This window comes from Aminobacter sp. Piv2-1, from assembly GCF_037625995.1.
Taxonomy (GTDB): Bacteria; Pseudomonadota; Alphaproteobacteria; order Rhizobiales; family Rhizobiaceae; genus Aminobacter.
Map to the genome: position 1 here is coordinate 110046 of NZ_JARKMU010000014.1, position 55932 is coordinate 165977.

The 55932-nt window shown below is 66.7% G+C and carries 53 protein-coding genes (2 of these 53 running past the window's edge); 35 read left to right on the forward strand and 18 right to left on the reverse strand.

Annotated elements, in window-relative coordinates; all coding sequences use genetic code 11:
- Positions 1 to 749: the 5' portion of a ubiquinone biosynthesis hydroxylase gene (locus AmiPiv_RS22310; protein ID WP_340040987.1), read on the reverse strand. Its footprint begins 514 nt before the window's first position; only the first 749 of its 1263 coding nucleotides appear in the window; the start codon lies at positions 747 to 749; the stop codon falls past the left edge of the window.
- A gap of 92 nt (positions 750 to 841) precedes the next feature.
- Here AmiPiv_RS22310 and AmiPiv_RS22315 point away from each other — a divergent pair, with 92 nt between their 5' ends.
- The 7 genes from AmiPiv_RS22315 to xth all read left to right on the forward strand — a co-directional run bounded on the left by AmiPiv_RS22315 (position 842) and on the right by xth (position 9376).
- The gene (locus tag AmiPiv_RS22315) at positions 842 to 1714 is read left to right on the forward strand and encodes an acyl-CoA thioesterase (protein WP_340040989.1); all 873 of its coding nucleotides are present in this window, start codon (positions 842 to 844) and stop codon (positions 1712 to 1714) included.
- Between the two features lie 222 nt (positions 1715 to 1936).
- Positions 1937 to 2275 carry a P-II family nitrogen regulator gene (locus tag AmiPiv_RS22320; protein ID WP_340040991.1) on the forward strand — a complete coding sequence of 113 codons (339 nt, stop codon included), beginning with the start codon at positions 1937 to 1939 and terminating at the stop codon, positions 2273 to 2275.
- 27 nt (positions 2276 to 2302) lie between these two features.
- Entirely contained in the window at positions 2303 to 3730 is a 1428-nt protein-coding gene (locus AmiPiv_RS22325; RefSeq protein WP_340040993.1) for an ammonium transporter, read from the forward strand.
- Between the two features lie 222 nt (positions 3731 to 3952).
- Positions 3953 to 4870 (forward strand): hypothetical protein, encoded by a 918-nt coding sequence (locus tag AmiPiv_RS22330; protein WP_340040995.1) that lies wholly within the window; start codon positions 3953 to 3955, stop codon positions 4868 to 4870.
- A 152-nt stretch (positions 4871 to 5022) separates the two neighbouring features.
- Positions 5023 to 7671, forward strand: a complete 2649-nt coding sequence (locus AmiPiv_RS22335) for an FtsK/SpoIIIE family DNA translocase (protein ID WP_340040997.1) — start codon at positions 5023 to 5025, stop codon at positions 7669 to 7671.
- A gap of 118 nt (positions 7672 to 7789) precedes the next feature.
- Complete coding sequence (locus tag AmiPiv_RS22340) at positions 7790 to 8446, forward strand: outer membrane lipoprotein carrier protein LolA (protein WP_445206991.1); 657 nt, start codon at positions 7790 to 7792, stop codon at positions 8444 to 8446.
- Positions 8447 to 8569: 123 nt separating this feature from the next.
- Positions 8570 to 9376, forward strand: coding sequence for an exodeoxyribonuclease III (gene xth / locus AmiPiv_RS22345; protein WP_340040999.1), 807 nt, complete (start codon positions 8570 to 8572; stop codon positions 9374 to 9376).
- Positions 9377 to 9515: 139 nt separating this feature from the next.
- Here the strand turns inward: xth and AmiPiv_RS22350 are convergent, their stop codons facing one another.
- Both AmiPiv_RS22350 and AmiPiv_RS22355 read right to left on the reverse strand, forming a co-directional pair.
- On the reverse strand, positions 9516 to 9971 hold the full coding sequence (locus AmiPiv_RS22350) for a Crp/Fnr family transcriptional regulator (RefSeq protein WP_340041001.1): 456 nt from the start codon (positions 9969 to 9971) through the stop codon (positions 9516 to 9518).
- A 74-nt stretch (positions 9972 to 10045) separates the two neighbouring features.
- Positions 10046 to 10729, reverse strand: coding sequence for a response regulator transcription factor (locus AmiPiv_RS22355; protein ID WP_340041003.1), 684 nt, complete (start codon positions 10727 to 10729; stop codon positions 10046 to 10048).
- Between the two features lie 147 nt (positions 10730 to 10876).
- On the opposite strand from AmiPiv_RS22355, the gene AmiPiv_RS22360 reads away from it, so the two are divergent.
- Positions 10877 to 11407 (forward strand): L,D-transpeptidase family protein, encoded by a 531-nt coding sequence (locus tag AmiPiv_RS22360; protein WP_340041005.1) that lies wholly within the window; start codon positions 10877 to 10879, stop codon positions 11405 to 11407.
- A gap of 190 nt (positions 11408 to 11597) precedes the next feature.
- Here the strand turns inward: AmiPiv_RS22360 and AmiPiv_RS22365 are convergent, their stop codons facing one another.
- Positions 11598 to 11846: a hypothetical protein gene (locus tag AmiPiv_RS22365; protein ID WP_340041007.1), complete on the reverse strand. Its 249-nt coding sequence runs from the start codon at positions 11844 to 11846 to the stop codon at positions 11598 to 11600.
- 135 nt (positions 11847 to 11981) lie between these two features.
- On the opposite strand from AmiPiv_RS22365, the gene gcvA reads away from it, so the two are divergent.
- Positions 11982 to 12899, forward strand: a complete 918-nt coding sequence (gene gcvA, locus AmiPiv_RS22370; RefSeq protein ID WP_340041009.1) for a transcriptional regulator GcvA — start codon at positions 11982 to 11984, stop codon at positions 12897 to 12899.
- A gap of 176 nt (positions 12900 to 13075) precedes the next feature.
- Here gcvA and AmiPiv_RS22375 read toward each other — a convergent pair whose 3' ends face one another.
- From AmiPiv_RS22375 to tsaD, 5 genes are all read right to left on the reverse strand, one after another.
- On the reverse strand, positions 13076 to 13675 hold the full coding sequence (locus AmiPiv_RS22375) for a class I SAM-dependent methyltransferase (RefSeq protein ID WP_340041105.1): 600 nt from the start codon (positions 13673 to 13675) through the stop codon (positions 13076 to 13078).
- 68 nt (positions 13676 to 13743) lie between these two features.
- Positions 13744 to 14178: an EVE domain-containing protein gene (locus AmiPiv_RS22380; RefSeq protein ID WP_340041011.1), complete on the reverse strand. Its 435-nt coding sequence runs from the start codon at positions 14176 to 14178 to the stop codon at positions 13744 to 13746.
- A 22-nt stretch (positions 14179 to 14200) separates the two neighbouring features.
- On the reverse strand, positions 14201 to 14497 hold the full coding sequence (locus AmiPiv_RS22385) for a YciI-like protein (protein ID WP_340041013.1): 297 nt from the start codon (positions 14495 to 14497) through the stop codon (positions 14201 to 14203).
- A gap of 40 nt (positions 14498 to 14537) precedes the next feature.
- Positions 14538 to 15521, reverse strand: a complete 984-nt coding sequence (locus AmiPiv_RS22390; RefSeq protein WP_340041015.1) for an NAD(P)H-dependent glycerol-3-phosphate dehydrogenase — start codon at positions 15519 to 15521, stop codon at positions 14538 to 14540.
- Positions 15518 to 16603: a tRNA (adenosine(37)-N6)-threonylcarbamoyltransferase complex transferase subunit TsaD gene (tsaD, locus tag AmiPiv_RS22395; protein WP_340041107.1), complete on the reverse strand. Its 1086-nt coding sequence runs from the start codon at positions 16601 to 16603 to the stop codon at positions 15518 to 15520. Before tsaD ends, AmiPiv_RS22390 begins: the two co-directional genes overlap by 4 nt.
- A gap of 98 nt (positions 16604 to 16701) precedes the next feature.
- Between tsaD and hemC the strand changes: the two genes are divergently transcribed.
- From hemC to AmiPiv_RS22425, 6 genes are all read left to right on the forward strand, one after another.
- Entirely contained in the window at positions 16702 to 17631 is a 930-nt protein-coding gene (gene hemC, locus AmiPiv_RS22400) for a hydroxymethylbilane synthase (protein WP_340041017.1), read from the forward strand.
- A complete protein-coding gene (locus tag AmiPiv_RS22405) occupies positions 17632 to 18348 on the forward strand; it encodes a uroporphyrinogen-III synthase (RefSeq protein ID WP_340041019.1) in 717 nt (238 codons plus the stop codon).
- A gap of 113 nt (positions 18349 to 18461) precedes the next feature.
- Entirely contained in the window at positions 18462 to 19838 is a 1377-nt protein-coding gene (locus AmiPiv_RS22410; protein WP_340041021.1) for a COG4223 family protein, read from the forward strand.
- Positions 19839 to 19854: 16 nt separating this feature from the next.
- Positions 19855 to 21444, forward strand: coding sequence for a heme biosynthesis protein HemY (locus AmiPiv_RS22415; RefSeq protein WP_340041023.1), 1590 nt, complete (start codon positions 19855 to 19857; stop codon positions 21442 to 21444).
- 47 nt (positions 21445 to 21491) lie between these two features.
- Positions 21492 to 21971, forward strand: coding sequence for a tellurite resistance TerB family protein (locus AmiPiv_RS22420; RefSeq protein ID WP_340041025.1), 480 nt, complete (start codon positions 21492 to 21494; stop codon positions 21969 to 21971).
- A gap of 7 nt (positions 21972 to 21978) precedes the next feature.
- A complete protein-coding gene (locus tag AmiPiv_RS22425) occupies positions 21979 to 22689 on the forward strand; it encodes a glutamine amidotransferase (RefSeq protein ID WP_340041027.1) in 711 nt (236 codons plus the stop codon).
- Positions 22690 to 22818: 129 nt separating this feature from the next.
- Here AmiPiv_RS22425 and AmiPiv_RS22430 read toward each other — a convergent pair whose 3' ends face one another.
- Positions 22819 to 23256, reverse strand: a complete 438-nt coding sequence (locus AmiPiv_RS22430; protein WP_340041029.1) for a hypothetical protein — start codon at positions 23254 to 23256, stop codon at positions 22819 to 22821.
- 255 nt (positions 23257 to 23511) lie between these two features.
- Between AmiPiv_RS22430 and AmiPiv_RS22435 the strand changes: the two genes are divergently transcribed.
- Positions 23512 to 25497 carry an acyltransferase family protein gene (locus AmiPiv_RS22435; RefSeq protein WP_340041031.1) on the forward strand — a complete coding sequence of 662 codons (1986 nt, stop codon included), beginning with the start codon at positions 23512 to 23514 and terminating at the stop codon, positions 25495 to 25497.
- Between the two features lie 98 nt (positions 25498 to 25595).
- Here the strand turns inward: AmiPiv_RS22435 and AmiPiv_RS22440 are convergent, their stop codons facing one another.
- Entirely contained in the window at positions 25596 to 26861 is a 1266-nt protein-coding gene (locus AmiPiv_RS22440; protein ID WP_340041033.1) for an AGE family epimerase/isomerase, read from the reverse strand.
- A 251-nt stretch (positions 26862 to 27112) separates the two neighbouring features.
- On the opposite strand from AmiPiv_RS22440, the gene AmiPiv_RS22445 reads away from it, so the two are divergent.
- Together AmiPiv_RS22445 and AmiPiv_RS22450 are read left to right on the forward strand one after the other, a co-directional pair.
- A complete protein-coding gene (locus AmiPiv_RS22445) occupies positions 27113 to 28282 on the forward strand; it encodes a pyridoxal phosphate-dependent aminotransferase (RefSeq protein ID WP_340041035.1) in 1170 nt (389 codons plus the stop codon).
- Between the two features lie 100 nt (positions 28283 to 28382).
- Complete coding sequence (locus AmiPiv_RS22450; protein ID WP_340041037.1) at positions 28383 to 29084, forward strand: GntR family transcriptional regulator; 702 nt, start codon at positions 28383 to 28385, stop codon at positions 29082 to 29084.
- A gap of 15 nt (positions 29085 to 29099) precedes the next feature.
- Here AmiPiv_RS22450 and AmiPiv_RS22455 read toward each other — a convergent pair whose 3' ends face one another.
- From AmiPiv_RS22455 to AmiPiv_RS22465, 3 genes are all read right to left on the reverse strand, one after another.
- Positions 29100 to 30245: an aminotransferase class V-fold PLP-dependent enzyme gene (locus AmiPiv_RS22455; protein WP_340041039.1), complete on the reverse strand. Its 1146-nt coding sequence runs from the start codon at positions 30243 to 30245 to the stop codon at positions 29100 to 29102.
- 28 nt (positions 30246 to 30273) lie between these two features.
- A complete protein-coding gene (locus tag AmiPiv_RS22460) occupies positions 30274 to 30951 on the reverse strand; it encodes an amino acid ABC transporter permease (protein WP_340041041.1) in 678 nt (225 codons plus the stop codon).
- 72 nt (positions 30952 to 31023) lie between these two features.
- Positions 31024 to 31818, reverse strand: a complete 795-nt coding sequence (locus AmiPiv_RS22465; RefSeq protein WP_445206992.1) for an ABC transporter substrate-binding protein — start codon at positions 31816 to 31818, stop codon at positions 31024 to 31026.
- Between the two features lie 445 nt (positions 31819 to 32263).
- On the opposite strand from AmiPiv_RS22465, the gene AmiPiv_RS22470 reads away from it, so the two are divergent.
- The 4 genes from AmiPiv_RS22470 to AmiPiv_RS22485 all read left to right on the forward strand — a co-directional run bounded on the left by AmiPiv_RS22470 (position 32264) and on the right by AmiPiv_RS22485 (position 37437).
- Positions 32264 to 33058: a cyclase family protein gene (locus AmiPiv_RS22470; protein ID WP_340041043.1), complete on the forward strand. Its 795-nt coding sequence runs from the start codon at positions 32264 to 32266 to the stop codon at positions 33056 to 33058.
- A gap of 166 nt (positions 33059 to 33224) precedes the next feature.
- Positions 33225 to 33710: a MarR family winged helix-turn-helix transcriptional regulator gene (locus AmiPiv_RS22475; RefSeq protein ID WP_340041045.1), complete on the forward strand. Its 486-nt coding sequence runs from the start codon at positions 33225 to 33227 to the stop codon at positions 33708 to 33710.
- An 11-nt stretch (positions 33711 to 33721) separates the two neighbouring features.
- Entirely contained in the window at positions 33722 to 35875 is a 2154-nt protein-coding gene (locus AmiPiv_RS22480) for an indolepyruvate ferredoxin oxidoreductase subunit alpha (protein WP_340041047.1), read from the forward strand.
- Positions 35872 to 37437, forward strand: a complete 1566-nt coding sequence (locus tag AmiPiv_RS22485) for an indolepyruvate oxidoreductase subunit beta family protein (protein WP_340041049.1) — start codon at positions 35872 to 35874, stop codon at positions 37435 to 37437. Before AmiPiv_RS22480 ends, AmiPiv_RS22485 begins: the two co-directional genes overlap by 4 nt.
- A gap of 84 nt (positions 37438 to 37521) precedes the next feature.
- Here AmiPiv_RS22485 and AmiPiv_RS22490 read toward each other — a convergent pair whose 3' ends face one another.
- Positions 37522 to 38178, reverse strand: a complete 657-nt coding sequence (locus AmiPiv_RS22490; protein ID WP_340041051.1) for a TerC family protein — start codon at positions 38176 to 38178, stop codon at positions 37522 to 37524.
- Between the two features lie 349 nt (positions 38179 to 38527).
- On the opposite strand from AmiPiv_RS22490, the gene AmiPiv_RS22495 reads away from it, so the two are divergent.
- The 13 genes from AmiPiv_RS22495 to AmiPiv_RS22555 all read left to right on the forward strand — a co-directional run bounded on the left by AmiPiv_RS22495 (position 38528) and on the right by AmiPiv_RS22555 (position 52477).
- Entirely contained in the window at positions 38528 to 39745 is a 1218-nt protein-coding gene (locus tag AmiPiv_RS22495) for a LysR family transcriptional regulator (RefSeq protein ID WP_340041053.1), read from the forward strand.
- Between the two features lie 138 nt (positions 39746 to 39883).
- Positions 39884 to 40912, forward strand: coding sequence for a YeiH family protein (locus tag AmiPiv_RS22500; protein ID WP_340041055.1), 1029 nt, complete (start codon positions 39884 to 39886; stop codon positions 40910 to 40912).
- A 65-nt stretch (positions 40913 to 40977) separates the two neighbouring features.
- A complete protein-coding gene (locus AmiPiv_RS22505; RefSeq protein WP_340041057.1) occupies positions 40978 to 41904 on the forward strand; it encodes a LysR substrate-binding domain-containing protein in 927 nt (308 codons plus the stop codon).
- 388 nt (positions 41905 to 42292) lie between these two features.
- Complete coding sequence (locus AmiPiv_RS22510) at positions 42293 to 43843, forward strand: acyl CoA:acetate/3-ketoacid CoA transferase (RefSeq protein WP_340041059.1); 1551 nt, start codon at positions 42293 to 42295, stop codon at positions 43841 to 43843.
- A complete protein-coding gene (locus AmiPiv_RS22515; protein ID WP_340041061.1) occupies positions 43840 to 44646 on the forward strand; it encodes an SDR family NAD(P)-dependent oxidoreductase in 807 nt (268 codons plus the stop codon). The genes AmiPiv_RS22510 and AmiPiv_RS22515 overlap by 4 nt, the downstream gene beginning before the upstream one ends.
- Entirely contained in the window at positions 44643 to 45494 is an 852-nt protein-coding gene (locus AmiPiv_RS22520) for a MaoC/PaaZ C-terminal domain-containing protein (protein WP_340041063.1), read from the forward strand. The genes AmiPiv_RS22515 and AmiPiv_RS22520 overlap by 4 nt, the downstream gene beginning before the upstream one ends.
- A gap of 95 nt (positions 45495 to 45589) precedes the next feature.
- Entirely contained in the window at positions 45590 to 47104 is a 1515-nt protein-coding gene (locus AmiPiv_RS22525; protein ID WP_340041111.1) for an HAL/PAL/TAL family ammonia-lyase, read from the forward strand.
- Positions 47105 to 47213: 109 nt separating this feature from the next.
- A complete protein-coding gene (locus tag AmiPiv_RS22530; protein WP_340041065.1) occupies positions 47214 to 48101 on the forward strand; it encodes a glycine betaine ABC transporter substrate-binding protein in 888 nt (295 codons plus the stop codon).
- Between the two features lie 229 nt (positions 48102 to 48330).
- Entirely contained in the window at positions 48331 to 49335 is a 1005-nt protein-coding gene (locus AmiPiv_RS22535; protein WP_340041067.1) for an ornithine cyclodeaminase family protein, read from the forward strand.
- 7 nt (positions 49336 to 49342) lie between these two features.
- On the forward strand, positions 49343 to 50158 hold the full coding sequence (locus AmiPiv_RS22540; RefSeq protein ID WP_340041069.1) for a phosphate/phosphite/phosphonate ABC transporter substrate-binding protein: 816 nt from the start codon (positions 49343 to 49345) through the stop codon (positions 50156 to 50158).
- A 90-nt stretch (positions 50159 to 50248) separates the two neighbouring features.
- The gene (locus tag AmiPiv_RS22545; protein WP_340041071.1) at positions 50249 to 50878 is read left to right on the forward strand and encodes an ABC transporter permease; all 630 of its coding nucleotides are present in this window, start codon (positions 50249 to 50251) and stop codon (positions 50876 to 50878) included.
- Positions 50878 to 51513, forward strand: a complete 636-nt coding sequence (locus AmiPiv_RS22550) for an ABC transporter permease (protein ID WP_340041073.1) — start codon at positions 50878 to 50880, stop codon at positions 51511 to 51513. The genes AmiPiv_RS22545 and AmiPiv_RS22550 overlap by 1 nt, the downstream gene beginning before the upstream one ends.
- 22 nt (positions 51514 to 51535) lie before the next feature.
- The gene (locus AmiPiv_RS22555; RefSeq protein WP_340041075.1) at positions 51536 to 52477 is read left to right on the forward strand and encodes an ABC transporter ATP-binding protein; all 942 of its coding nucleotides are present in this window, start codon (positions 51536 to 51538) and stop codon (positions 52475 to 52477) included.
- Positions 52478 to 52556: 79 nt separating this feature from the next.
- Here the strand turns inward: AmiPiv_RS22555 and AmiPiv_RS22560 are convergent, their stop codons facing one another.
- The 3 genes in view from AmiPiv_RS22560 to AmiPiv_RS22570 are tightly spaced (each overlapping or abutting the next) and all read right to left on the reverse strand, a layout consistent with a single transcriptional unit that may run on beyond the window.
- On the reverse strand, positions 52557 to 53477 hold the full coding sequence (locus tag AmiPiv_RS22560; RefSeq protein ID WP_340041077.1) for an ABC transporter permease: 921 nt from the start codon (positions 53475 to 53477) through the stop codon (positions 52557 to 52559).
- On the reverse strand, positions 53477 to 54544 hold the full coding sequence (locus AmiPiv_RS22565) for an ABC transporter permease (RefSeq protein ID WP_340041079.1): 1068 nt from the start codon (positions 54542 to 54544) through the stop codon (positions 53477 to 53479). Before AmiPiv_RS22565 ends, AmiPiv_RS22560 begins: the two co-directional genes overlap by 1 nt.
- Positions 54528 to 55932 carry the 3' portion of an ABC transporter ATP-binding protein gene (locus AmiPiv_RS22570; protein ID WP_340041081.1) on the reverse strand. Its footprint extends 140 nt past the window's final position, so 1405 of the gene's 1545 nt are visible here — the last part of the coding sequence; its start codon lies off the right edge, out of view; the stop codon is at positions 54528 to 54530. The genes AmiPiv_RS22565 and AmiPiv_RS22570 overlap by 17 nt, the downstream gene beginning before the upstream one ends.

The following is a 55932-nucleotide window of genomic DNA, read 5'->3' on the forward strand; positions in this document are numbered from 1 at the left end:
TCGGCATCCTCGGTGCGCTCGTTCCAGACGATGGAGGAGCGGTTGACGCCTTCCTTGGTGGGCTTGAGCGGCAGCGTGGCGAAGGGGCCGGCGGGCAGGAAATGCTCCTCGGCGCGGCCGTTGTGGGGCCGTTCGTGGGCAACCGTGCAGACGATGCCGGACTGGCCGTACTCCCAGCGCACGGTCTTGATGCCGGCCATGTCGCGCAGCCTGGAGTTGACGCCGTCGGCGGCGACCAGCAGGCGCGTGTCCATGCTGATGCCGTCGGCGAGGTGCACCCTGGCGGCGGCGGTGCCGGTCTCGAAGGCCTGGACGGCGACGCCCTCGATGATGTCGATGCCCAACTCGCCGGCACGGCGGCGCAGCGCGCCGTTGAGCACCCTGTTCTCGACCATGTGGGCGAAGGGTTCGCCCGGGGCGATCTCGCCGTCGAAGGTGAGGAAGACGGGGCGCACCGGATCGGCTGTCTTGGAATCGGTGATGACCATGTCGGTGATGGCCTGCGCCTCGGGCGCGATCTCCTCCCAGCAGCCGAGATGGTCGAGCATGCGGCAGGCGGCGGCGGCGATCGCCGAGGCGCGGCCGTCCTTGCGCCAGACCTCCGGCGGTGCGGCATCGACGATGGCGATGTGGAGGCTCGGACGCGCCTGCTTCATCGACACGGCGGTGGCGAGGCCGACATAGCCGGCACCCGCGACGAGCACGTCGAGCTGCGTCGATTTGTTGTCGTCACCGTCGCGCGTGGCCATGGCGGATCCTTCCTGCGTCAGGCTTCCCGCCTTGACTCGGCGGGGGCTTCCTGCTGGAAACCGGGTGTATTTCGTCCCGAGAAGGGGAACGCATGCCGGCCGCCATACAAGAGCTTCTCAGCATTCTCAATCTCGAGGAGCTGGAACACAACCTGTATCGTGGTCGCAGCCCGCAGGTGAAGTGGCAGCGCGTCTTCGGCGGCCAGACGATCGCCCAGGCGCTGGTGGCCGCGCAGCGCACCGTCGAGCCCGACCGGCACGTGCATTCGCTGCACGGCTACTTCATGCGCCCCGGCGACATCACCGTACCGATCGTCTACGAGGTCGACCGCATCCGCGACGGCTCGAGCTTCACCACGCGCCGCGTGGTGGCGATCCAGCACGGGCACGCGATCTTCTCGCTCGAAGCCTCGTTCCAGCTCGACGAGCCGGGCCTCGAATACCAGATGCCGATGCCGCTCGACGTGCCGGCGCCGGAGACGCTGAAGTCGCAGCGCGAGCTGTTGCAGGAGGCGAGCCACGTGCCCGACATGATCCGCATGTTCTGGGCCAAGGAGCGGCCGCTGGAGCTGAGGCCCGTCTATGCCGAGCACTATTCGAGCCGGGACAAGCTGCCGCCGCTGCAGAAGGTGTGGATCAGGCTGACCGGGCCGGTGCCGAACGACCGGGCAGTGCGCACGGCGGTGCTTGCCTATCTCTCCGACATGACGCTGCTTGATACGGCAACGTTTGCCCACGGGCGCGGCATTTTCGATCCCGACATCCAGGCGGCCAGCCTCGACCACGCCATGTGGTTCCATCGCGAGCATTCGCTGGACGGCTGGCTGCTCTACACCCAGGACAGCCCGTCGACCAGCGGGGCGCGCGGCTTCACGCGCGGGGCGATCTACGCCCAGGACGGCACGCTGATCGCTTCGGTGGCACAGGAAGGGCTGATCCGCCTGCGAACGAAGCCTACAACCTAGGCATTTTAGGAATTTTGCACATTATGTGAGCAGGTGCATTGCCGCCCGTGCGAACGCGTGCCTACGTCCGTGCTCTGTTTTCCTTCAATTTCAGTGATTTAGCCCATGCCAATGCAAACTGGCACGGAGCTTGAATCCCGTTTGTCACTCACCGGTGGCTTTCGGGTCCGCTGGGGATGACTGAAATCGCGGGGGACCCGCATCAGCAAGGGGTGAAACCTGATGAAAATCGTGATGGCTATCATCAAGCCGTTCAAGCTCGACGAGGTGCGCGAAGCGCTGACCAGCGTCGGAATCCAGGGCCTGACGGTCACCGAGGTCAAGGGCTACGGGCGCCAGAAGGGCCACACCGAAATCTATCGCGGCGCCGAATATGCCGTGAGCTTCCTTCCCAAGATCAAGATCGAGGTCGCCGTCTCGACCGACCTCGTCGACAAGGCGGTCGAAGCGATCACCGGTGCCGCCAAGACCGGGCAGATCGGCGACGGCAAGATCTTCGTCTTCGGCATCGACCAGGCCGTGCGCATCCGCACCGGCGAAACCGACACCGACGCGCTCTGAGCGGCCAGCAATCTCATGGAGACCTCGATGACAATTCCTTCCTCACTGAAGTCGGCGGCGCGCTCGGCGCTGCTCGGCACGCTCGCGCTTGGCGTCCTCGGCACGGTCGCCGCATTCGCCCAGGAGGCCGCCCCCGCCGCCGCTGCGGCCCCGGCGGCGCCTGCCTTCACCGTCGACAAGGGCGACACCACCTGGATGATGGTTTCGACCGTGCTCGTGCTGCTGATGACCGTGCCCGGCCTGGCGCTGTTCTACGGCGGCCTGGTGCGCGCCAAGAACATGCTGTCGGTGCTGATGCAGGTGTTCACCATCACCGCGGTGGTGATGATCATCTGGGTCACCTACGGCTACAGCCTCGCCTTCACGCCCGGCAATGCCTTCATCGGCGGCTTCTCGAAGGCCTTCCTGGCCGGGGTGGACGTGACCACCGTGTCCGAGACCTTCACCAAGGGCGTCGCCATTCCGGAGCTGGTCTTCGTCGTCTTCCAGATGACGTTCGCGGCCATCACGCCGGCGCTGATCGTCGGCGCCTTCGCCGAGCGCATCAAGTTCTCGGCGGTCATCCTGTTCACCATCCTGTGGGTAACGTTCGTCTACTTCCCGATCGCGCACATGGTGTGGTTCTGGGGCGGCCCGAGCGCCTATTCCGATCCGTCCGGCCTTATCTTCGGCTTCGGCGCCATCGACTTCGCCGGCGGCACCGTCGTGCACATCAATGCCGGCATGGCGGGCCTGGTCGGCGCGATCATGATCGGCAAGCGGGTCGGCTACATGCGGGACCTGATGGCACCGCATTCGATGACCTTGACGATGGTCGGCGCGTCGCTGCTGTGGGTCGGCTGGTTCGGCTTCAATGCCGGCTCCAACCTCGAGGCCAATGCCTACGCTGCGCTCGCCATGATCAACACCTTCGTGGCGACCGCCGCGGCGGCGGTGACCTGGATCGTGCTGGAGACGCTGCTGCGCGGCAAGGCCTCGATGCTGGGTGCGGTGTCGGGCGCCGTCGCCGGCCTCGTCGCCGTCACCCCGGCCGCCGGTTTCGCCGGCCCGATGGGCGCCATCGTGCTCGGCATCGTCGTCACCGCGATCTGCTACTTCTTCGTCTCGGTGGTGAAGAACAAGGTCGGCTACGACGACAGCCTCGACGTCTTCGGCATCCACTGCGTCGGCGGCATCTTCGGTGCGCTCGCCACCGGCATCCTGGTCAACCCGGCGCTCGGTGGCGCGGGCATCGTCGACTACTCGACCGCCGACTTCGCCGCGGGCTACGCCGGCGTGACCACGCAGCTCCTGGCCCAGGCCAAGGGCGTGCTGGTGACCCTGGCGTGGTCGGGCATCGGCAGCGCCATCCTCTACAAGGTCGTCGACATGGTGGTCGGCCTGCGCATCACCCCGGACGCAGAGCGCGAGGGCCTGGACCTCACCTCGCACGGCGAGGCGGCCTACCACGCCTAAGCACAGGTGGCGGCCGGAACAGGCCGCCGCATCCTCCCCATCCCGTCGTGCCCTCCGAATGGTGGTCACGCCTTGAGGCCCGGAGCGATCCGGGCCTCTTTTTTGCGGCAATGTCAGGTTCCGCACCGGCGGCCGAGAATTCCGCGAAGTTTCCGAGGTCCCTTGCTTTCGAAGAAGAACAATAAAATATGCATGCGGGCTAATTCGGGGGTGCGTGTGGGGATGAATATCGACCGCAAGCTGCGGCTGACCGCGGCTTTTGTTGGCGCGGGGACGCGGAAAGACCTTGCCGCGGCGTTCCGGCGAATCAATCCCGCGACCGCCTTCGACGTCGACCGGGCCGACAAATGGCTGCAGGGGCGCTCGACGCCGCGACAGTTCAGCGTCTACGACGACTGGATCAGGCTGCTCGACCTGCCGAAGACGGCGGACTGGATCGCCGACAGCGAACTGGAGACGTTCATCGCCGAAATCTGCCGGCATCACGGCCGCGACCGCCATCAGCTCGAGCGTCGGGCGCAGGCCTTCGGCAAGGCGCAGGCCAACGGACATGACGACAGGGGCGCCTCGCTTGCAGGCGCCTATGTCTGCTACTCGCATAGCTGGTCGCCTTATTTCCGCGGTCAATTGATCCGCGGCTCGATGCTGATCGAGCCGGAGCAGGGCCAACGGCTGGCGGCGACCTATACGGAAAACCTGCCGACGATGCGCCTGCAGATAAAGGGGCAGGTCACCATGACCAGGCGCAGCCTCTACATCCATATCGGCGGACCGGCCGACGACACGCATTTCTTCTGCGCGCTGTTTCCGTTTTCGCCGCCCGGCAGCGTGCTCGGCGGCTACCTGACGGGCACGACCGTGCTGGGGCCGGATTCTCAGCCTTCGGTGACGCGCATGGTGCTGGTGCGGCTCAAGGAGCCGGCCACACTCGACAATGCCGGCCTGGGCTATCTCGAGCCGGGAACGAGTATTCCGCAGGATCTCGAACGCTTCGACGTCAGGCTGGAGCAGCCCGACCTTGCCGAGGAGCACCTGCGGCAGTTCCTCACCCGCGACGGCAAGGGCGGGACCGACCAGATCGCCAAGGAGGACTTCCAGAAACTGGTCGACGTCTTCGATCGCGCCTGGCTGGGGCGATGAATTGGGCGCCGTGCCCGGCCGTCGAGGCCGCACGGCGTGAACGATGACTTAACCTTAATGCGGCCTTAACCTTCGCCCCGATAGTCTGGTTGCCGAATCTGCCCGCGACGCGTCCGCGCGTGGGCCAAAGGCATCTTTGGACGGGGACAAGCATGCGTTCTGGGGTTTCCTCACCGTTCGCGCTGACCGAGACGGGGCACGGCATCCAGGCATTCGCGCGACGGCAGGCAGGCCGCGCGGCCGGGCTGGGCCTTTTCGCCTTCGTCGCCTTCGGTCTTGCCGCGCTCGGCACCTGGAACGTCGCCGACCCCAGCTTCAGCCATGCCACGGACAATCCGGTTACCAACGCGATGGGCTATGCCGGCGCCGTCTTCGCCGACATCGCCATGCAGTTCTTCGGCCTCGCCGCGGTGGCAGCACTGGTGCCCGCGGTGATCTGGGGCGTGCTTTTCGCGACCGCGCGCGGCGTCGACCACATGCCCAGGCGCGGGCTTGCCTGGTTCGGCTCCGCGGTGCTTGCCGCCGCGATCTCGGGATGCGTCGGGGCGCCGCCCACCTGGCCGCTGCCGACCGGCCTCGGCGGCGTGTTCGGCGACATGGTGCTGAAAGTGCCCGGCCTCTTCCTCGGCGGCTATCCGACCGGACTGGTCGCAACGGTGATCGGCGTGCTGCTGCTGGCCCCGACGCTGTGGCTGTTTGCCTATGGCGCGGGCCTGCTCAAGCGCGAGAACGGATTTGCCGCGGTCCACGCCAAGCCCAAGCCGGACATGCGCGAACAGGATTTCGCCAGTTTCGACGAGGAGGACGAGGACGACAGCGAAGGTGTGCTGGCGCTCGGCGCCATCACCCATTGGTGGCTGTCGGCCAAGGCGTGGATGCGCCGCCGCGCCGCCAAGCGCCGCGAGGAAGAGGGCCTCGACCAGCCCGTCAGGCGCGAGAGCGCCTGGCGCCAGGCCGCCCAGCGCGTCGAGAAGGCGGAGCGGGCCGAAGCACGCGTCACCAGCGCCGGCCGCGCCCGGGTCGAGCCGGAGTTCTTCGCCCAGATGGTTTCGCATGACCGGTCGGTGTCGATCGATCCCGACGACCAGGACGTTTTCGGCGACGAGGACGATTTCGATCCGGTGACCGGAGAGATCCGTAGCGGCGGCGCGCAGGTGCAGAACTTCCGTTCGCCTCCCGGACAGGCATCCGCGCGTGTGGCGGGACCGGCGCCGCGGCCGGTTCCAGGCGCCCGGGTGCAGCGCGAGGCGCAGACCTCGCTGATCGGCTCCGACAAGTTCGAGATGCCGTCGCTGCACTTCCTTTCCGAGCCCAAGAACGTGGCGCGGGATGCGACCCTTTCCAAGGACGCGCTGGAACAGAACGCGCGGCTGCTCGAGGGCGTGCTCGAGGATTTCGGCGTCAAGGGCGAGATCATCCATGTCCGTCCGGGCCCGGTGGTGACGCTCTACGAGCTCGAGCCCGCGCCCGGCATCAAGTCGAGCCGCGTCATCGGCCTTGCCGACGACATCGCCCGCTCGATGAGCGCGATCGCCGCGCGCGTGGCCGTGGTTCCCGGGCGCAACGCCATCGGCATCGAGCTGCCCAACACCAAGCGCGAGACGGTCTACCTGCGCGAGATCATGGCCAGCCGCGACTTCGAGACGACCAAGGCCAAGCTGGCGCTGGCGCTCGGCAAGTCGATCAACGGCGAGGCGGTCATCGTCGACATCGCCAAGATGCCGCACGTGCTCGTCGCCGGCACCACCGGCTCGGGCAAGTCGGTGGCGATCAACACGATGATCCTGTCCTTGCTCTATCGCATGACGCCGCAGGAATGCCGGCTGATCATGATCGATCCGAAGATGCTGGAGCTTTCCGTCTATGACGGCATTCCGCACCTGCTCACCCCTGTCGTCACCGACCCGAAGAAGGCGGTGGTGGCGCTGAAGTGGACAGTGCGGGAGATGGAGGACCGCTATCGCAAGATGTCGAAGGTCGGCGTCCGCAACATCGACGGCTTCAATGCCCGGGTGGCTGCGGCCGACAAGAAGGGCGAGAGGATCTCGCGCACCGTGCAGACCGGCTTCGACCGCCAGACCGGCGAGGCGATCTACGAGACCGAGGATCTCGATCTCGAGCCGATGCCCTATATCGTCGTCATCATCGACGAGATGGCCGACCTGATGATGGTCGCCGGCAAGGACATCGAGGGTGCGGTGCAGCGCCTCGCGCAGATGGCGCGCGCCGCCGGCATCCACGTCATCATGGCGACGCAGCGTCCCTCGGTCGACGTCATCACCGGCACGATCAAGGCCAACTTCCCGACCCGCATCTCCTTCCAGGTGACGTCGAAGATCGACAGCCGCACCATCCTCGGCGAGCAGGGCGCCGAACAGCTGCTCGGCATGGGCGACATGCTCTACATGGCCGGCGGCGGCCGCATCCAGCGCGTGCACGGGCCCTTCGTCTCGGATGACGAGGTCGAGAAGGTGGTTGCCCATCTCAAGCTGCAGGGCGTGCCGGAATATCTCGACGCCATCACCGAGGACGACGGCGAGGACGAGGACGACCAGTCCTCGGGCCGCGGCGGCGGGGGCGGCGGCAATTTCGAGGATTCGGACGATCCCTACGACCAGGCGGTCGCCGTGGTGCTGCGCGACGGCAAGGCCTCGACCAGCTACATCCAGCGCCGTCTCGGCATCGGCTACAACCGCGCCGCCTCGATCATCGAGCGCATGGAGAAGGAAGGCATCGTGGGCGCGGCGAACCACGCCGGCAAGCGCGAGATCCTGGTGCCGACCGAAGACGACAAAATGTGAAGCCGGCGGAACCGGCGATCACGTTTTCGCGTTCGGAGGGCATGGCGTGAACCATGTCAAACTTCAGCCCTACTAAGTGCCGATAGAACCGTCGAACTGAAGTGAGAGAGTAACCGGCATGAACGACGACATTGGCACCATGACCCGCCGCCGCCTGCTTGGCTTCGCCGCCGCGATGGCCCTGACGGCCGCGCCGCTGATGGCGTTGCAGAGCCCGGCGCAGGCGGCGTCCGACGCCGCGCAGCGTATCGCCGACCACTTCTCCAGCGTGAAATCGATGTCGGGAGAGTTCGTCCAGTTCGGTCCGCGCGGCGAGCAGACCGGTGGCAAGTTCTTCCTCGAGCGCCCCGGCAAGATCCGCTTCAACTATGAGGCGCCGTCCAATTTCAAGGTGATCTCCGACGGCGAGTCGGTGGTGATCCTGAATTCGAAGATGCGGACCTCCGACCTCTATCCGCTGTCGAAGACGCCGCTGAAGCTGCTGCTCGACGACCGCATCGATCTCAGCGGCAACAAGGTCCAGAGCGTCGCCGAAGAGGACGACCTGACCACCATCAAGCTGTCCGACAAGCAGGTGTTCGGCAACTCGACCATCACCATGATGTTCGATCCCAAGACCTACGAGCTGCGCCAGTGGACGATCACCGATGCGCAGGGCAAGGACACCACCGTGATGGTGTTCAACGTCCAGCAGGGCGGCTCCTTCCCGGCCGACACCTTCAAGATCGACTACAAGCTCAACCGCGAACTCAACACCCGCAAGAAGAACGACTGACGCCGGAGCTGCGGCTTAGCTGTGGAAAGCGGCACGTCCTGCGCCGCGTGAGCCGCCGCGCCTTGTCTTTGCCGCGCCCTGCTGGCAGGTTCCGGCGCGAATTCCCGCCGGACGAAGCCAGCCATGCCCTTCTCGATAGCCACCTGGAACATCAACTCCGTGCGCCTGCGCATGCCTCTGGTCGAGCGCCTGCTGCTCGAAAAGGCGCCCGATGTCTTGTGCCTGCAGGAGACGAAATGCCCCGACGACCAGTTCCCCTCGGCGGCGTTCCGCAAGCTCGGCTACGAGCATATCGCCTTCCACGGCCAGAAGGGCTACCACGGCGTGGCGACGGTGGCGCGGCGGCCAATCGAGATCGTCGAGAAGCGGCGCTTCTGCGAGATCGACGACAGCCGCCACCTGTCGGTGCGCTTCGACGCCGGCGGCAAGAAGGTGACGCTGCACAATTTCTACGTGCCTGCTGGCGGCGACGAGCCCGATCCCGAGATCAACCCGAAGTTCCGCCACAAGCTCGACTTCGTCGCCGAGATGAACTCCATCCGCGCCGCTCACAATGACAGCTCGGCTTCGGTGCTGGTCGGCGATCTCAACATCGCTCCGCTCGAGCACGACGTGTGGTCGCACAAGCAGTTGCTCAACGTCGTCAGCCACACGCCGGTGGAGACCGAGAATTTCGAGGCGATGCGGAAGGCCGGCGACTGGGTCGACCTTATGCGCCTCAAAGTGCCGGACGACCAGAAGATCTACACCTGGTGGAGCTACCGGGCGAAGGACTGGGAACTGTCCGACCGCGGCCGCCGCCTCGACCATGTCTGGGCGTCGGCCAATCTCGCGCCGCGCCTTGCCGGCATCGACATCCTGCGCGAGGCACGCGGCTGGGAGCGGCCGTCGGATCATGTGCCGGTGATTGCGCGCTTCGATCTGGACTGACGCGGCAGGGGGCGTTGCCGCTATCCCGTATTGAGCGCGAAGTCGTCGCCGTAGCCCTCGTGGTTCGACAGGCTCACCATGAGAGCTACCGAGAGGCCTTCGCCAATCGCCAACCTTCAACGGGGCTAGGGCCAGAGCCCTATTTCCCGAACCTGGGCGCCATGCTCTCGATCCGCGCGATCATGTCCTGGAGGTCCTCGAGGATATGCTGGTGCAGGCGGGCCGCGACCTCGGGATACTCCTCGAGGATGCGGTGGAACATCTTGCGGTTGAGGCGGATGATTTCCGAATCGACCTCGGCGGCGGCGCTGGTCAGGCGCCTGGTGTCGGCGATGAGCGCCAGTTCGCCGAGCATGGCGCCAGGACCGGCGGAGCCGACTTCGGCGCGCGTTCCATCGATGTCGCGATACAGGCTGATTCGGCCGCTGACGACGACATAGGCGGAATCGGCCTCGTCTTCCTCGCGATAGAGCTTGCGGTCGGCGGGCAGATGGATGTTCTCCGCGCCGAAGGCGAGCAAGCGCAACTGCTCCTGGGTGAAGCCCTCGAACAGCCTCACGCCGGACAGGATGCGGATGTCGTCATCCAGCGCCATTACGTCCCCGACTTTTCAGACCGGTTTTCCCTCCCTGTCGTTTGCCGGCGGCCCCACCTGCCGCCAAGAACCGGTCAGGGGACCAGCTTGTATCCGCCGCTTTCTGTCACAAGTATTTCCGCATTGGAAGGATCGCGCTCGATCTTCTGCCGCAGCCGGTAGACATGGGTTTCCAGCGTGTGGGTCGTGACCCCGGAATTATATCCCCACACTTCTTCGAGAAGTACGTCGCGGGTCACCACTTTCTGGTCGGCCCGATACAGATATTTGATGATCGAGGCCTCCTTTTCGGTGAGCCTGACCTTGCCGCCGCGCGCGTCGATGAGCAGCTTCTGGCTCGGCTTGAAGGTGTAGGGCCCGACGGAGAAGGTGGCATCCTCGCTCTGTTCGTGCTGGCGCAGCTGGGCGCGGATGCGGGCGAGCAGGACCGCGAAGCGGAACGGCTTGGTGACGTAGTCGTTGGCGCCGGCCTCTAGGCCGAGGATCGTGTCCGAATCGGTGTCGTGGCCGGTGAGCATGATGATGGGCGCCTTGTAGCCGCCCTTGCGCAGGATCTTCACCGCCTCGCGGCCGTCCATGTCGGGCAGGCCGACGTCCATGATCAACAGGTCGATGATGCCGCCGCGCGCGACGTTGATGCCCTTTGCCGCGCTCGCTTCCTCAAGGACTTCGAACTCCTCGTAGAGCGCCAGCTGCTCGACGAGCGTGCCGCGCAGATCGTCGTCGTCGTCGACGATGAGGATGGTGCGTGAGGTCATGGATCAATCCGTTATTGAAGATCAGAATTCTGTTGACCGTAGACTATGGATGCGGAAGCTAGTCGCCACAACCGCCCGACGGGTGATTTGCTTCGGTTGGCGATCATACAAGAAAAATCAACGGCGTAATTGGGGCGGACGATCTTTTTGCGGCAAGGCATTTCCACGATCGTCGTCCGGGCCAGGCCCGGCGACCGGACCAAGGGGCTGCTGCAGGCGGGCGGCTCGGTGTTTCCCTGCGCACTGGGACGCGGAGGGATCACGGCCAACAAGCGCGAAGGCGACGGCGGCACGCCGCTCGGCGCGATGCGGCTCCTGTCGGGCTACTTCCGCCGCGACCATTTCCGCGGCGGCGGCACGCGTCTTGCGATGAGCCCGATCGGCGACGACCTCGGCTGGTGCGAGGTGCCCGACGACCGCAACTACAACAGGCCGGTGAAGATACCTTACGGCGCCAGCCATGAACGCATGAAGCGCGACGACCGGCTCTACGACGCCTGCATCGTGCTCGACTGGAACATCAGGCCGCGCCGGCGCGGACGCGGCAGCGCGATCTTCTTCCACCTCGCCCGGCCTGGCTTCACGCCCACCCAGGGCTGCGTGGCGGTGACGGCAAAGGTCATGGCGCGGCTCCTGCCGCATTTTTCCAGCCGTACGGTCATGAAGGTGGTGCGCTGAAGCGGCGAGCATTCCGATGAATGCAGTTCCGCCCCTCCAGCTATTTTTCTTGGCCGCATCTGTGCGACGCCAGACGACTCCGTCTGGCTGCAACATGCTCAAAAAAAGCGGCCCGAAAATCCCATGGGATCGTCGGGCCGGAGGTACTGCCTTCCAACAGCAGTGGGAGATGCGGAAACTGCAGGTAAGGTCAGCGGCGGTTCGGACGGCGCGGCTGCTGCCAGCCGATATCGAGCAGCCCGAGGCGGCCAAGCTCGGCGTCGACGGCGTGGCCGACGTCACGGCAGGGGATGCCGGTGTCGCGGCGGTAATGTTCGGTCAGGCAGCCGAAGCTCTGGGCCGGCAGGCGCAGGGCAGCGCGCATCTGGCGGAGCCAGTCGAAAAGCGGCTTCAGCGGGTTTGGCTGCGCATAGGGTGCCTTGAAGACATCGGTGGACATGGTCGGCTTCCATTTCGCCCGGACATCAAATCCGGTTTGACATTGTTTCAACTGACCCCATGATGGGGCTTGGAAAGACAAAAGAGAAACGAGTAGTTCTTTCTCGATCATCAAATTTGGCTTGAAGATCACGCGATGCGGTCGATGCCTGGGACACGTGCGCTGAGGACATTGGTGGCTGCCGGCCGGCACCTCAACTTCACGCGCGCCGCCGACGAGCTGGGGCTGACGCCGGCTGCGGTGAGCCACCAGATCAAGGAAATCGAGGACCAGCTGGGTGTGGTGCTGTTTACGCGCACCAGCCGCAGCATCAGGCTGACGGAGGCGGGGGCGGCGCTGTGTGACGCCTCGGCGGACGCCATCGAAGCGCTCAACCGTGCCGTCTCCAAGGCGCGCAAGCTGACGCGCGGCACCACGCAGCTCAAGGTGACGCTCGACGCGCAATTCGCCTCGAAATGGCTGATGCGGCGCGTCGACGGTTTCCGCAAGCTGCACCCGGACATCGAGCTCAGGTTCGACATCAGCTACGAGGTGCGCGACTTCGACCTCGACGATGTCGATGTCGCCATCCGCTTCGGCATGGGAAAGTATCCGGGCCTGCGCGCCGACAGGCTGTTCGACAACATGATCATTCCGGTGTGCAGCCCCAGACTACTGGCGTCGGGGCCGCCCTTGCGGGTGCCGCGCGACCTGTTCAACCACACGCTGGTGCATATCGAGTGGTCGCAGCAGGGCGTGACCTGGCCGAACTGGCGCATGTGGATGGCGGCCGCCGGCGTCGACGACTTCGACGACAGCCGGGCCATCGTCTTCACCGCCTCCTCAGACGCGGTGCAGGCGGCGATCGACGGGAGTGCGGTGGCGCTGGCCGATTTCGCGATGGTCGCAAACGACCTCTCCGAGGGGCGGCTGGTGCGCCCCTTCGATCTGGGCATCCGCGTGTCGCGCGAATATGCCTATTTCCTGGTCTATCCGAAAAGCACCGAGGACGATCCGCGCATCGCGGCCTTCAGGGAGTGGATGCTGGAGGAGGCGGCGAAGACGGAGGTGTGAGGGGCTAGGCCGCGATCCTTCCCACCCCCCCCCTCTGCCCTGCCGGGCATCTCCCCCATAAGGGGGGAGATTAGCAGCGTCGCCCTTACTGCTCATCCTGTGAAGTAAGCATCAGTCGATGACTGTGGTGACGGCCGATCTTCGCCTTGAGGGTCGGATTAAGTAGCCTTCAGTGCTCAGACGAAGCGCCAGACGGTGGTGCGCTTGACCTCGGCATCCTCCAGCGCGCGGGTGACAGGCACCTCGTAGGTGGCGAGCTTTTCAAGTCGCTGCCTGGGCAGGTAGGAGCGGCCGGGATCGCCGACCAGCACCTCGGCGCCGCGGGCGCGCAGCGCCTCGAACCACGGCACAACGCGGTCGGCGAAGGGCTTTTCGTAGAAGACGTCGCCGGCGAGAACGACGTCCCAGCCACTGTCGCGTCCGACGAGATCGGAGCCCTCGAAGCCGATGGCGACGTCGTTGGCCCGAGCGTTGAGGCGGATGGCCGCCTCGCAGAACGGGTCGATGTCGGCGCCGGTGACCGAGGCGGCTCCCGCCTTCATGGCGGCGATGGCGACGAGGCCGGAACCCGAGGCGAAGTCGAGCACGCGCATGCCGGACACGGTCTCGGGATGGTCGAGCACGTAGCGGGCGAGACCCTGACCGCCGGCCCAGGCGAAGGCCCAGAAGGGCGGCGGCAGGCCGATCTCGGACAGTTCTTCCTCGGTGCGATGCCAGAGATCATGCGCCTCGTCGGCGAGGCGCAGGCAAATCTCCGGTACATGCGGCGGCAACATCAGCGCCGTGTTGGCGAGGATGAAGTTTTCCGCGCTCTCGGGCGTAAGACGAGTGACCGACGCTGTGGTCACGGCGCCTTGTCGAGCCCGGCCATACGGCAGACTTCCCGCCACTCGTCCGGCGTCACCGGCTGGACCGAAAGCCGCATCGAGGTGACCAGCGACATCTTTTCGAGTTTGGGGTTGGACTTGACGTCGACCAGGGTGACGGGCTTGGGGATCTCGCTGTGGTAGCGGATGTCGACGCATTCCCAGCGCGGGTCTTCCGTCGTGGTGTCGTGGTGGGCGAGCGCGCAGACCTCGGCGATGCCGACGACCTCGAGCCCCTCGTTGGAGTGGTAGAAGAAACCGAGATCGCCGATCTGCATGGCGCGCATGTTGTTGCGGGCGAGGTAGTTGCGCACGCCGTCCCACTGGGTGCCCTGCTTGCCCTTGGCCTTCAGCATCTCGAAGGAGAATTTGAACGGCTCGGACTTGAACAGCCAGTATTTCTTCTCGCTCATGTCGTCCCCCTCAAGGCGCAGGTCAGGCGCTGGCCGGATTGTTGAAGACCCAGTTCCACGGGCGGATGTCGACGCTGTCGAACAGGCCGGCTTTGGCGTAGGGGTCGGCATCGGCAATCGCCTTGGCTGCTGCTGCATCGGCCGCCTCGATGACGACAAGGCTGCCGTTCGGCTTGCCGTCGTCATCGAGGAACGGCCCGGCGAATTTAAGCGTGCCCTTGGCGTTGAGTTCGTTGAGGAACGCGACATGCTCGGGGCGCGTGTCGAGGCGGACCTGGAGGTGGCCCGGCTTGTCATTGCAGATCAGTGCGAAAAGCATGTTGTCCCTCTCTGTACTGAAATCAGTCCTGTGCGGAAATTCAATCGGCCTCGGCGCGCAGCGGCCGCGACATCAGCCCGGCGACAGCCTCGTTGATGGTGATGGCCTTGTCGAGCAGCGCGGCGACCGCCTGGACGATGGGCGCGTCGATGCCGCGCTCGCGGGTGAGACGGGCGGCGATGTAGGCGGTGGCGACGCCCTCGGCGAGCGGGCGGCCGGACAGCTCCTCGCCCTTGCCGAGCGCCACGCCATAGGCGAAGTTGCGCGACTGGGCCGAGGAGCAGGTGAGCATCAGGTCGCCGAGGCCGGACAGGCCCATCAGCGTTTCCGGACGGGCGCCGAAGGCGGCACCGATGCGCCGCAGCTCGACGAAGCCGCGGGTGACGAGCGCTGCCTGCGCCGAGGCGCCGAGACCGGCGCCGGTGACGGCACCGGCGGCGATGGCGAAAACGTTCTTCAGCGACCCGCCGATCTCGACGCCGATCAGGTCGTCGCTCGAATAGCAGCGCAGGTTGGCGGCGGAAAAGCGTGTCGCCAGCGCCGAGGCGCGGGCCTCGTCCTCGGCGGCGACGACGACGGCGGTGGGCAGGCCGCGCGAGACGTCTGTGGCGAAGCTCGGGCCGGAAAGGGCTGCGACCGGGTTCTCCGACAGGATTTCCCTGGCGATGGCCGACAGCAAAGTGCCGGTGTCGCGCTCGATGCCCTTGGCGCAGAGCACCAGCGGCACATTTGCGGCGACATGCGGTTTCACCTCGTTGAGCACGCTGCGCAGCGCCTGCGCCGGGGTGACGACCAGCACGCAGTCGGCGCCCTTGAGGGCCTTGGCGAGGTCGGTGGTGGCGGCGATGCCGGTCTCGAAGCTGATGCCGGGCAGATAGCGCGGATTCTGGCCCTTGCCGATCGCCGCGACGCTTTCGGCATCGCGGGCCCAGAGCGACACGGCATGGCCTGCGCGCAGCATGGCGAGCGCAAGTGCGGTGCCCCAGGCGCCGCCGCCGAGAACCGCGACCCTGTATGCGCTCATGCCTTGGCTCCCCGCCTGCCGGAACCGACGACCGGCGCGGACACGCTGTCCAGCGGCCAGCGCGAGCGCGGCACGAAATCGAATGCGCCGGGCTCGGCGAGGCCGGCGCGCAGCCGCTCGATCCCCGCCCAGGCGATCATCGCGGCGTTGTCGGTGCACAGCGCCATCGGCGGCGCGACGAAGCTGAAGCCGTTCCTGGCGCAGAGCCTTTCCAGCATGGCGCGAATCTGCCTGTTGGCGGCGACGCCGCCGGCGACGACGAGCGCCGGGCCTGCGACATCGGGGAATTCGGTACGGAAGCGGGCGAGGGCGCGCTTGACGCGGTCGCCGAGCGTGTCGGTGACCGCGGCCTGGAACGAGGCGCAGATGTCGGCGACGTCCTGGTCGCTGAGCGGCGCCACGGCGGTCGCTGCCTGGCGCACCGACGTCTTCAGGCCCGAGAAGGAGAAGTCGGGCTGGGCCGAGCCCTTCATCGGACGCGGGAAGACGAAGCGGCTGGCGTCGCCCGTGGCCGCCGCCTTCTCGACATTGGGGCCGCCCGGATAGGGCAGGCCGAGCATCTTGGCCGTCTTGTCGAAGGCTTCGCCGAGCGCGTCATCGATGGTGGTCGCCCAGCGCTGGTAGTCGCCGACGCCCTTGACCAGCACGATCTGGGTGTGGCCGCCGGAGACGAGCAGGAGCAGGTAGGGGAAGTCGAGCCCGTCGGTCAGTCGCGCGGTCAGCGCATGGCCTTCGAGGTGGTTGATGGCGATCAGCGGCTTGCCGGTTGCAGCGGCGATGGCCTTGGCGGTCATCAGTCCGACGATCAGGCCGCCGACGAGGCCGGGGCCTGCGGTGGCCGCGACCGCGTCGATGTCCTGAAGCTCTACGCCCGAATCCTCGAGTGCCGCCTCGACGATGCCGTCGAGCGCCTCGACATGGGCGCGGGCCGCGATCTCGGGCACGACGCCGCCAAAGGCCGCGTGTTCCTCGATCTGGCTGAGCACGCTGCTCGACAGGATCACCGGCTCCTTGCCCGGCTCGAGCGCGACGACGCTTGCCGCGGTTTCGTCGCAGCTCGTCTCGATACCCAGAACGCGGATCAATTGGTCGCTACCCTGCATGATTGCCCGGTGGTAATTTCCTAGATAGGAGGTACGGGACCGCCCCGCCAGCGCGGGGTTATCACGGACCGGGCGCCATGCAAACCAGAGCCTTGAAAATCGGAACCCGCGGCAGCCCGCTGGCGCTCGCGCAAGCGCACGAGACCCGTGCGCGGCTGATGGCGGCGCACGGCCTGCCCGAGGAAGCCTTCGAGATCGTGGCGATCTCCACCAGCGGCGACCGGATCCAGGACCGCCCTCTCTCGCTCGCCGGTGGCAAGGGGCTGTTCACCAAGGAGCTGGAAGAGGCGATCTATGCCGGCGACGTCGATTTCGCCGTGCATTCGTCCAAGGACATGCCGACGCAGCTGCCGGACGGGCTGGAGCTTTCGGCCTTCCTGCCGCGCGAGGACGTGCGCGACGCCTTCATCGGCCGCACAGCGAAGAAGATCGTGGACCTGCCGGAAGGCGCCGTCGTCGGCTCGTCGTCGCTCAGGCGCCAGGCGCTGATCCGCCGCATGCGGCCGGACCTCGAGGTGGTGATGTTCCGCGGCAACGTGCAGACCAGGCTGAGGAAGCTCGACGAGGGCGTGGCCGAAGGCACCATCCTTGCCCATGCCGGCCTGCGCCGGCTGGGGCTGACCGACATCATCACCGACCTGATGCCGGTCGATGTGTTCCCGCCGGCGCCGGGGCAGGGCGCGATCTGCATCGAAAGCCGCGTCGGGGACGCCCGCGTGCGCGACATGCTGGCTGCGATCGACCACGAGCCGACAGGCCAGGCGCTGGCCTGCGAACGCGCGTTTCTCGCGGCGCTCGACGGCTCCTGCCGCACACCCATTGCCGGATATGCCGAGATCGCTGGCGATCGCCTGACCTTCTCCGGGCTGATCTTGACGCCCGACGGCACCCAGTCGCACGAGGCCAGGGCCGAGGGCAGCGCGGCCGAAGCGGCGGCGATCGGCCGCAAGGCGGGCGAGGACGTGCGGGCGCGGGCCGGCGAAAAATTCTTCGAGGGGTGGAGCTAGATGGCGCGGCGCGTGCTGGTGACGAGGCCGGATCCCGGCGCCACCCGCACCGCGCGGCGCCTCGAAATACTCGGCTTCGAGCCGGTGCTGCTGCCGCTTTCCGAAACGCGCGCCTTGCCGGTTGCGCGCGGCCTGGTGCCGCCCGACGCCGTCGCGGTGGCCGTGACCAGCGCCAACGCGCTGCGCCATGCCCCGAGCGGGCTCGTCGAGCGCCTCAGCCACCTGCCTTGCCATGCCGTAGGCGCCCGCACGGCCGAAAGCGCCCGCAAGGCCGGCTTCGCCTCGGTCCGCGAGGGGCCGGGCGATGCCGCGGCCCTTGCCGACAGCATCGCCAGAGAAATGGGCAAGGCGACGCTCGCTTATCTCTGCGGCCGGGTGCGCATGCCCGACTTCGAGCGCCGGCTGGGCATGAACGGCACGCGGGTCGTGGCCATCGAGACCTACGACACGGTCGGACTGTCGCCGAACCCGGCGCTGGTCAGCCAGCGGCTCGGCGGGCAACCGATCGATGCGGTTCTGGTTTATTCGGCGCGGGCGGCGGCGGCGCTCGGCGCCCTGATGGAGACGCAGGCGGAGGCCGACAGCCTGCTGCGCAATGCCCGCTGCTGCTGCCTGTCGGGACGGATCGCGGCGGCCATCGGCGGCGGGCTGAACGTCGAGGTGGCGCTTGATCCGAACGAGGACGCGCTGTTCGACCTTCTCGGCGATCCAGACTGACGGCCGCGCCATATCGCGGCCTTTTTTCGAGGGTCGGTGGGTGTTACTGCTTTCCATCTGCGACCCCGCATCGGTCGCGGGACCTGTGCCAACCAAATCGCGGAGCCCCAAGCATGGTCAAGACGCCGAAGACGCGCCACTCGAAGTCGCATCGCGAGCCGATGACGATCGAACTGGAACCCGGTGCGGTTTCGCGCGTCGAGGAGGCAGCCACGACGGAGGCGACAGAGGCTGCGGAGCCTGCCGAGGCCATCGCCCTGACCCCGGGTGACGAGGCGGTCGCCATGGCCGAGGAGGCAAAACAGGCCGACGCCGGTGAAACGGCCGCCAAGCCGGGCGACGACTACGTTTCCTACGACTACAGCTTCGACAATGAGCAGCCGAAGGCTGCCGAAACGCCCAAGCCGGCGGCTTCGGAAAGCGTCGACGCCGGACCGGCGCCGAGCGCGACGGTTCAGCGCGGCGGCATGCCGACCATCGCCGCCGGCATCGCGGGCGGCCTGATCGCCCTGCTGGCCGCCGGAGGACTGCAGTTTGCCGGTATCCTCGGCGCGCCTGGCGGTTCGGGGGCGCCGGCGGGCGCGGACCAGATGCAGGCCGAGATCGAATCGCTGAAATCGCGCGTCGCCGATCTCGGGGCATCGAACGCGACCGGAGATGTCGACGGTCGTGTCGCAGGGCTGGCTTCGGCGATCGACCAGGTCAAGGCCGAGATCGAAACGCTGAAGACGGGAACCGGACAGGCCGGTTCGAGCGAGGCGCTTGCCGGCCTCGACGATCGCATCAAGGCGGTGGAGGGGCAGGTCGCGTCGCTCGGCCAGGGCGGCGGCGTGTCGGCCGATATCGCGGCGCTGAACGAGCGCGTCGCGGCGCTGGACGCCACGGTGAAGGCGGTAGGCGAGGCCACCAAGTCGGATGCGGGTGACATCGCGGCGCTGGAGCAGTCGATGTCGTCGCTCGCCTCCAAGGTGGAGGCGCAGGCCTCGCAGCCGAAGATCGCGCTGGCGATCGCGGCGTCGGCGCTCAAGGCGGCCGTCGACCGCGGCGGCGGGTTCGCCGCGGAACTGGAGACCTTTGCGGCAATCGCACCCGACTCGCCGCAACTGGCGGCCCTGCGCGGCTATGCCGAGAAGGGTGTTGCGACGCGTGCCGACATCGTGGCCGAGACTGGCACCGTAGCCGACGCGATGATCGCCGCGGCCAAGCCGGTCAACCCGGATGCGGGGATCGTCGAACGGCTGGTTTCGAGCGCCGAGCAGTTGGTGAAGGTCCGGCCGATCGGGCAGGTCGAGGGCAGCGGAGTGCCGGAAACCGTGGCGCGCATGGAAGTTGCGGTCAATCAGGGCGACTTCGCCAAGGCGATCGCCGAATACGAGACGCTGCCCGAGGCGGCCAAGGCCGCCGGCGCCGACTTCGCCGCCATGCTCAAGGCGCGGCTCGACGTCGAGAACCAGGTGGACCAGCTCGTCGCCAATGCGATGAAGGCCTGAGGCGAGGGGACACGAGATGATCCGCATCCTGTTCTATCTGGCCGTCGTTTTCCTGCTCGGGCTGGGCTTCGCCTGGCTGGCCGACCGGCCCGGCGACATGGTCGTCACCTTCGGCGGATACCAGTACCGGGTCACGCTGATGGTGGCGGCGGTGGCTGTCACCGCCATCGTGGCCGCAGTCATGCTGCTCTGGTGGCTGACCAAGGCGCTATGGACCAGCCCCTATGCGATTGCCCGCCATTTCCGCGCCCGCAGGCGCGACCGCGGCTACCAGGCGCTGTCGACCGGCATGATCGCGGCGGGCGCCGGCGACGCAGCCCTTGCCCGCAAGAAGAACAAGGAAGCGGCCAAGCTGATCCGCTCCGATCAGGAGCCGCTGATCCATCTGCTCGAGGCGCAGGCGTCGCTGCTCGAAGGCGACCACGACGCGGCGCGGCAGAAATTCGAGGCGATGCTGGACGACCCCGAAATGCGCCTGCTCGGGTTGCGCGGGCTCTATCTCGAGGCCGAAAGGCTGGGCGACCGGGCGGCAGCCCGCCACTATGCCGGGCGCGCCGCCGGGCTCGCGCCGCAGCTCGGCTGGGCCGCGGAATCGACCATGGAGGAGAAGGCCGAGCGCGGCGACTGGGACGGCGCGCTGGCGCTGGTCGATGCGCAGAAGGCGTCGCGGCTTGTGGAACGCGACGTCGCCAACAACCGCCGCTCGGTGCTTTTGACCGCCAAGGCGATGTCGCTGCTCGACAGCGACTTCAACGCGGCGCGGACCGCGGCACTGGAAGCCAACCGGCTGAGGCCGGATTTCGGCCCGGCGGCGATCGTCGCGGCCAAGGTGCTGTTCCGCCAGAACGACGTGCGCAAGGGCTCGAAGCTCCTGGAGGCGGCGTGGAAGGCCGAACCGCTGCCCGACATCGCCGAGCTCTATGTCCATGCCCGGCCGGGCGATGCGGTCCTCGACCGGCTGGCACGGGCGAAGAAGCTGCAGTCGCTGAAGCAGAACAATCCGGAATCGTCGCTGACGGTGGCGCGCGCTGCGCTCGGCGCGCAGGATTATGCGCTGGCGCGCTCGGAGGCGACGGCCGCGGCGCGGATGCAGCCCCGCGAAGGCGCCTATCTGCTTTTGGCCGACATCGAGGAAGCCGAGACGGGCAACCAGGGCAAGGTGCGGCAGTGGCTTTCCAAGGCCGTGCGGGCGCCGCGCGACCCGGCCTGGGTAGCGGATGGCGTTGTCTCCGAGCGCTGGGCGCCGTTCTCGCCGGTCACCGGGCGGCTCGACGCCTTCGAGTGGCGGGCGCCGGAAGAGCGACTCGGCCATCTCATCGAACAGGAGGATGAAACCGCCGAGCGGGTGCCGATCCCGTCCATCCGCGCCGCGCAGCCGGCGGGCGACGACATCGTCGAGATCGAACCGGAGGTGGCACCGGCCGATGCCGGCGCACGGCCGGCGAAGGCCGGGCCGGATGGCGGCACCGAGAGCTCCGAGCCGAAGCCGCGCGACGAAGCGATTCTCGACGACGGCGATGCCGAGCCGATCCGCCTGCCCGACGATCCCGGCGTCGATCCGGACGAGGATCGGGAGAACGTCCAGCGCCGCTTCAGGTTGTTTTGAGCGGCGGCCGTGCCTAAATCTAGGTTTTGCCGCAACAGGAACCGCCGATGTTCGAACGCATGATCTCATTCCTGAGGGACCTGCCCGCCGTGGGCGGTGCTCCGTCTCGCCAGGACGACCTGCGCGTTGCCGTGGCGGCACTGCTCTATCACGTCATGGACGCGGACGGGGACCGGCAGGACGTCGAGTGGGAGCGGCTGAAGCAGCTCTTGGCGCAGAGCTACGGCATTTCCGGCGCCGAACTCGACCGCCTGGTCAAGGCGGGCGAACAGGCCGACAACGAGGCGATCGACCTCTACGCCTTCACCAGCGTGCTCAAGCGCAATCTCGACGAGCAGGCGCGCAGGGACTTCATCGGCATGATGTGGGAGGTCGTCTATGCCGACGGCCAGGTGCACGAGATGGAGGACAACACCATCTGGCGCGTCGCCGAACTGATGGGCGTGGAGCGGCGCGACCGTATCGAAGAGAAGCACAAGGCGGCTGAGAACGCCCGCGCCGCCCTTGGAGCGGAGTCGGACGAATAGACGCTCGATGCGGGGGCAGGCGCGACCGAAAATTCTGGTGGTGCTGCACCAGGAACATTCCAGCGCTGGCCGCGTCGGCCATGTGCTGATCGAGAACGGCTTCGACCTCGACATATGCCGGCCGCCGCTGGGCGATACCCTGCCTGAAACACTGGATGGACATGCGGGCGCGGTGGTGTTCGGCGGGCCGATGAGCGCCAACGACCACGACGAGTTCGTGCGCCGCGAGACCGACTGGCTCGCCGTCCCGCTCAAGGAGAACCGGCCATTCCTCGGCATCTGCCTGGGCGCGCAGATGCTGGTCAACCATCTCGGCGGCAAGGTCGAGGGTCACGGCGACGGGTTGGTGGAGATCGGCTGGTACCCGATCCGGGCGACCGAGGAAGGCCGCAGGCTGATGCACTGGCCCGAAATGGTCTACCAGTTCCACCGCGAAGGTTTCTCGCTGCCAAGGGACGCGGTGCTGCTCGCCTCGTCGGAGACCTATCCGAACCAGGCGTTCCGCTATGGCGACAACGCCTGGGGCATCCAGTTCCATGCCGAGCTGACCCGAATGATGATGCAGCGCTGGGTGGTGCGCGGGGCGGAGCGCTTCGTGCTGCCCGGCGCGCAGCCTGGCCGCGACCATCTCGGCGGCCGCCTGATCTGGGACATGCATCTCAAGCGCTGGCTCGACGAATTCCTGGACAAGATCTTCGGACGCCCTGCGCACGATTGATGCACGACTCCGGCCAAGGTGGTGCGACTGGTCGAGGCGGAAAAAAGCCGGCCGGCCCGGCGCCGCAGCCACCGGACCACACCGCTCTGCGCAAATGCCTGTCTCGCGCCTGCGACGCGCGGGGTCTCGCTACCGTACGAAGACCGTGACGGCGCCATCGGCCGCGACGTTCGCGGCGAGGATGCTGGAGGTGTCGACGTTCTCGGCGTCGAGCTTTTCCTTGAGCAGCGCGTTGGCCATGATCGCGGCCTGGACGCCGGTGATGTCGGCCTGGTTGTCCTTCTCCGCCTGATCCAGCTTCTGCAGTTCGTCCTTGCTGGCGATCGCCGCAACCTTGACGATGTTCACCGACGTGACCGCAGTCAGCGACTGGATGGCGGTGGCCGTACTGCTGCTCGCCTGGATCGACGACATGACGGCGGCGAAGCCGGTGGAGCCGGTGCTGGCCGTCGTGCCCGGATCGACCTGGGCTGGCATGGTCGACGGCGCGCTCGCGTCCTCGCCGGCCGCCGGCGCGGCCAGCGCGGCACCGCCGAGCAGGATCGCGCTGGCGAGAGGATGTCTCATTGATGTTCCTCTTCGAGATTCGGCCCCTCGCGCGGAGTTAACCCGTTTGCGCGTGCATCGGTTCCCCGACAATTCGGCCGGCGGGACGAAAAGTCCGGTGCGATGTTATCCCGCCGACCAGCCGCAACGCCTTGTGTCCGCTGCGTTACAGCTGCTCCTGGCCGGGGCGACTATGTTGCATTGCAATATGGTTTGAATTGTCCGGCCTTGCCGCCTGAACAATCCTGCGCCCATGACAGACAGGCAGGCGAAGGCATGACGACACCCGCTTCGGCGTCGTTCCGTCCGGACATCGAGGGGCTGCGGGCCATCGCCGTCGCCGGCGTGGTCGCGTTCCATTTCGGCATGACGAGCCTTCCCGGCGGCTTCATCGGCGTCGACATCTTCTTCGTCATCTCGGGCTACCTGATCACCAGCCACCTGATGCAGGAGATCGGCCGTACGGGAACGGTCGACCTCTGGCGCTTCTACGGCCGCCGCGCGCGCCGGCTGCTGCCGGCGTCGCTGCTGGTGATCGCAGCCACGCTGGCGGCAGGATATTTCATCCTCGCGCCGTCGGAACAGCAGCTCTATGCCAAGGGTGCGCTGTTCGCCTCCACCTATGTCATCAACATGTGGCTGCTCAGGTGGTCGTTCGACTATTTCGCCACCGACACGGCGAACAACCCGTTCCTGCATTTCTGGTCGCTGTCGGTGGAGGAGCAGTTCTACCTGCTGTGGCCGGCGCTGCTGCTGCTCGTCGTGCGCTTCCGGCCGGGCGAGAGGGGCATGGCCGTGCTCCTGGGGCTGGCGGCCCTCGTTTCGTTCGCCGCCAGCGCCTGGATGACGAAGACGTCGCAGCCCTGGGCCTTCTACTTCTCGCCGCTGCGGGCCTGGGAGTTCGCGGTGGGCGGGCTTGTCTCGCTCCCGGTCGCACGGCGCTGGGCGGCAGGCTACCGCTTGGCACCGGCGATGGGATGGGCCGGCATCGCGCTGATCGGCGCGGCCTATCTGGGCGTCAGGGAAACCGATCCGTTTCCCGGGCTCATCGCACTGATGCCTGTGGCGGGCACCGCGATGCTGCTCCTGTCCGGCGCGCGCCAGGGCCGGTCCGCACCTGGTGCCGTGCTTGCGCTCGCGCCCTTCCAGTGGGTCGGCAAGCTGTCCTATTCGCTCTATCTGTGGCACTGGCCGGTCATCGTCTTCGCTACGATCCTGGTTCCGGACCTCTCGCTCGCGGGCAGGCTGGCTTGCCTCGCGCTGACCTTCGGCCTGTCGATGCTGAGCTACCACCTGGTCGAGAATCCGGTGCGGCTGAGCGGCTGGCTCGCGGCAAGGTCGGTGCGGTCGCTGGGGCTCGCAGCGCTGCTGACCTCGGCCGGGGCGACCTTGTCCTATGGCGCAGCACAGCTGGCAGCGCAGAGCATCGACCCGAGACAGCGCCTGATCATGGAAAGTGCGGCCCGCGGCTCCTCGGCGCGCCAACTCGACAGCGGGTGCGTGCTCGCCCGCGAAGAGACGGTGCCGCGGCGCTGCATCCTCGGGGTCTCAAACTCGGACAGGACGGTGGTGCTGTTCGGCGACTCCCACGCCGACCATTGGTCGACGCCGCTGGCCGAGATCGCCAAAAGCCGGGGCTGGCGGCTGGTCACCTACATGAAGTCGTCATGCCCGGCAGCACAGGTGCCGGCCTGGAACGAGGTGCTGGCGAGGGAATATGGCGAATGCGACGAGTGGCGGCGCCGGGCCCTCGACGAGATCGCCGCACTCCGGCCCGAACTCGTGATCGTCTCGCAATATTCCTACAGCTATGTCGAAAACCGGGTGAACGGCGAGCTCGAGCACCTCGTCGGCCGCGACGCGTGGGCCGAAGGACTGAGGGCGTCGGCCGACCAGCTGCGCAAGGAGGGGGCCGAGGTGGTGCTGATCAGGGACGTTCCGGTCCACAGATCCTATCTCGACAAATGCGTGGCGCGGTCTCTCTGGCAGGGACGGGGTGCCGAGGCCTGCGATACGCCGCGCGACCAGGCGATCGACGAGCAGGTCTTTGCGACTGAACAAGCGGCGGTCGCCGGCATGGACGGCGTGCGCTATGTCGACCTCACCGGCCAGTTCTGCGATGCTCGCAACTGTCCGGCGATGATCGGCGGCAAGCTGACGTTCCGCGACCGCCATCACATCGCCACGCCCTATGCCGCGTCGCTGGCGGCGCCGCTGCAGCGGGCGATCTTCGGCGACCGGCTGGCCCAGCGGGCGCGCTAGAGTGCTTCCGCTCTTCTTCGAATCGCGGAAACGCTCTATCTCTTTGTTTTTACGCAATTCCGTACGGAAAACCGCTGCACACTTTTCCTGGAATTGCTCTAGAGCCGGATGCCGGTTTGGACCAGCCCGCGGGTGATGCTGCCCGTGGTCGGCAACAGCGGGATCAGGCACGCCTGCAGCGCGTGATAGATGTCGGGCTTGCCGTAGAAGGGGCCGGCATTGGGCCTGAGGTCGCCGTCGAGCTGGGCATGCCAGCCGCCATTGGCGCGGTCGATGAAGCGCGTGGCCGAGAAGTTCCAGATGCGGCGGTACCACTCCTCGTAGCTTAGATCGCCGTCGATGGCATTGAGGAAGGCGGAGGCCCCGATGGCCTCGCAGCATGGCCACCAGTAGCGGTCGCGGATGCGGGCCGAGCCGTCCCATTCGAGCGTGTAGTAGAACCCACCCCTGGCCGCATCCCAGCCGTCGGCGGTCGCCTGGCCGAACAGGTTTTTTGCCGCGTCGGGCAGCCAGGCAAGCTTGCGGCCGCCGAGTTCCCAGAGCTGCAGCAGAAGCCGCGCCCATTCGAGCGAATGGCCGGGCGTGGTGCCAAAGGGCCGGAACATCGGGTCGCCGGAATAATCCCGGTCGAGCTTCCAGTCGGTGGTGAAATGCTCGGGCAGGCGCCAGCCGGCGGCAGCGGAATGGCGGCGGATGATGAGGTCGGCGATGCGTTCGGCCATGGCGAGGTAGTTGCGGTCGCCGGTCGCCTCGAACGCCGCCATCAGGGCCTCGGTAAGGTGCATGTTGGAATTCTGGCCGCGGTAGCCGTCGTAGGACTGCCAGTCCGCCGTGAACTCCTCCGCGACCGCCCCGTGGGCCTCTTCCCAGAACTTTTCCTCGAGCACCGTCGAGATGTCGGTCAAGAGCCGGTCGGCGTCGGGGTGGCCGGCGACCTTGGCGCTGGAAGCGGCAAGCAGAACGAAGGCGTGGCCGTAGGCCTGCTTGGTGGCGTTGGTCGGCCCCTCGTAGCCGACGCCCCAGAAATAGCCGCCGTTGGCCTGGTCGCGGTGACCGTTCCAGAGGAAGTCCATGCCGTGGTCGACGAGGGCCGCGGCGCCCGGGCGGCCCATCAGATGGGCGATCGAAAAGCAATGGACCATGCGCGTGGTGACGTGGATCTGGCGCCCGGCATGCTTGCCGGGGATGGCGCCGGGAGCGAAGGGGCGGCCCAGGTCGTCGAGGTCGTAGAAGCCGCCGAGCGGGTTGATGCTGTTGCGTTCGAAGAAGCCGAACAGCGCTTCGGCCTGCTGCAGCAGCCAGAGGCGGTGGCCAGCCAGCGTCGCCCACTTTGCCGAGCCTGCGGCTATTTCCAGTGAAGCCATGAACTTCGTCTCCCATTGTTCGGCACGCACATGCCGGCGTCGACCGGGAACTATTACGTTCCTGGCGCGGGGCTCAACTGGAAAACGCGTGTCGATGCGAGGCATCTATGCTCCATAGAAGATAAAATGCGCATTTGATCAAATGCGCATGACATGTTATTTGGCCCTCGTTCAGTCACGCGGAGTGGCGACGGCCGGGCTGTGCCGTCGTGACGAAGCGCCCTGCCGCCACCAATCGCTCAGGATATCCCATGCCCCGCTTCGCCAGACGCATCACGCAGACCTCCAAGAAGAGCTACGGCATGTTCGCCAAGGTGGCGGCGCTGGGGAATGACGGGCGCGACCTCATCCATCTCGAGCTCGGCCAGCCGGTGCACGACACCCCGAGCCACATCAAGGACGCGACCATCCGGGCGCTGCAGGCGGGCGAGGTGCACTACAGCGACCTGCAGGGCATGCTGCCGCTGCGCCAGGCCCTGGCGGCGAAGCTCAGGGAGCACAACGGGCTCGATGTCGGAGCCGACGAGATCCTGATCACCAACGGCCTGACGCAGGCCTCCTTCGCCGCCTTCATGGCGCTGGTCGACGACGGCGACGAGGTGATCCTGCTCGAGCCCTACTATCCGCAGCACCTCGGCAAGGTGGAGATGGCGGGCGGGCACGTCGTTTTCGCGCCTCTCGACAAGGAAGCCGGGTTCCGCATCCGCAAGGAGCTGATCGCGCCGCTGGTGACGCCGCGTACGCGCATGATCGTGCTCGTCAACCCTTCGAACCCGACGGGCAGGGTCTATTGTCGCGAGGAACTGCAGGACATCGCCGACCTCGCCATCGCGCATGACCTCGTCGTGGTTTCCGACGAGGTCTACGAGCAGATCGTCTTCGATCGCGGCGAGCATGTCAGCATTGCCTCGCTGCCCGGCATGAAGGAGCGCACCATCAGCATGTTCGCCTTCACCAAGGCTTATGCCATGGACGGCTGGCGGCTCGGCTATCTCGCCGCCGACAAGGCGATGATGCCGGCGCTGATGAAGGTGACGGCAAGCGAGGTCACCCACGTCAACACCTTCATCCAGCATGGCGCCCTGGCAGCCGTGACCGGCCCGGCTACGGTCCTCGACGAGATGGTGAAGGACGATCGCCGCAAGCGCGACCTGGTGGTGAGCCGACTCAACCAGATGCCAGGCGTGAAATGCGCCATGCCGGAAGGCACCATCTATGCCTTCCCCGACATCAGCGGCACCGGTCTCGGCGCGCAGGAGGCGGCCGACGCGATCCTCGACAAGGTCGATGTCGTGGTCGAGGCGGGCAGCTTCTACGGCCCCGCGGGCGAAGGACACATGCGCGTCTGCTTCGGCTCGCAGAGCTACGAGCGGCTGGAAGAGGCGATGGACAGGCTGGCGCGGTTCTTCAACGGCCTCTGAGCGCGCGCTCTGGCCGCGCCGGCGCCGTTGCGCTAGAGCCGTTGGCGGAAGGGAAGACGGCTTCGTCGACGGAGCCGTTCGGCGCAACAGAGGACCGGAGATGCTGGACGACCAACTGGAGCCCGTTGCCTCGCGCGTCACCATGGGCGACGGCGTCTACCTGCAGCTGCGCAACGCCCTGATCAGCGGGCGCTTCGATCCCGGGCAAGCCCTGACGATCTCGGCGCTGGCGTCGTCGTTCCGCACCAGCCACATGCCGGTGCGCGAGGCGCTGCGACGGCTGGCTGCCGAAAATGCGCTCGAGGTGGCGTCGAACGGCTCGGCCAAGGTGCCGCAGGTCTCGGTCGAGCGGCTCGACGACATCTATAGGGCGCGCACCGTGCTCGAGGGCATGGCCACGGAACTCGCCGCCGCGCATGTCGACCAGGGCGGGCTTGCCGCGCTGGAGGCGATCGTCGCCGAGCACGAGGCGACCTACGCCTCGGGCAACGTCTACGACATGCTGCTGAAGAACCGGGATTTCCACTTCGCGATCTATCGCGCCTCGGGTTCCGAGGTGCTGGTGCAGCTCATCGACACGCTGTGGCTGCGGCACGGACCCTATATGCGGATGCTGTCGTCCGACATCTCGCCGCGCCTGGGGGGCGGATTGCCGGAACCGCTGTCGCAACACCATCGCGCCATCGTCGAGGCGCTGCGCAAGCGCGACGGCGCGGCGGCGCGCGACGGCATGGTCGCCGACATAACGACCACGCAGAGCCTGCTCAGGCGGCTTTGCATGGCCGTTGAATCGTCGCGCTGAAAAGCTGCGGCGCGCTTATCGGCCGAGCAGGCCGCCAAGGCGGGCGAACAGCCGGTCGACGCCCGCGCGCGTGGTGATCATGCCAGGCGACAGGCGGAGGATTCGCCCGCGGCAATCCGCATGGACGGCGTCCGCGCGCAGCCGGTCGACGATTTCGGCGGTGTTGGCCGAGTCGGGAAGCCTGAGCATGATGCTGCCGCCGCGACGGCGCTCGTCGCGCGGGCTGGCAAGGGAAAGCCCGAGCTCGTCGGCGCGGGCGATGATCTCGGCGCCGAGGGCCCGGTTGTGCGCGAGCATCGCCGCCTGGTCCTGCGCCGCGTGCCATTCGAGGGCGGGCAGCGAGCCGGCGCAGGCCAGCACCGAGGGCGTACCGTGATCGAAGCGGCGCGCGTCGGCGGCATAGGCGAACGCGTCGAGGTCCCAGGAAAAGATGTTCTCCTGGCTGAACCAGCCGCGCAATTCCGGACGGCATTGCTTCAGCAGCGGCTCGGCGACATGGATGATGCCGGCCCCGGGCGTGCCGCACAGCCATTTGAGCGTGGTCGAGACGGTGAAGTCGACGGCTGGCGCATCGACCCTGAAGGGCAGGAGGCCCGCGCCCTGGGTGATGTCGACGCCGACGAGGCTGCCCATGCGGCGGCCGTGGGCGACGAGCAGTTCCAGGTCGCATCGATGCGAGGCCGTCGAGGTCACGAAGGTGATCAGCGCAAGTCCGACCTCCTCGGTCCAGGCCGCGATCATGTCCTCGTCGCGGACCCAGTGTTCGCCGCTGCGCAGCGGCACGGTTTCAAGCGTGAAGCCGAGGCGCGGCGCCAGGCCGGCAAGCAGGAAATGCAGGCTTGGGAAGCAATCGGCCGCGACCAGCAGCTTGCGGCCGGCGAGATGATGCGCGGGCAAAGAGCCAATCAGGCTGTAGAGCGCAGTGGTGACGTTCTCGGCCGTTGTCAGCGTGCCCCTGGGCGCGCCGATGAGGCTGCTCCAGCGATCGATAAACTGCTGCCGCCGGCCGAGCGCCTGCGTCCACTGGCTGTCGTCGAAGGTGCCCCAACTCGACGAGAACGCCGCGAGGGCCGCGGTCATGTCCTCGGCCTTGCCCGGGTACATGCCGATGGAGTGGTAGAGGAAGTAGCCGTCGCCGTTCGCCGGGTTGGGAGCATTCATTGCCTGTGATCCTTCGAACGCGGACACTCTAGCGCGCGGCCAGCTGCTGCTTGCCGCGCTCTTCCAGGTAGCTGACCAGACGGACCAGTGGCAGCAGGAAGGCGAGATAGATGATCGCCGCCCCGATGAGCGGCGTGGGATTGGCCATCAGCGCCTGAGCATCAGTGGCCTGCTTGAGCAGGTCCGGCATGGCGACGACGGAGGCGAGGGCCGTGTCCTTGAAGATCGAGGCGGCGTTGCTGGTCAGCGGCGGAACCACGACGCGCAGCGCCTGCGGCAGGATCACCTTGCGCATGGCCATCCAGAATCCGAGGCCGAGGGCCGAGGCCGCCTCGAATTGGCCCTTGGGAACGTTCTCGATGCCGGCGCGGCAGACCTCGGCGGTGAAGGCGGAGAGGACCAGCGACAAGGCGAGCGTCGCGGAGGTGAAGGACGAGAAGCGGATGCCGACGAAGGGCAACGCGTAGTAGATCAGGATGAGCAGCACCAGGATCGGCATGGCGCGCAGCACGTCGATATAGGCGATCGCCATCAGCCGAACCGGCCTGGGGCCATAGAGCCGCATGAGGCACACCAAAAGCCCGGCCACGCCGCCAAGGACGATGCTCGCAGAGCCCAGGAGCAAGGTGTTGCTGACGCCGCGCAGCAGCATCGGGAAGGACCTGACGAGGATTTCCCAGTTGAAGAACGTGTTGATCAGTTCCATGGCAAGGCCCGGTTAGGGGCGCACCGGCGGACCGGTGCGTCGTTTGAGTGGCTGTGGGACGCTGCGGCGCGGTCATTCCGCCTTGGGCAGCGGCATGTCGGTCACCGTGCTGGTGCCCTGGTCGGGATTGACGCCGAACCACTTCTTGTGGATGGCGGCCAGCGTGCCGTCCTTCTTCATCGCCGAGATCGCCTCGTTGGCTTCGCCGACGGCGGGATGGTCCTTGCGCGACATCATGGCGAAGCGTTCGCCGGTCGGGATGCGGACCAGCACCTTCAGGCCCGGCGTCTTGGTCATGGCGTACTGGAAGCCGGCGAGTTCACCCGCGCCGCCGTCGATGCGGCCGTTCTGGACGTCGAGCAGCAGGTCCTGCTGGGCGTTGTAGCTGGTGATGTCGGCGATGCCGAGCTTGTCCTTGTTTTCCTTGGCCCAGGCTTCGCCGGTGGTTCCGGCGACCACGCCGATCACCTTGCCCTTGAGATCCTCGAGCGATGCGATGGACGTGCCCTCGCGGCCGACGACGGTGCCGTCGCTGTCGTAGTAGGGCTGCGTGAAGGACTGGTTCTTCAGGCGCTCGTTGGTGACCGAGATCGAGGAGATCGCAAAGTCGATGCGGCCGGAGCTGGTGGCGGCGAACAGCGCCTGGAAGCCCATGTCCTGAAATTCGACCGGACGGTTGAGGCGTTTGGCGACCTCAGTGGCGACGTCGATCTCATAGCCCTCGAACGTGCCGGTTTCGGACTTGAATTCCCATGGCGGATTGGCGGGGTAGGCGCCGACGACGATCTTCTCCTGGGCGCCGACGGGCCCCGCGATCGCCATCGCGAGGGCCATCGCAAACCCAGCGACTGCGCTGGAAAGCTTCATTTCAAAACTCCTCCGGTTGTGCCCCATCGTTCCGTTTCGGCGGATATCGAGGCGGGTTTTCCATGGTCGCCGAGGCGCTGGAGCTTCGGTGATCATTAATATGCATTTGCAAGTAAATTTAGCCAAGCTGAGAGCGGGGCTGACATGCCGGCACCTCCCGACATGTGCCGACCTAGTCGCTTCGATCCCGTCCGGCCTTTATATCCCTCCCATTCATGATCCCGGGCTCCAAGGTTTCCCGCCGGCTGCTGCGCCAGTCATGGAAACAGGGGCGCCACATCCTCGCTTCGGTGGCAGGCCTAGGTCATGTTTCTGCTTGTCCTCGGAAATGATATTTGCATATGCAACTAAATCCGTCTAGTCTCTTGTTCGGGAAGAGCGGGCGTGGCCGGCGCGGACGGTGGATCCGTGCCAAGGCCAGGCGCCATCAAACGGAGGACTGGAAATGACTGCAGCCGCAGCCACTCTCGACAATCTCGGGCAACTGCTTCTGAGCGGACGGGTCGAGGTCGTCGATCTGACGGCGCCGCTCGGGCCGGACACGCCCCTGATCAAGCTGCCGCCGGAGCTTGCGGTGGATACGCCCAAGATCGAAGTCCACACGATCTCCGAATATGACGACAAGGGGCCGTTCTGGGCATGGAACTGGCTGAAGATCGGCGAGCATTCGGGCACGCATTTCGACGCGCCGCATCACTGGATCACCGGCAAGGACTATTCCGACGGCTATACCGACACGATCCCGGTGCATAACTATGTTGCCCGGGTCAACGTCATCGACTGCTCGGCCCAGTCTGCGGCCGACAACGATTTCCTGCTCAGCGCCGACGGCGTTCGCGCCTGGGAGGCCGAGCATGGCGCGATCGGCAAGGGCGAGTGGGTGCTGATGCGCACCGACTGGGACAAGCGCAACGATTCGGAAGCGGCGTTCCTCAATGTCGACGCGAAGGGGCCGCATTCGCCCGGACCGACCGTCGACTGCATCGAATACATCGTCGAGCGCGGCGCCATCGGCTGGGGCACCCAGTGCATCGGCACCGATGCGGGTGCGGCCGGCGGGATGCAGCCGCCGTTTCCGGCGCACAACCTCATGCACAAGGCCAATCGCTATGGGCTGGCGAGCCTGTGCAACCTCGACAAGCTGCCGCCGAAGGGAGCGATCCTCGTCGCCGCGCCGCTGAAGATCGTGCGCGGCACCGGCAGCCCGGTGCGCGCGCTGGCGCTGGTGCCCAGGGGCTAGGCGAGGCTGGCGCGGTTCGAGGTCGCGGGCCTCGTTGGTCTGGCGCAAGTTGCAGGGCCGGTGGATTGATCGGGCCGACCGTTGGCGATGACCGGCGGTCGTGCTCTGTATCGCAGATCCGCGGCGAAGACTCGCCGCGGGCAGACCGGCCGCGAAGGAAGACCTGATGAACGAGCACATCATTTCGAGCGAAAACGACGAAGGCCCCCGCCTTGGCGAGATCGGCCTCCAGCAGTTTGCGCCCTATCTGATGAACCGCATCATGGGACGCTACAACGCCTCTCTGCGGGAGGACCTGGCGAAACTCGGGCTGACGACGCCGAAGATGCGCACGCTGGCGGTGCTTTCGGTCGTCGACGGGCTGCTCGTCGGCCGTCTCGCGGTCTATGCGGTGGTCGAGCAGTCGACGCTCAGCCGCGCGCTCGACGCGCTCGAGGCCGACGGCCTGGTGCGGCGCACGCCCGACCAGGAGGACAGCCGGGCCATCCGCGTCTCGATCACCGAGGCGGGACGCACAGCCTTCGAAAGCCTGTGGCCGACCATGCGCCAGAGCTACAACCGGATGTTCGCCGGTATCGACGCGGCCGAGCACGCCGCCTTCGTCGCGACCCTGCAGAAGGTGCTCAACAACATCAAGAAGCATGATTTCTGAGGAGCTGGCCCATGGCTGAACGATCGTTTGCGAAGGAGGTCGAGAAGCTCAAGCTGGGCGATGGCGAGGTGTTTACCGGCGAGGGTATCCTCGCCATTACCAAGGCGCTGCTGCAATGCGGCGTCGGCTATGTCGGCGGCTACCAAGGCGCCCCGATCAGCCATCTGATGGACGTGCTGGCCGACGCGCAGGAAATCCTCGGCGAACTCGGCGTGCATTTCGAGGCGAGCGCGTCCGAGGCGACGGCCACGGCTATGCTGGCGGCATCGGTGCATTATCCAATTCGCGGGGCCGCGACATTCAAGTCGACGGTGGGCACCAATGTCGCATCCGACGCGCTGGCCAACCTCGCCTCCGGCGGGGTGACCGGCGGCGCGCTCATCATCGTCGGCGAGGACTATGGCGAAGGCTCCTCCATCATGCAGGAGCGCAGCCATGCCTTCGCCATGAAGAGCCAGGTCTGGCTGCTCGATCCACGGCCGAACCTGCCCTCGATCGTCGCGGCGGTCGAGCATGGCTTCGAACTGTCCGAGGCCTCCAACACGCCGGTGATGCTGCAGGTGCGCATCCGCTGCTGCCACGTCAACGGCTCGTTCGTGACCAAGGACAATGTGCGCCCGGCGATGACCGTCGCCGAGGCGCTGGAGAACCCGCGCCGCGACACCCGGCGCATCGTGCTACCGCCGGCATCCTTCCTGCACGAGAAGGAGAAGATCACCAAGCGCCTGCCCGCGGCGATCGACTACATCAGACGCCACGGGCTGAACGAGACCTTCGGCGGCAACGGCAAGGTCGGCCTGATCATGCAGGGCGGCATGTACAACGGCGTCATCCGGGCGCTGCAGCGGCTGGGCCTCGCCGATGCCTATGGCGAGACGGACGTGCCGCTGCATGTGCTGAACGTCACCTATCCGTTGGTAGCGGACGACCTGGTGGCGTTCTGCGCCGACAAGGAGGCCGTGCTCGTCATCGAGGAAGGCCAGCCGGACTACATCGAGCAGGCGCTGGGCGCCATGCTCTACAAGGCCGGCGCAACCGTCAGGCTAGAGGGCAAGGGCATCCTGCCCATGGCCGGCGAATATACGGGCGACGTGATGCTCGCGGGCATCGGCTCGTTCCTGCGCAAGCATGCCGCGGATTTGCTCGCGCCCGAGGTCAGGGCGCCCAACATGCCGGCTCCGCCGATATTCGAGGACCTTGCGAAGACCGTGCCGACGCGCCCGCCGGGCTTCTGCGTCGGCTGCCCGGAACGACCGATCTTCGCGGCGACCAAGCTCGCCGAGCAGGAACTCGGCAAGCACCACATCGCCTCCGACATCGGCTGCCACCTGTTCTCGATCATGCCGCCGTTCGAGCTCGGCGCCACCACCATGGGCTACGGGCTGGGGCCGGCCTCGGCCTCGGCCTTCAACGCGCCCGACGCCAAGCGCCGCTCGATCTCCTTCGTCGGCGACGGCGGCTTCTGGCACAACGGCCTGACCTCGTCGGTCGGCAACGCCGTGTTCAACAAGAACGACGGCGTCATCGTCGTGGTCGACAACTACTATTCGGCCGCCACAGGCGGGCAGGACATCCTGTCGTCGCGGGCGAGCAACAGGACCAAGTCGACGAAACACCCGATCACCGACGCGCTCAAGGGCATGGGGGTCAAGTGGATCCGCCATGTCGAGCGCACCTACGATGTCGGCGTGATGCGCAGCACCCTGAAGGAGGCGCTCACCACCGAGGAGCGCGGGCCCAAGGTGATCGTCGCCTCGTCGGAATGCATGCTGAACCGGCAGCGGCGCGAGGGCCCCCTGCACAAGCAGGCGATCGCCGAGGGCAAGCGCATGACCAAGACCAAGTTCGGCGTGGACGAGGACGTCTGCACCGGCGACCACGCCTGCATGCGGCTTTCCGGCTGCCCGTCGCTTTCGGTCAAGCAGCTCGACGATCCGCTGCGCGACGATCCGGTGGCGGCGATCGACGAAAACTGCGTCGGCTGCGGCAATTGCGGCGAGGTGGCGGATGCCGCAGTGCTGTGCCCGTCCTTCTACCAGGCTGACGTCGTGTCCAATCCCACGGCATGGGACCGGTTCGCGTTCGGCCTGCGCCGGCGCGTCATCAGGGCGCTGCAGGCATGGCGCGAGCGCGGCCGGCTGGTGTTCGAAGGAGTATCCGCATGAGGCTCGGGCTCGCCGAGGGCGCGGACACGACGCGCGCCATCATCAAGCTCGCGGTCCTCGCCGTCGGCGGCCAGGGCGGCGGCGTGCTGACCAACTGGATCACCGATCTTGCCCAGCGCTGCGGCTGGCATGTCCAGTCCACCTCGGTCGCCGGCGTCGCGCAGCGCACCGGCGCCACCATCTACTATGTCGAGATGATGCGGAAGGATCCGGCCCGGCCCGACGCCAGTCCGGTGCTGGCGCTGAGCCCGGCGCCAGGCGACGTCGACATCCTCATCTCCGCGGAGCTTGCCGAAGCGGGGCGGGCGGTGCTGCGCGGCTTCGTCACGCAGGACAGGACCACGCTCATCGCCTCCAGCCACCGCATGCTCGCCGTGTCCGAGAAGATTGTTCCCGGCGACGGCCGCGCCGACAGCGAGATTGTGCTGAAGCGGGCGGAGGAAGCGGCCCGCCGCTTCATCCATTTCGACATGGAGAGCATGGCACGGCAGGCCGGCAGCGTGGTCTCGGCAAGCCTGTTCGGCGCGCTGGCCGGCTCGGGCGAGCTGCCGTTTCCGCGCGAGGCGTTCGAGGCGACGATCAGCAGTGGTGGGCGTGGCGCCAAGGCGAGCCTGGTTGCCTTCGCCCTTGCCTATGATCGGACGCTGGCCGGTCCGCCGCCGGAAGCCGAGCAGTTGCCGCCGGCCGCCCCGGCGGTTGTTGGGCCTGCCGGGCTGCGTGACAGGTGGCTGGCGCTCGAGCGCCGCCTGGAGAAGCTGCCCGAGCCTGTGCACGAGATGGCGGGGCACGGCCTGCGCAAGGTCGTCGACTTCCTCGATCCGGCCTATGGCATGGAGTATCTCGACAGGCTCGAGACGGTGGCGAAGGCCGATTCCTCCGTGCACGGCTACGCCTTGACGCACGAGGCGGCGAAATATGTCGCTAACGCCATGGTCTATGACGACATCATCCGCGTCGCCGATCTGAAGACGCGGTCGTCGCGGGCCGAACGGGTGCGCCGCGAAGTGCATCTCGGCAAAGACCAGACGCTGATGACGACCGAATATTTCCATCCGCGCATGGAAGAGATCTGTGGCGCGCTGCCAGCCACGCTCGGTGCGGCGATCGAGGCCCGTCCCGCCCTGATGAAAGGGCTCAACCGCTTCGTCGACCGCGGACGCAGGATCAGGACCGACGGCATGCTCGGCTTCGGCATGCTCTGGCTGGTCGGGGGAATGCGCCGCTGGCGCCGCGCGCTGCTCCGCCACAGGGTTGAGACGGCGCATCTGGAGGCGTGGCTGGACCTGGCACTGAGCGAAGCCAAGGCCGACTACGACCTCGGCGTCGAGGTGCTGAAATGCCGGCGCCTGATCAAGGGCTATTCGGACACCCATGCCAGGGGACAGTCGAAGTTCGACCGAGTGCTGGGCTGCCTTCAGATGCTGCGCGGGCGCGACGATGCCGCGGCGTGGATCGCGAGGCTGCGGGAGGCAGCGCTGAAGGACGCCGAAGGGGCCGCGCTCGACGGCGCGATCATGACGGTGCGCTCCTTTGCCGACATGCCCGACGGCAAGGCCGCCTGACCGAGCTTCGATGGCTTCTCCTGAAGCAAGGGAGAAGCTTCGGAATGAAAACGGGCCGGAAAAATCCGGCCCGTTTGGCTTTTGTCAGGCGCCCGTCATGTAGGGCATGATCTCGAGTGTGCCGCGATAGATCATCTCGCCGGCCACGTAGAGTATGATCAGAAGGCCGACATAGGCGATCCAGCGGTACTTCTGCAGAAGGTTGGCGATGAAGCTCGCGGCGATGCCCATCAGCGCGATCGACAGCACCAGGCCGAAGATCAGGACATTGGGGTGGTCGCGCGCGGCACCGGCAACCGCGAGCACATTGTCGAGCGACATGGAGACGTCGGCGATGACGATCTGCCAGGCCGCCTGGGCAAAGGTCTTGCGCGGGGCAGTGCCCGCGACCATGCCGTCACGATCGAGGTCCTCTTCATTGAGCGCTTCGACCGCCTGGGTCTCCGCGGCGTGATTGTGTTGGAGTTCGCGCCACATCTTCCAGCATACCCAAAGCAGCAGCACGCCGCCGGCAAGCAGCAGTCCGACGATCTGGAGGAGCTGGGTGGTCGCGGCGGCGAAGCCGATGCGCAGCACGGTGGCGGCGATGATCCCGATGAGGATCGCCTTTGCGCGTTGGTCCTTGGGAAGTCCCGCGGCGGCGAGACCGATAACGATGGCATTGTCGCCCGCCAGCACCAGGTCGATCATGATGACCTGGAAGAGAGCGGTTAGAGCTTCGGGAGTGAAGAATTCTGTCATACGGCACCCTTTGCGTCAGCTGGGGCGGCGTGGCTCGCAGACCTGTTCAAGCGCGCCGGAAAGCGCGCATGCCAGGGTGCTGAAGATCGAGAGACGTCAAAGCCAGGCCACCGGATTGCAATTCCAGTCCGACATCGCAGCCGTGATCGACTGCCAGAGGGGCCCGGCCTGGTGGCTGCTACCTAGTTGACGGGCGCGAGAAACTCAAGCCGAAATTGCGATCCGTCCAAGCACGGGCCGCCGATCGAAGCTGGATTTCCGGCATTCGCTATTGCAAGAGTCCAAGGCGGCGGCCGGCCCGCTGCGCTGACAGACACGCTCGCAACTACGGGAAGCGACAGATCAGGACATGGACACGTCGACGCTTCTGATCGCCCACAAGGTGATGTGCGAACGCAGCATTCGCGGCACTGCCCGGGTCATGGGCAAGCCGGTTTCGAGCATTGCCGCGGCGATCGACCGGCTGGAGACCCAGATCTCGGTCCCGCTGGTGCAGAAGGCGGGGACGAGCGTCGTGCTCACCCTCGAGGCGGAAAGGCTGTCGCCTTCAATCAAGCAGCTCGCCGACCACGTCGAGGAGATCATGGCGATCGGCAGCCGCAGCCGGCACGACGTGTCGCTGAGCCTGAGCGCGCTGGCCCGCTTCGCCCATGTCGCGGAGACCGGCAGCATTCGGCGGGCGGCCAAGTCTCTCGGACTGGGGCAACCCCAGCTCGCCCGCCAGATCGCGCATGTGGAGTCCACGCTCGGCTGCCGCCTGCTCAATCGCCATGTGGGCGGCTCGACGATGACGGAGGCGGGAAAGCGGCTGGCCAGGTCGGCCCGCGCGCTCGAAGCCGTTTGGAACGAACTCGCGCATGCCGCGGCCGGACGCTCGCGCCGCAGTGCCGCGACCATCAGGCTCGGCTCGATCATCCCGATGGGCCATGACAGCTTCGTCGCCACCCTGCTTGCCTCGCTTGTCTCGGCATGGATGAACGACAAGCCCCGTCAGCCCCTTCTGGTCGCCAGCACGACGACCGAGGGGCTCATCACCGGGCTGAAGAGCGGCACCTATGATGCGGTGTTCCTGAACAGCGTCACCGTGCCGACGGATTTCGACGGCTACCTGATCGCCAGGTCGCCGTTGTCGCTCGTCGGTCAATCGAATGTCATCGGACCGACCGAGGGCAGGGATGACCTGGCCAGGATCGTCCTGGGCTCATCCATCGCCGTTCCGAGCCCGAGGAGCGGGCTGCGCCAGATCATCAATCGGCTGCTCGCCGAAATCCTCACCGAGGCAGAGCTGGACAGGCTGAGGGTGATCGAGGTCGATTCGATGCCCGTCATCCTCAACCTCGTCCTCCGCCACGGGGCCGTTTCGGTGCTGCCGTCGGAATCGGTCGCCAGCATCCGCGGCGACCTGCGCCAGATCCCGCTGCCGTCCGAGCTTGCCCTGCCGTACTGGCTGGTCAGCGGCAAGAACGAAAGCAGCCGCCAGACCGCCCGGGCGGTTCTGAAGGTGCTCGCGGGGCTGGGCTACGGCGAAGCGGCGAAACAGCATCGGCCGGTCGGCCCTGGCCAGTAGACTCCCCTGCTGCAGCGGTTTCTGTCGGCCGGATCATTCGGAAATGGCGATTAGAACGATCTTCCAATCCAATTGGAGGTTTGCGAATATTTTTCCTAATGCTGCGTCGAAATGAAGTCACATTCGGATGCAGCGAAAATGACCCATTCCTCCGTTGTCATTGCCCCGCCCAAAACGAGCGCGGTCGCGAGCTACGCGCCGGGTCTCGTTCTCGTCGCGATCATCACGGCCTCCGCATATGGGCTGCGGCAACTGCCGTTCTTTTCGACCCTCAGCCCGATGATCTCGGCCATCTTCGTGGGCATGCTGTTTGCCAACACGGTGGGCTTTTCGAGCGCCGCAAATGCCGGAATAGCAATTGCGGGCAAGCGCCTGCTGCGCTTGGCGGTCGCCCTGCTCGGCCTGCAGCTGACATTCGGGCAGCTGGCCGGGATCGGGATCAGGGGGCTGGCCTATGCCGCGGCGGCCCTGCTCCTGACCTTCTTCTTCACCGTCTGGGCAGGCCGGATGCTGGGTGTCGACCGCAGGCTCACCCTGCTGCTCGCGGCCGGCACCTCGGTCTGCGGCGCCTCCGCCATCGCAGGCGCCAACGCGGTCACCCGGGCCGACGATGCGGACGTTTCCTATGCAGTCGCCTGCATCACGCTGTTCGGCACGATGGCGATGTTCCTCTATCCCTTCATGCAGGCTGTCCTTGACCTCGGGCCGCAGGCCTACGGCCTGTGGATCGGCCTGTCGGTCCACGAGGTCGCTCAGGTGGTGGGGGCCGGGTTCCAGGGCGGCGAGGTGGCCGGCCAGACCGCCGTCGTGGCAAAGCTCGCACGGGTGATGATGCTGGCGCCGCTGGTCATCGGCCTCGCCGTCTTCGTGGCGCGGCCCGCAAGCGATCGCTCGAGCCGCCAGGCCGGGGTGCAGATGGTGCCGGTCTTCATTGTCGGCTTCCTGCTGCTTGCGCTGCTCAACAGCTCCGGCCTCGTGCCCGACCAGGTCCGTGCGCCGATCGTGTCGGCCACGCCCGTGCTTCTGACGGCCGCCATGGGCGCGCTCGGACTGGGCACGAACTTCACCAAGCTCAGACAACGCGGTTTCCGGCCCTTGCTTCTCTCGGCCATTGCCTCTTTGTTCATTGCCGTCGTAGGCCTGCTGCTCGTCAACATGGCGCCGTGATCGAGGCGGCTCGCCGACGCCGGGCGATGAAACTGCAGGCGAGTGGAAAGGCAAAGAGGCGCGACGTGACGCTTGACCAGCTTCGGATATTCCTCGCGGTGGCGGAGCGGGAACATGTGACGCGCGCGGCGGAAGCGCTGAACCTGACGCAGTCGACGGTGAGCGGTGCGATCAATGCGCTGGAGACCCGGCACGACGTCAAGCTCTTCCATCGGGTCGGCCGCCGGATCGAACTGACCGAGGCGGGCAAGGCGCTTGCCGAGGAGGCCAAGGCCATTCTCGCCCGGGTGCGGGCCGCCGAGACGGCGATGGCGGACCTCAGCGGTATCAGGCGCGGCACGCTCACCGTGTTCGCGAGCCAGACGATCGCCAGCTACTGGCTGCCCCGCTTGCTCGTCCGCTTCTACGACCGCTACCCGCAGATCGACCTGAGGCTGGAGGTCGGCAACACGGCGCAATGCACCAGGGCGGTGATGGCGGGCGCGGCCGATCTCGGCTTCATCGAAGGCACCATCGACGAGCCGTCGGTGTCGGTCGAACTGATCGCGACCGATCGGCTCGTCATCGTCGTCGGCCGCGAACATCCCTGGACGCTACGGCCGCCGGTCCTGCCCCGGGATCTGGGCCAGACCGAATGGGTCCTGCGCGAGCCGGGGTCCGGCACGCGGTCCAGCTTCGAAGGAGCGTTGCGCGGCTGCGGGCTGAGCCCCGACGACCTGCGCATCGCCATCGAGCTGCCGTCCAACGAAGCCATCTGCGCGGCCGTCGAGGCCGGGCAGTTCGCCACGGCGGTCTCCGAGACCGTGGCGCAGGCGGGCGTGAGCGCCGGACGGCTGGTCACCATGCCGCTGGAACTGCCGTCGCGCGCCTTCAGCCTCATTCGCCACCGCGAAAGACACCGCACCCGCGCGAGCGAGGCGTTTCGCGAACTGATCGTTGCCGACGGGGCGACGAAGCCGACCACCGGTGCCGAAGCGACGTCCCGGCGCTGACAAGTTCGCGTCGTGCCGTGCGGGTGCGAGAGGCCTTCCGGTGTCGGACGACGAGGCGTCTGTGACTTCGGTTCAGCCCGGTCTTAGCGCGAACGTCGGTGGCTCCCTGCAGCACTGAAAAGCGGCAATGCGAGCCGCCTAAGGAATTCGAAACAGAACATCTGATTGCGACGCAGGCTGAAGGTGCACTGCTCGATGCTGTCGATTAAGATATTGATTTTGCTTTGTAATCTTACATGGCGCAGATCGAGAGGATAGATATCCTACGCCGATTTCAGAATTTTGGGATATCCCAAAACATATACACCTTGACCTTAGGTCATAGGGACTTCTCAGCGGCCGGAACCTATGCTTGTCTATACATATTAGAAGAATTCCAGGGGAACCGATGCATATCATAACTGCCCGTGAGGCAGCCGATCGGCTGCGCGACGGGATGACCGTTGCTGTCTCCGGGTTCGGAGGGTGCTGCCATCCCGAAGCTATAACCGCCGCGGTCGAGGACAGGTTCCTCGCCGAAGCCGGACCTCGCGACCTGACCCTGCTCTTTGCCGCCAGCACCGGCGACCGCAAGACCCGTGGCATGGGCCACTTCGGCTATGAAGGGCTGGTGAAGCGCGTCATCGCCGGCGGTTGGCGCGGCACGCCGCGGCTCGGCAACCTCGCTCTCGAAGAGAAGATCGAAGCCTATTGCTGGCCCCAGGGGGTCATCGCCCAGCTGTATCGGGCGATTGCCGCCGGCCAGCCGGGCGTCATCACCCATATCGGCCTCGGCTCGTTCATGGACCCGGTCAACGGCGGCGGACGGATGAACGCCTCGACCGGCGAAGCGATGGTCGAGCGCGTCTCGCTGCGCGGCCGCGACTGGCTGCTCTATCCGTCCATGCCGCTCGACTGCGTGCTGCTGCGCGGCACGACCGCCGACGAGGACGGCAACATAACGCTCGAGGACGAAGCCTTCCCGCTCGACGTGCTGGCAATGGCGCAGGCGGGACGCAACTCCGGCGGCATCGTCATGGTGCAGGTCAAGCAGGTCGCCCGGCGGGGCTCGCTGGCGCCGGGCGACGTGCGCATTCCCGGCGCCCTGGTCGACTATGTGGTCGTCTGCCAGGATCCCGCCCAGCACGGGGTCAGCTTCGGGGAGACCGACAATGCGTCCTACACCGGCCGGCTGCAAACCGCCGCGGGCAGCCTCGAACCGCTGCCGCTGTCGGTCGACAAGGTCATCCAGCGCCGCGCCTTCCAGGAACTTCTCGGGCTCGACCGCCCGGTCATCAACCTCGGCATCGGCATCCCGGCCGGCATCGGCCGCATCGCCAGCGAAGAGGGCCTCGACGGCTATACGGTGACGATCGAATCCGGCGTCATCGGCGGCGTCCCCGCCGAGGAACTGTCCTTCGGCGCGGCGATCAACCCTTCGTCGATCATCCCGCAGGCATCCCAGTTCGACTTCTACGACGGCGGCGGCCTCGACATCGCCTTCCTCGGCATGGCCGAGGTGGATGTGCGAGGCGCGGTCAATGTCAGCCGCTTCGGCAAGTCGATCGTCGGCGTCGGCGGCTTCACCAACATCTCCCAGACCGCGCGCCGGATCGTCTATGTCGGGTCGTTCTCGAACGGCGGCGCGGAAATCGACATACGCGACGGCAGGCTCGACATCGCCACCGACGGGCGGCTGTGCAAGATCGTCGACCAGGTGGCGCAGGTCAGCTCCGACCCGGCCTTCGCGCCTGCCGACCAGCAGCAGATCGTCGTGACGGAACGGGCCGTGTTCAGGGTACTGGACGGCCGGCTCACCCTCACCGAAGTCGCGCCCGGCATCGACGTCAGGAAGCACGTCATCGAACGGCTGCCGGAAGGCGTCACGATCGCCGACCGTCTCGTCACCATGGATGCCCGCCTCTATGCGCCGGGCGCAATGAAGGATTTCGCCGCATGAACATTCGCGAGGCTGCGGTCATCGTCACGGGTTCGGCCACCGGCGTCGGCGCGGCCTGCGTCCGGCAGTTTGCCGAACGAGGCGCGCGCGTTGCGGTCAACTACAATCGCAGCAAGGCGGAAGCCGACGAGACCGCCGATGCCTGCCGGGCGCTGGGCGCCGAGGTCATCGTGGTCCAGGGCGACGTCGCCGACGACGGCGCCTGCCGGGCGATGGTCGGCGCGGTCGTCGACCGCTGGGGTCGCCTCGACGCGCTGGTCAACAACGCCGCCATGACGGTGAAGTCGGATCCCTTTGATCTGGAGACCCTGTCGGCGCGCGATTTCCAGGATGTGTTCTCGGTCAACGTCATCGGCGCCTACCAGATGTGCAGGGCGGCGATCCCGGCGATGCGAGCCAATGGTGGCGGCGCCATCGTCAACGTTTCCTCCAACGTGGCCTTCACGGGCGGCGGCAGCTCTCTCGCCTATACGGCCTCGAAGGGAGCGCTCAATGCGCTGACCATGGCGCTGGCGCGCACATGCGGGCCGGACATCCGGGTCAACGCGGTCTGCCCGGGTGTGATCGACACGCGCTGGATGCGCCAGACGCTCGGCACGGAAGCCTATGCGGCGCTCGCGCAGCGGTTTTCCGACCAGGCGCCGCTGGGCCGTGTCGCCACGCCGGAAGATGTCGCCGGCGCCGTGGTCTGGCTGGTCGAGGGCGCCGAGTTCATCACCGGCGAACTGCTTTCGGTCGATGGCGGGGTGCGGCTCGGCGGCGGCGTGCGCAAGCGGGCGACGGGCACGGGAGGCGGTTCGTGAGCATTCCCGCCGCTTCGATCCTGGATTTCGCCATCCCCGAAACCCGCCAGACGGTCACGGCCAGGGATGCGATCCTCTATGCCTTGTCGGTGGGATACGGCACGGAGCCGCTGGACCCGTCGCATCTCGGCTATCTCTACGAGGCGGACCTCGTGCCTGCGCCGACGCTGGCCAATGTCGTGGCGCATTCGGGCCCGTGGATGAAGCAGGTGGGCGTCGACTGGAGCCAGGTCGTGCATGCGGAGCATCGCCTGACCGTGCATCGCCCGATGCCGCTCGATACGCCGCTGGTGTCGCGCTCGCGCAGCCTGTCGGTCGTCGATCGCGGCGTCGGCAAGGGCATGTTCGCTGCATTCGAACGCGTGGTCTCGGTCGAGGCGACCGGCGAGCCGGTGGCATCGATCGTGCAGACCAACGCCTGCCGGGGCGATGGCGGCTGTGGCTCCGCGGGCAGGCCGCCCGAGCCGCTTCCGCCGGTTCCGAACGGGTCGCCCGATGCCTCGCTGCAACTGGCCGTCGCCGAGGACGCGGCACTGCTCTACCGGCTGAACGGGGATCTCAACCCCCTGCATGTCGATCCGGCAGCGGCCGAAAAAGGCGGGTTCCGCCGACCCATCCTGCACGGGCTGTGCACCTTCGGACATGCCGGCTACGCGATCTCGCGCATGGCGGCAACGTCAGGCCTTGCCGCGCTCGGCGCGCTTGCCGCCCGCTTCAGCGCACCGGCGTTTCCGGGGGACACGTTGGAATTCCAGATGTGGCGCACCGGCCAGGACATCCGCTTCCGGTGCATCGCCCCGGCGCGGGGCGTCACGGTTCTCGATAACGGCGTGGCGAGGCTCGCATGACCAAGCAATTTCCCTATCCGGCCGAGAAGCTTCGCCTCGACGCCCAAGCCAACGAAGACGGACGGCGTCAGCCTCCGGCAGAAAGCAACGACAGCATGACCAACGCGCCGGCAACCGTGGTGTTGAAGACCCCTCCGGCGACGATCGAGGACATCGTCGCCATAGCGCGCATTGATGCCCGCATCGAGGTCTCGCCCGAGGTCGAGCAGCGCATCGTCGCGGCCCGCGCCGTCGTCGACCGCTATGCCGAACTCAACCTGCCTGCCTATGGCCTGACGACCGGGCTCGGTGCCGGCGTCGATACCCGGCTCGAGGCCGACGACCTCGTCACCTTCCAGATAAGGGTGCCGCAGGCGCGCGCCGTCGGCGTCGGCGAAGCACTGCCGCGCGAAGCGGTCAGGGCGATGATGGCCGTCAGGCTCGCCGGCATGGCGGCGGGCGGCTCGGGCGTCTCGCCGCGCATCGTCAAGTCGATGGTCGCTGCGTTGAACGCAGGGTTCCATCCGGTGGTGCCGTCGCTCGGCTCGATCGGCGCGGCCGACCTCGCGCCGCTCGCGCATATGGGGCGCGCGCTTCTCGGCTACGGCGAGGCCGAGTTCGGCGGCGAGGTGATGCCTGCCCTGGAAGCGCTGAAAAGGGCCGGGCTGGAGCCGCTCGATCTCGGGCCGAAGGACGGCCATGCGCTCGTCGTCGCCAACAGCCTTTCGGTGTCCCAGGCCTGCCTGCTCGTCCATGACGTCGACCGCCTGTTCGACTGGTCGCTGCTTTCCGTCGCGCTCAACTTCGAAGCCTTCCGCGCCAACACGACTGCGTTCGACGACCGCGCGCTTGCGGCGCGTCCCGCCTTCGGCCAGCGCGCCGTGGCGGCGCGGCTGCGCGAGATCCTTGCGGGAAGCTCGCTTCTGGAGGAGGGCGCCGCGCGGCGCCTGCAGGATCCGCTGAGCTATCGCTGCGCGCCGCAGGTGTGGGGAGCGTTGTCGCATGCCATTGCGGAGGCCAGGGAAGCAACGCTGATCGAACTCTCCAGCTCGGGCGACAATCCCGTGGTGCTGGCCTCGGAAGGGCTCATCCTGTCGCATGCCAATTTCGACCTGACGGCCTTCGTGCTCGCCTGGGAGCGGCTGGGGCAGGCGCTGGCGCATTGCGCCGCCGCGACGGCTTACCGGACCATGAAGATCATGTCGCCCGGCATGTCGGACCTCCCCCGCTTCCTCACCACGATGGGCCAGAACCGCGCCGGCTTCGCCACCGTCCAGAAGACGGTTTCCGCCCTGGAGGCGGAAATCCGCCACCTCGCCGCACCGGTCTCCCTCACCCCCATACCCGTTGCCGACGGGGTCGAGGACCAGGCTTCGATGGCGCCGCGGGTGCTCGCCAAGACCGCGGCGATCGTCGAGCGGCTGCGCTACCTGGTGGCGATCGAACTCGTCGCCTCCGCCCAGGCGACGGATCTCAGGGGCCTGCCGGACCAGCTCGGGTCAGGGTCGGGCGCTGCCTACCGCTTCGTCCGCAGCCTGGTCGAGCCGCTCGGAGAGGACCGGGCGCAAGGGCCGGACTTCACGCGCCTTGCCGACGCGATCGCGCATTCCGCCCCGGCGGCGAGAGGCTGATCCCGCACTTCCAACCCGTGCCGAACGACGAAGGACCGAACCCAAGCAAGCCATCGAACCGATCCGACAGCCATTCAACCGACAATCACTATCAATGGAGGAAATGATAATGAAAAACTGGACCACCAAAGCCATTGCCGCAACCATCGCCATTGCCGCCGCGACGCTTCAGCCGGCCGCGGCGGAACCGATCAAGGTCGGCAGCAAGAACTTCACCGAGCAGTTCATCCTGGCCGAAATGTACGCGGCCGTGCTGGAGAACGCCGGCTTCGAGGTGGAGCGCAAGATCAATCTCGGCGGAACCCTGATCGCCCACCAGGCACTGACCACAGGCCAGATCGATCTCTACCCGGAATACACCGGCACGGCGCTGTCGGCGGTGGTCAAGGGCGAGGTGTCGACCGATGCGCAGAAGGTCTATGACCAGGTCAAGGACTTCTATGCCAAGGAGTTCAAGCTCAACTGGCTGAAGCCCACCGGCATCAACAACGGCTATGTCATCGTCGTGCGGGGCGAAACGGCGCAGGAGAAGAACCTCAAGAGCCTCTCCGATCTTGCCAAGGTCTCCGGCGAGATGGTCTTTGGCGGCGGACCGGAATTCCCCGACCGCAAGGACGGCCTGCCCGGCCTGAAGCGGGTCTATGGCGCGGAATTCAAGGAATTCAAGCAGTTCGCCAAGCTCGGCCTGCGCTATGACGCACTTCAGCAGAAGGACATCGATGTGTCGAACGGCTCGGCGACCGACTGGCAGATCGAGCAGCAGAACCTCGTCCCGCTGGAAGACGACAAGGGGCTTTTCCCGCCTTACTACGTCGCCCCGGTCGTGCGCCAGCAGACGCTCGACGCCAATCCCAAGATCGCAGAACTGCTCGAAGCCATCGGCCCGAAACTCGACAACGCCACCATGCGCGCCCTCAACGCCCGCGTCGAGAACGACCGCGAGGAGCCTCGCGACGTCGCCGTGTCCTTCCTGAAGGACAAGGGCCTGCTCGACTAGGCCATGGCCACTCTTCCGGCCGGGACAGATCCCCGGCCGGAGCTGGCGCGCCGCACCGACAACCGAAAGCCGGGCGATCTCCGGGCCGGGTCGTCCTCGACCAGCCCGGCAACGGCCCTCCCTTGGGCTGCGCCCGGCATGACGGCAGCATTCCGATCCGCCTTCCCGGCTTCGCCCGGGACGGCCTGGAGCCCAAAGTTCCATTCGAACTGAACTGAAGAGACAGGACATGCAGGAAATCTGGATCGACTACATCAACGCCCTGGACACCAAGGCGCTGCAACTGACCAACGACGAAATCCTCGAAGCGGTGTCGGAAGCGCTGGCCGCCCAGGGGCGCGGCGAGACGGTGATCGAGCCCAGGGTTCATCTCGTTCCGGAAAGCTCCGACAAGGGACACTTCAACGTCCTCAGGGGCTACGTGAAGCCGCTCGACTTCGCCGGCGTGAAGGTGGTCGGGGATTTCGTCGACAACTACAAGGTCGGCCTGCCCTCGGAACTGGCGGTCCTGAACCTGTTCGATCCGCGCACCGGCATGCCCAGGGCCATCATCGACGCCACGGCCATCACCGACATGCGCACCGGCGCGATCACCGCGCTCGGCGCCAAGCACCTGGCGCGCAAGGACAGCAAGATCCTGGGCCATGTCGGCGCCCGGGGCACGTCCTACTGGAACATCCGCCTGCTCGACCATCTGTTCGATTTCGACGAGATCCGGGTGCATTCGCGCCGCCCTGAAAGCCGCGAGAGCTTCGCTGCCCGTCTGTCGAAGGACCTCGGCAAGAAGATCATCGTGACCGACAACTGGGAGGACTGCCTGAAGGGCGCCGACATCATGGTCGAGGCCAGCCGCCTGCCCGAGCCCGCGCCGCTGTTCAAGACCAGCTGGGTGAAGAAGGGCGCCTTCGTGGTTCCCTACGGGACGATGAGCGCGCTCGAGTTCGATCTCACCGACATCATGGACAAGGTCGTCGTCGACGACTGGGGCCAGTGCCAGCCCGGCCGCCCCTTCGGCGCGCTGCGCCGCCATGTCGACGAGGGCAAGGTGACGCTCGAGACGCTGCACGCCGAGATGGGCGAGATCGTCTGCGGCGCCAAGCCGGGCCGTGAGAGCGACGACGAGACGATCCTGTTCTGGCATCGCGGGCTGAGCAGCACGGACGTGGCGCTGGGCGCTGCGATCGTCGCGAAGGCGCAGCGCATGAATGTCGGCCAGAAACTCCGTTTTGCCTAACCCGATCATGAACGACGCCAAACTCATCGCCTGTTCGCGAATGTACAATGTCTCGCCGGGCGTCCGCGCCCGCTGGGACGACCTGTTCGTGTGGCTGGGCGGACAGGCTGGGGTGGCACTCGACATCGTCGCCCACGCCTCGCCCGCACCGCTGTCCGAACTCTGGGAACGGCCCGACATGGGGGCCGTGTTCATGTGCGGCTATCCGCTGTCGCGCTGGTGGGACGCGGAGCGTCCCACGATCCTGGCAGCACCGGTGGCGCAGGCATCCTGGGCCGGCGGGCGCCCCTATTATGCCAGCCATATCGTCGTGGCCGCCGATGGACCGCTAAAGTTGGCCTCGGGGCTGGCGGCTGCGACCTGGGGCTGGACGGTGCGGGATTCCCAATCCGGCTACAACGCGCCGCGCGGTTTCCTCGCAGATCTCCTGTCCGGAAAGGCGCCCGAGCGGCGCACGGTCGGACCGCTGCTCAACCCCACCGGCGTCGTTGAGGCGCTGCGCAGCGGGCGCATCGAGGTCGGCGCCATCGACGCCTATGCCTACGAGCTCATGGCCATGCACGAGCCTGATACCGTGGCGGGACTGCGGATCGTGGCCACGACGGAGCCGACGCCCTGTCCGCCGCTGGTCTCGTCGCCCAGTGCGCCGGCCGAAATGGTGTCCGCCCTGCGGCAGGCGCTGCTGCGGGCCCATGAGCTGGAGGACGGACGCGCGCTGCTGCGGCAGCTCGGCCTGGCGCGGTTCGCGCTTCCCGAAATGGCCGACTACGGGATCCTTGCCGAGCGCGCGGAAGCGGTCGACCGGAGGCTTGCGGCATGGTGACGCCAGGAGCATGCGGAACGGGCCGTGTTAATGAAACGGCAGAGGTAGCGGGCGGTCCTACCCAGACGCCCGACAGGTAGGAGCAACGTTTTGACTTGGGTTCCAAAGAACATCCCCCGGCTCTTCGAAGCATTGATGGAGCATTTGTATCTGGTCTTCTCCTCGGTGGGGATCGCTTTGGTGATTTCGCTCGCCGTCGGCATCTGGGCATCAAGGCGCCCGAAGACCTTCACCACCATCATTCTCGTGACGAGCATCCTTTTTGCCATTCCCAGCCTCGCCTTGTTCGCCCTGCTCATCCCCGCGATGGGCATCGGGGCGGCACCGGCGATCCTGGGCCTCGCCGCCTATTCGCTGATGATCCTGGTCCGCAACATCGGAACGGGCTTCCAGTCGATCCCGCATGAAATCCTCGAGGCGGCGCACGGCATGGGCTACGGGACAGTGCGCCGGATCTGGGAGGTCGAGTTGCCGCTGGCGATGCCGTATATCGTCGGCGGAATCCGCATCGCCGTGGTGACGGTCATCGGCATCGCCACGGTCGCCGCCTACATCAATGCCGGCGGCCTCGGCGTCATCATCTTCCAGGGCATCGACCAGCGCTTCCCCGAGAAGATCATCGCCGGCGGGCTCATGACCTCGGTCCTGGCGCTGTCCGCGGATTTTCTTCTGACTTCGCTGGAAAAGGCGCTTCGCCGCCGCAACGGGAGGCAAGCCTGATGATCGTCGTCGAAGCCTTTCAGTGGATCGCCGCAAATCTGGGCACGTTCACCAGTGCCTTCAACCGCCACATGGTGATGAGCCTGATTTCGCTTGGCATCGCGCTGGCCATCGCCCTTCCCGTGGGGATTGCCGTGGCGCGGTCGCCCCGGTCGGCGTTCGTGACGATCAACGTCGCCGGCGCCGCGCGCTCGATCCCAAGTCTTGCCATCCTGGCGGCGGCCATGCCGATCATGGGCATCGGGCTCTGGCCATCGGTGATCGCGCTCGTCGTGCTGGCCGTCCCGCCTTTGCTGCTCAACACCATCATCGGCATACGCGAAGTCGACCCGGCCGTCCTCGACGCCGCCAACGGCATGGGCATGGGACGGGCGGAGATCCTCTGGCAGATCGAGTTGCCGCTGGCCGTCCCCTCGATCCTCTCCGGCGTCCGCACGGCGGCCATCCAGGTGATCGGCGGAGCCGCGCTTGCTTCCTTCATCGGCGGAGGCGGTATGGGCGACTTCATCAATGCCGGCATTGCCATCATGGACATGCCGCGGCTCCTCGTGGGGGCCATCCCGATCGCGTTTCTCGCGATCTTTGCGGAGCTGGCGTTCGGCTGGCTCGAACGCAGCGTTTCCTACCGGCGCTGACAGCGGATTACGGATATTTAAGATGATACGAATTGAACATGTGACCAAGAACTTTGCCGGCAGCAATCGCCCGGCGGTGGACAATCTCGACCTTCACATCGAAGCGGGCACGACCGTCGCCATGATCGGCCCGTCGGGCTGCGGCAAGACGACCACCATGCGGATGATCAACTGCCTGGAAACCCCGACCCGCGGACGGGTTATCGTGAACGGCAACGACGTTGCCAATGCCGACCCCAAGCAGCTGCGCCGGACCATCGGCTACGTCATCCAGCAGGTCGGCCTGTTCCCGCATATGACGATCGCCCGGAACATCGCCACGGTGCCGCGCCTGCTGGGCTGGGACAAGGCGAAGACGGATCGACGCATCGACGAGTTGCTCGAACTCGTCAGCCTCGATCCGGCCGTAATGCGCAACCGTCTTCCGCACGAGCTCTCGGGCGGCCAGCGGCAGCGCGTCGGCTTCGCCCGGGCCCTGGCGGCCGATCCGGCGATCATGCTGATGGACGAACCGTTCGGCGCCATCGACCCGATCACCCGCGTCCGCCTGCAGGACGAGTTCCGGCAGATCCTGAAGAAGGTCAGCAAGACCGTCGTCATCGTCACGCATGACATCGACGAGGCGATCAAGATGGGCGACCGGGTCGCGATCATGCGCGACGGCCAGTTGCTGCAATACGACAGCCCCGAGGCGATCCTTGCCAATCCGGCCAGCGAGTTCGTCAAGAACTTCCTCGGGCCGGACCGGACGATCAAGCGGCTCAGCCTGATCAATGTCGCCAGCGTGATGACGGCGCCGCGCTCAACTGCCGTGGGGATCCCGATCGCACCGGACGCCAACCTGCATGTCGCGCTGGCGTGCATCCTAGATAGCAATCTCCCTGGCCTGGACGTCAAGGCGCCGGACGGCACCGTGATCGGCTATCTCGACCGCGATGCCATCCTGGCCTGCCATACGCGCTGACGGGAAGCCTTAAGAGCGTGTCGTAAACACAACGGCCGGGCATTGCCCGGCCGTTTTTCGTTGCCTGGTGGCTCCTGCCTCACGTCGCAGGCCGGAACGGCTTTGCCAGCGAGGCCGGGAAGTGCAGCGCCAGCATCTGGCGGTTCTGCGAGATGATGACCAGCACCACGATGGTGGCGAGATACGGTAGGGCGGAGAGCAGTTCGGAAGGCACCGCCAGCCCCAGCGCCTGGCCCTGCAGCTGCAGGATGGTCATGCCGCCGAACAGCCAGGCGCCGAGCAGCACGCGCAGCGGCCGCCAGGTGGCGAAGACCACCAGCGCAAGCGAAATCCAGCCCTTGCCGGCCGTCATGTTCTCGACCCAGAGCGGCGTGTAGGCGACCGACAGATAGGCGCCGGCAAGACCGGCCATCAGCCCGCCGAACATCACCGCGAGGTAGCGGATGCGGATCACCGGGTAGCCGATGGCGTGCGAGGTCTCGGGCGATTCGCCGATGGTGCGCAGGATGAGCCCGCCCTTGGTGCGGTACAGGAACCAGCTGATGACGACAAACATCAGGATGGCGAAGTAGACCATCGGGTCGAAGCGGAAGAACATCGGCCCAATGACCGGAATGTCCGACAGGACCGGGATGCTGACGCGGTCCAGCGCGTCGATCGGCGCCGAGCCGAAGCCGCGGCCGAGGAAGGCCGAAACGCCCGAGCCGAAGATGGCGAGCGCGAGGCCCGCCGCGTACTGGTTGGTCAGGAAGCTGAGCGCCAGCACGCCGAAGAGCAGCGAGGCGGCGGCCCCGCCGAGCGCGCCGGCGAGGATGGCGACCGGCATCGGCAGGCCTGCGACGACGGCCCAGAAGGCGAAGGCCGCGCCCATTAGCATCATGCCTTCGATGCCGAGGTTGAGGACGCCGGACTTTTCGACGACGAGCTCGCCGAGGGCGGCGAAGATCAGTGGCGTTGCGGCGATGATCGTGCCGGTGAAGATGGCGATGAAGAGATCCATCAGGCGTGCTCCGGAATGCGGCGAAGCCGGTAGAAGATGAAGAAGTCGGCGGCGAGCAGGAAGAAAAGCAGGATGCCCTGGAATATGCGGGTCAGCGACGAGGACAGGCCGAGGTTCATCTGAACCGCCTCGCCGCCGAGGAACAGGAGCGACATCAGCAGTCCGCCCAGCACGATGCCGAAGGCATTGAGCCGGCCGATGAAGGCGACGATGATCGCGGCAAAGCCATAGCCGGGCGAGATCTGTGGCGACAGCTGCCCGAGCGGGCCGGTGACCTCGGCCATGCCGGCGATGCCGGCGGCCGCACCACCTGCGAGCAGGCCGGTCCACACCGCCGAGCTTTCGCGGAAGCCGGCGTAGCGGGCGGCGAGCGGGGCGGCGCCCGAAACCTTCATCTTGTAGCCGAGGAAGCTGCGGTCGGTGAACAGCCACATCAGTACGACGGCCACCACGGTGATGAACACCGAGCCGTTGATGCGGTAGGCATAGTCGAAGGGCTCGAACATGGCGGCCGCGGGCAGCAGGGCCGTCTGCGGATAGTTGAAGCCCGCGGGGTCGCGCCACGGCCCGTGCACCAGCCACGACAGGAAGAGTGTGGCGATGTAGGTCAGCATCAGCGTGACCAGGATCTCGTTGGTGTTCATCCGCGCCCTGAGGAAGGCGGGGATGGCGGCCCATGCCATGCCCGCGCAGGCGCCTGCCAGGAACATCAGTGGCAGCAGGATCGGGCTTTCCGGGTTCGGATAGAACAGGCCGACCCCGCAGGCGGCGATGGCGCCGATGATGAGCTGGCCCTCCGCGCCGATATTCCAGACATTGGCGCGGAAGCCGACGGCGAGGCCGCAGGCAATGAGGATCAGCGGCGAGGCCTTGAGCAGCAGCTCCGACAGGCCGTTGATCGAGTTGATCGGCGTGATGAAGAAGGCCTGCAGCGTCGTCGCCGGATCATATCCCAATCCGGCGAACATCAGCGAGCCGACGAACAGCGTGAGTACCGTTGCGATCACCGGGGCGGCGATGCGCATGGAAGCGGAGGGTTCCGGCCTCTGTTCAATCCTGTACCGCAACTTCGCCTCTCCCGTTCGTTCCGTTGCCGCGGTCGACCCTGGTCATCAGCAGGCCGATTTCCTCGCGGTTGGTTTTTGTCCTGATCAAGGGCGGCGACACCTGGCCCTGGCAGATGACGAGCAGCCGGTCGCAAATCTCGAACAGCTCGTCGAGTTCCTCCGAGACCACCAGAACGGCGGCGCCGGCGCGGCTGAGATCGACAATGGTCTGGCGGATGAATGCGGCCGCGCCCACATCGACGCCCCAGGTCGGCTGCGCGACCAGGAACAGCTTGGGCTGCAGCGCGATCTCGCGGCCGACGATGAATTTCTGCAGGTTGCCGCCGGACAGGCTCTGGGCGCTCGATTGCGGACCGTTGGCCTTGACCTTGAAGCGCTCGATGACGGCGCGGGCGAAGCCGGTCGCCTTGGTGCGGTCGACCATGCCGTGGCGCACCAGCCCGCCGTGGCGGTTGGCGGTGAGCACCGCGTTCTCCCACAGCGCATGCGGCGGCACGGCGCCGCGGCCGAGCCGCTCCTCCGGCACGAAGGCCATGCCAAGCCTGCGCCGCTCGCTGGCGTTGAGATGGGCGGCCGCCTTGCCGCCGATCTGGACCGCAAGCGCATTGGGATGCGTGCGCTCGCCGCTGAGCAGCGAAATCAGCTCGGCCTGGCCGTTGCCGGAGACGCCGGCCAGGCCGACGATCTCGCCGCCGCGCACCTCGAACGACACGTTCTTGAGCTCGACGCCATACTTGTCGCGGGCGGAGGCGGTGAGGCCGCGCACCTCGAGCACAGGCTTGTCGCTCGGCACAGACGGGCTGACATGCATTTCGGGCAGCTTCGAGCCGACCATCATGCGGGCGAGTTCGAGCGAGGTGCTCTCCTTGGGTTTTGCAGTGCCGGTCACCTTGCCGTTGCGCAGCACGGTGGCCGAGTCGCAGAGCTCCTGGACCTCGTCGAGCTTGTGGCTGATGTAGACGATCGAGCAGCCTTCGGCGGCGAGCTGCCGCAAGGTCTCGAACAGCTTCACCACCGCCTGCGGCGTCAGCACCGAGGTCGGCTCGTCGAGGATCAGAAGTTTCGGCGCCTGCAGCAGGCAGCGCACGATCTCGACGCGCTGGCGTTCGCCGACCGACAGGTCGTGGACGCGGCGGTGCGGGTCGATGGGCATGCCGTAGCGGTTGGACAGCTCGGTGATCTGGCGCGCCAGCGCGTCGAGATCGAAGGTGCTTGATACGGAGAGCGCGATGTTCTCGACCACGGTGACGGACTCGAACAGCGCGAAATGCTGGTAGACCATCTCGATGCCGAGCGCCCGCGAGCTTGCGGGGTTGTGGGCCTCGATCGGCTTGCCGTCGCACCAGATCTCGCCGGAATCGGCCTGGGCCGCGCCGTAGATGATCTTC

Excerpts from the sequence above, each read along its gene's own strand:
- AmiPiv_RS22315 (WP_340040989.1), top strand. The coding sequence starts at position 842 with ATGCCGGCCGCCATACAAGAGCTTCTCAGCATTCTCAATCTCGAGGAG.
- AmiPiv_RS22320 (WP_340040991.1), top strand. The coding sequence starts at position 1,937 with ATGAAAATCGTGATGGCTATCATCAAGCCGTTCAAGCTCGACGAGGTG.
- AmiPiv_RS22325 (WP_340040993.1), top strand. The coding sequence starts at position 2,303 with ATGACAATTCCTTCCTCACTGAAGTCGGCGGCGCGCTCGGCGCTGCTC.
- AmiPiv_RS22330 (WP_340040995.1), top strand. The coding sequence starts at position 3,953 with ATGAATATCGACCGCAAGCTGCGGCTGACCGCGGCTTTTGTTGGCGCG.
- AmiPiv_RS22335 (WP_340040997.1), top strand. The coding sequence starts at position 5,023 with ATGCGTTCTGGGGTTTCCTCACCGTTCGCGCTGACCGAGACGGGGCAC.
- AmiPiv_RS22340 (WP_445206991.1), top strand. The coding sequence starts at position 7,790 with ATGAACGACGACATTGGCACCATGACCCGCCGCCGCCTGCTTGGCTTC.
- xth (WP_340040999.1), top strand. The coding sequence starts at position 8,570 with ATGCCCTTCTCGATAGCCACCTGGAACATCAACTCCGTGCGCCTGCGC.
- AmiPiv_RS22350 (WP_340041001.1), bottom strand. The coding sequence starts at position 9,971 with ATGGCGCTGGATGACGACATCCGCATCCTGTCCGGCGTGAGGCTGTTC.
- AmiPiv_RS22355 (WP_340041003.1), bottom strand. The coding sequence starts at position 10,729 with ATGACCTCACGCACCATCCTCATCGTCGACGACGACGACGATCTGCGC.
- AmiPiv_RS22365 (WP_340041007.1), bottom strand. The coding sequence starts at position 11,846 with ATGTCCACCGATGTCTTCAAGGCACCCTATGCGCAGCCAAACCCGCTG.
- gcvA (WP_340041009.1), top strand. The coding sequence starts at position 11,982 with ATGCGGTCGATGCCTGGGACACGTGCGCTGAGGACATTGGTGGCTGCC.
- AmiPiv_RS22375 (WP_340041105.1), bottom strand. The coding sequence starts at position 13,675 with ATGTTGCCGCCGCATGTACCGGAGATTTGCCTGCGCCTCGCCGACGAG.
- AmiPiv_RS22380 (WP_340041011.1), bottom strand. The coding sequence starts at position 14,178 with ATGAGCGAGAAGAAATACTGGCTGTTCAAGTCCGAGCCGTTCAAATTC.
- AmiPiv_RS22385 (WP_340041013.1), bottom strand. The coding sequence starts at position 14,497 with ATGCTTTTCGCACTGATCTGCAATGACAAGCCGGGCCACCTCCAGGTC.
- AmiPiv_RS22390 (WP_340041015.1), bottom strand. The coding sequence starts at position 15,521 with ATGAGCGCATACAGGGTCGCGGTTCTCGGCGGCGGCGCCTGGGGCACC.
- hemC (WP_340041017.1), top strand. The coding sequence starts at position 16,702 with ATGCAAACCAGAGCCTTGAAAATCGGAACCCGCGGCAGCCCGCTGGCG.
- AmiPiv_RS22405 (WP_340041019.1), top strand. The coding sequence starts at position 17,632 with ATGGCGCGGCGCGTGCTGGTGACGAGGCCGGATCCCGGCGCCACCCGC.
- AmiPiv_RS22410 (WP_340041021.1), top strand. The coding sequence starts at position 18,462 with ATGGTCAAGACGCCGAAGACGCGCCACTCGAAGTCGCATCGCGAGCCG.
- AmiPiv_RS22415 (WP_340041023.1), top strand. The coding sequence starts at position 19,855 with ATGATCCGCATCCTGTTCTATCTGGCCGTCGTTTTCCTGCTCGGGCTG.
- AmiPiv_RS22420 (WP_340041025.1), top strand. The coding sequence starts at position 21,492 with ATGTTCGAACGCATGATCTCATTCCTGAGGGACCTGCCCGCCGTGGGC.
- AmiPiv_RS22425 (WP_340041027.1), top strand. The coding sequence starts at position 21,979 with ATGCGGGGGCAGGCGCGACCGAAAATTCTGGTGGTGCTGCACCAGGAA.
- AmiPiv_RS22430 (WP_340041029.1), bottom strand. The coding sequence starts at position 23,256 with ATGAGACATCCTCTCGCCAGCGCGATCCTGCTCGGCGGTGCCGCGCTG.
- AmiPiv_RS22435 (WP_340041031.1), top strand. The coding sequence starts at position 23,512 with ATGACGACACCCGCTTCGGCGTCGTTCCGTCCGGACATCGAGGGGCTG.
- AmiPiv_RS22440 (WP_340041033.1), bottom strand. The coding sequence starts at position 26,861 with ATGGCTTCACTGGAAATAGCCGCAGGCTCGGCAAAGTGGGCGACGCTG.
- AmiPiv_RS22445 (WP_340041035.1), top strand. The coding sequence starts at position 27,113 with ATGCCCCGCTTCGCCAGACGCATCACGCAGACCTCCAAGAAGAGCTAC.
- AmiPiv_RS22450 (WP_340041037.1), top strand. The coding sequence starts at position 28,383 with ATGCTGGACGACCAACTGGAGCCCGTTGCCTCGCGCGTCACCATGGGC.
- AmiPiv_RS22455 (WP_340041039.1), bottom strand. The coding sequence starts at position 30,245 with ATGAATGCTCCCAACCCGGCGAACGGCGACGGCTACTTCCTCTACCAC.
- AmiPiv_RS22460 (WP_340041041.1), bottom strand. The coding sequence starts at position 30,951 with ATGGAACTGATCAACACGTTCTTCAACTGGGAAATCCTCGTCAGGTCC.
- AmiPiv_RS22465 (WP_445206992.1), bottom strand. The coding sequence starts at position 31,818 with ATGAAGCTTTCCAGCGCAGTCGCTGGGTTTGCGATGGCCCTCGCGATG.
- AmiPiv_RS22470 (WP_340041043.1), top strand. The coding sequence starts at position 32,264 with ATGACTGCAGCCGCAGCCACTCTCGACAATCTCGGGCAACTGCTTCTG.
- AmiPiv_RS22475 (WP_340041045.1), top strand. The coding sequence starts at position 33,225 with ATGAACGAGCACATCATTTCGAGCGAAAACGACGAAGGCCCCCGCCTT.
- AmiPiv_RS22480 (WP_340041047.1), top strand. The coding sequence starts at position 33,722 with ATGGCTGAACGATCGTTTGCGAAGGAGGTCGAGAAGCTCAAGCTGGGC.
- AmiPiv_RS22485 (WP_340041049.1), top strand. The coding sequence starts at position 35,872 with ATGAGGCTCGGGCTCGCCGAGGGCGCGGACACGACGCGCGCCATCATC.
- AmiPiv_RS22490 (WP_340041051.1), bottom strand. The coding sequence starts at position 38,178 with ATGACAGAATTCTTCACTCCCGAAGCTCTAACCGCTCTCTTCCAGGTC.
- AmiPiv_RS22495 (WP_340041053.1), top strand. The coding sequence starts at position 38,528 with ATGGACACGTCGACGCTTCTGATCGCCCACAAGGTGATGTGCGAACGC.
- AmiPiv_RS22500 (WP_340041055.1), top strand. The coding sequence starts at position 39,884 with ATGACCCATTCCTCCGTTGTCATTGCCCCGCCCAAAACGAGCGCGGTC.
- AmiPiv_RS22510 (WP_340041059.1), top strand. The coding sequence starts at position 42,293 with ATGCATATCATAACTGCCCGTGAGGCAGCCGATCGGCTGCGCGACGGG.
- AmiPiv_RS22515 (WP_340041061.1), top strand. The coding sequence starts at position 43,840 with ATGAACATTCGCGAGGCTGCGGTCATCGTCACGGGTTCGGCCACCGGC.
- AmiPiv_RS22525 (WP_340041111.1), top strand. The coding sequence starts at position 45,590 with ATGACCAACGCGCCGGCAACCGTGGTGTTGAAGACCCCTCCGGCGACG.
- AmiPiv_RS22530 (WP_340041065.1), top strand. The coding sequence starts at position 47,214 with ATGAAAAACTGGACCACCAAAGCCATTGCCGCAACCATCGCCATTGCC.
- AmiPiv_RS22535 (WP_340041067.1), top strand. The coding sequence starts at position 48,331 with ATGCAGGAAATCTGGATCGACTACATCAACGCCCTGGACACCAAGGCG.
- AmiPiv_RS22540 (WP_340041069.1), top strand. The coding sequence starts at position 49,343 with ATGAACGACGCCAAACTCATCGCCTGTTCGCGAATGTACAATGTCTCG.
- AmiPiv_RS22550 (WP_340041073.1), top strand. The coding sequence starts at position 50,878 with ATGATCGTCGTCGAAGCCTTTCAGTGGATCGCCGCAAATCTGGGCACG.
- AmiPiv_RS22555 (WP_340041075.1), top strand. The coding sequence starts at position 51,536 with ATGATACGAATTGAACATGTGACCAAGAACTTTGCCGGCAGCAATCGC.
- AmiPiv_RS22560 (WP_340041077.1), bottom strand. The coding sequence starts at position 53,477 with ATGGATCTCTTCATCGCCATCTTCACCGGCACGATCATCGCCGCAACG.